This is a genomic window from Aquimarina addita (genome assembly GCF_039539305.1).
GTDB classification, from domain to species: domain Bacteria; phylum Bacteroidota; class Bacteroidia; order Flavobacteriales; family Flavobacteriaceae; genus Aquimarina; species Aquimarina addita.
Map to the genome: position 1 here is coordinate 1 of NZ_BAABCW010000029.1, position 46879 is coordinate 46879.

Annotated in this window: 42 protein-coding genes and 1 pseudogene; 22 read left to right on the forward strand and 21 right to left on the reverse strand. The window is 32.5% G+C overall.

Features of this window, described 5'->3' with window-relative positions:
• The first annotated feature begins 222 nt into the window (after positions 1-222).
• From ABD816_RS20685 to ABD816_RS20715, 7 genes are all read left to right on the forward strand, one after another.
• Complete coding sequence (locus ABD816_RS20685; protein WP_344930677.1) at positions 223-366, forward strand: hypothetical protein; 144 nt, start codon at positions 223-225, stop codon at positions 364-366.
• Between the two features lie 238 nt (positions 367-604).
• Positions 605-3385 (forward strand): type I restriction endonuclease subunit R, encoded by a 2781-nt coding sequence (locus ABD816_RS20690; protein ID WP_344930678.1) that lies wholly within the window; start codon positions 605-607, stop codon positions 3383-3385.
• Positions 3386-3408: 23 nt separating this feature from the next.
• Positions 3409-5109: a class I SAM-dependent DNA methyltransferase gene (locus ABD816_RS20695; RefSeq protein WP_344930680.1), complete on the forward strand. Its 1701-nt coding sequence runs from the start codon at positions 3409-3411 to the stop codon at positions 5107-5109.
• Positions 5106-7076 carry a restriction endonuclease subunit S gene (locus ABD816_RS20700; RefSeq protein WP_344930682.1) on the forward strand — a complete coding sequence of 657 codons (1971 nt, stop codon included), beginning with the start codon at positions 5106-5108 and terminating at the stop codon, positions 7074-7076. The genes ABD816_RS20695 and ABD816_RS20700 overlap by 4 nt, the downstream gene beginning before the upstream one ends.
• Positions 7066-8847: a restriction system-associated AAA family ATPase gene (locus ABD816_RS20705; protein ID WP_344930684.1), complete on the forward strand. Its 1782-nt coding sequence runs from the start codon at positions 7066-7068 to the stop codon at positions 8845-8847. Before ABD816_RS20700 ends, ABD816_RS20705 begins: the two co-directional genes overlap by 11 nt.
• Positions 8844-9917, forward strand: a complete 1074-nt coding sequence (locus tag ABD816_RS20710) for a hypothetical protein (RefSeq protein ID WP_344930686.1) — start codon at positions 8844-8846, stop codon at positions 9915-9917. The genes ABD816_RS20705 and ABD816_RS20710 overlap by 4 nt, the downstream gene beginning before the upstream one ends.
• A gap of 263 nt (positions 9918-10180) precedes the next feature.
• Complete coding sequence (locus tag ABD816_RS20715; RefSeq protein WP_344930688.1) at positions 10181-10507, forward strand: hypothetical protein; 327 nt, start codon at positions 10181-10183, stop codon at positions 10505-10507.
• Between the two features lie 65 nt (positions 10508-10572).
• On the opposite strand, the gene ABD816_RS20720 is transcribed toward ABD816_RS20715, so the two are convergent.
• A complete protein-coding gene (locus tag ABD816_RS20720; protein WP_344930689.1) occupies positions 10573-11505 on the reverse strand; it encodes a DUF4268 domain-containing protein in 933 nt (310 codons plus the stop codon).
• Between the two features lie 295 nt (positions 11506-11800).
• On the opposite strand from ABD816_RS20720, the gene ABD816_RS20725 reads away from it, so the two are divergent.
• The 6 genes from ABD816_RS20725 (at position 11801) to ABD816_RS20750 (ending at position 15733) form a co-directional block, all read left to right on the forward strand.
• Positions 11801-12148, forward strand: coding sequence for a helix-turn-helix domain-containing protein (locus ABD816_RS20725; RefSeq protein ID WP_344930691.1), 348 nt, complete (start codon positions 11801-11803; stop codon positions 12146-12148).
• A complete protein-coding gene (locus ABD816_RS20730) occupies positions 12145-12387 on the forward strand; it encodes a helix-turn-helix domain-containing protein (protein ID WP_344930693.1) in 243 nt (80 codons plus the stop codon). The genes ABD816_RS20725 and ABD816_RS20730 overlap by 4 nt, the downstream gene beginning before the upstream one ends.
• Before the next feature lie 149 nt (positions 12388-12536).
• The gene (locus ABD816_RS20735) at positions 12537-14651 is read left to right on the forward strand and encodes a hypothetical protein (RefSeq protein WP_344930695.1); all 2115 of its coding nucleotides are present in this window, start codon (positions 12537-12539) and stop codon (positions 14649-14651) included.
• 275 nt (positions 14652-14926) lie between these two features.
• Complete coding sequence (locus ABD816_RS20740; RefSeq protein WP_344930697.1) at positions 14927-15292, forward strand: hypothetical protein; 366 nt, start codon at positions 14927-14929, stop codon at positions 15290-15292.
• Between the two features lie 11 nt (positions 15293-15303).
• On the forward strand, positions 15304-15525 hold the full coding sequence (locus tag ABD816_RS20745; protein ID WP_344930698.1) for a hypothetical protein: 222 nt from the start codon (positions 15304-15306) through the stop codon (positions 15523-15525).
• A complete protein-coding gene (locus ABD816_RS20750; RefSeq protein ID WP_344930700.1) occupies positions 15485-15733 on the forward strand; it encodes a hypothetical protein in 249 nt (82 codons plus the stop codon). The genes ABD816_RS20745 and ABD816_RS20750 overlap by 41 nt, the downstream gene beginning before the upstream one ends.
• A gap of 330 nt (positions 15734-16063) precedes the next feature.
• Here the strand turns inward: ABD816_RS20750 and ABD816_RS20755 are convergent, their stop codons facing one another.
• Complete coding sequence (locus tag ABD816_RS20755) at positions 16064-17281, reverse strand: cupin domain-containing protein (protein ID WP_344930701.1); 1218 nt, start codon at positions 17279-17281, stop codon at positions 16064-16066.
• A 270-nt stretch (positions 17282-17551) separates the two neighbouring features.
• Between ABD816_RS20755 and ABD816_RS20760 the strand changes: the two are divergent.
• Positions 17552-18110, forward strand: a pseudogene (locus ABD816_RS20760) (DUF4372 domain-containing protein).
• Positions 18111-18536: 426 nt separating this feature from the next.
• On the opposite strand, the gene ABD816_RS20765 reads toward ABD816_RS20760, so the two are convergent.
• The 19 genes from ABD816_RS20765 to ABD816_RS20855 all read right to left on the reverse strand — a co-directional run bounded on the left by ABD816_RS20765 (position 18537) and on the right by ABD816_RS20855 (position 39167).
• Positions 18537-18857: a class IIb bacteriocin, lactobin A/cerein 7B family gene (locus ABD816_RS20765; RefSeq protein ID WP_344930703.1), complete on the reverse strand. Its 321-nt coding sequence runs from the start codon at positions 18855-18857 to the stop codon at positions 18537-18539.
• An 81-nt stretch (positions 18858-18938) separates the two neighbouring features.
• Positions 18939-19295, reverse strand: coding sequence for a hypothetical protein (locus ABD816_RS20770; RefSeq protein WP_344930705.1), 357 nt, complete (start codon positions 19293-19295; stop codon positions 18939-18941).
• A 45-nt stretch (positions 19296-19340) separates the two neighbouring features.
• Positions 19341-19673 carry an NHLP leader peptide family RiPP precursor gene (locus ABD816_RS20775; protein WP_344930707.1) on the reverse strand — a complete coding sequence of 111 codons (333 nt, stop codon included), beginning with the start codon at positions 19671-19673 and terminating at the stop codon, positions 19341-19343.
• Between the two features lie 11 nt (positions 19674-19684).
• Entirely contained in the window at positions 19685-20038 is a 354-nt protein-coding gene (locus ABD816_RS20780; RefSeq protein WP_344930709.1) for an NHLP leader peptide family RiPP precursor, read from the reverse strand.
• A 35-nt stretch (positions 20039-20073) separates the two neighbouring features.
• Positions 20074-20430, reverse strand: a complete 357-nt coding sequence (locus ABD816_RS20785) for an NHLP leader peptide family RiPP precursor (RefSeq protein WP_344930711.1) — start codon at positions 20428-20430, stop codon at positions 20074-20076.
• 271 nt (positions 20431-20701) lie between these two features.
• The gene (locus tag ABD816_RS20790; RefSeq protein ID WP_344930713.1) at positions 20702-22621 is read right to left on the reverse strand and encodes an adenylate/guanylate cyclase domain-containing protein; all 1920 of its coding nucleotides are present in this window, start codon (positions 22619-22621) and stop codon (positions 20702-20704) included.
• A 136-nt stretch (positions 22622-22757) separates the two neighbouring features.
• The gene (locus ABD816_RS20795) at positions 22758-23081 is read right to left on the reverse strand and encodes an NHLP leader peptide family RiPP precursor (RefSeq protein WP_344930715.1); all 324 of its coding nucleotides are present in this window, start codon (positions 23079-23081) and stop codon (positions 22758-22760) included.
• A 450-nt stretch (positions 23082-23531) separates the two neighbouring features.
• On the reverse strand, positions 23532-25685 hold the full coding sequence (locus tag ABD816_RS20800) for a GAF domain-containing protein (RefSeq protein ID WP_344930717.1): 2154 nt from the start codon (positions 25683-25685) through the stop codon (positions 23532-23534).
• Positions 25682-26836: a DUF7005 family protein gene (locus ABD816_RS20805; protein WP_344930719.1), complete on the reverse strand. Its 1155-nt coding sequence runs from the start codon at positions 26834-26836 to the stop codon at positions 25682-25684. The genes ABD816_RS20800 and ABD816_RS20805 overlap by 4 nt, the downstream gene beginning before the upstream one ends.
• An 11-nt stretch (positions 26837-26847) precedes the next feature.
• Positions 26848-29787: an NHLP bacteriocin export ABC transporter permease/ATPase subunit gene (locus ABD816_RS20810; protein ID WP_344930720.1), complete on the reverse strand. Its 2940-nt coding sequence runs from the start codon at positions 29785-29787 to the stop codon at positions 26848-26850.
• On the reverse strand, positions 29777-32014 hold the full coding sequence (locus tag ABD816_RS20815; RefSeq protein ID WP_344930721.1) for an NHLP family bacteriocin export ABC transporter peptidase/permease/ATPase subunit: 2238 nt from the start codon (positions 32012-32014) through the stop codon (positions 29777-29779). Before ABD816_RS20815 ends, ABD816_RS20810 begins: the two co-directional genes overlap by 11 nt.
• 16 nt (positions 32015-32030) lie before the next feature.
• Positions 32031-33293, reverse strand: a complete 1263-nt coding sequence (locus ABD816_RS20820) for an NHLP bacteriocin system secretion protein (RefSeq protein ID WP_344930723.1) — start codon at positions 33291-33293, stop codon at positions 32031-32033.
• 17 nt (positions 33294-33310) lie between these two features.
• Entirely contained in the window at positions 33311-34882 is a 1572-nt protein-coding gene (locus tag ABD816_RS20825; protein WP_344930725.1) for a TolC family protein, read from the reverse strand.
• A 207-nt stretch (positions 34883-35089) separates the two neighbouring features.
• A complete protein-coding gene (locus ABD816_RS20830) occupies positions 35090-35602 on the reverse strand; it encodes a cyclic nucleotide-binding domain-containing protein (protein WP_344930726.1) in 513 nt (170 codons plus the stop codon).
• 261 nt (positions 35603-35863) lie between these two features.
• The gene (locus ABD816_RS20835) at positions 35864-36532 is read right to left on the reverse strand and encodes a helix-turn-helix domain-containing protein (protein ID WP_344930727.1); all 669 of its coding nucleotides are present in this window, start codon (positions 36530-36532) and stop codon (positions 35864-35866) included.
• Between the two features lie 77 nt (positions 36533-36609).
• Entirely contained in the window at positions 36610-37818 is a 1209-nt protein-coding gene (locus ABD816_RS20840) for a cupin domain-containing protein (protein WP_344930729.1), read from the reverse strand.
• Between the two features lie 243 nt (positions 37819-38061).
• Positions 38062-38628 carry an RNA polymerase sigma factor gene (locus ABD816_RS20845; RefSeq protein WP_344930731.1) on the reverse strand — a complete coding sequence of 189 codons (567 nt, stop codon included), beginning with the start codon at positions 38626-38628 and terminating at the stop codon, positions 38062-38064.
• Positions 38629-38690: 62 nt separating this feature from the next.
• Entirely contained in the window at positions 38691-38879 is a 189-nt protein-coding gene (locus ABD816_RS20850) for a hypothetical protein (protein WP_344930733.1), read from the reverse strand.
• A 36-nt stretch (positions 38880-38915) separates the two neighbouring features.
• Positions 38916-39167 carry a hypothetical protein gene (locus ABD816_RS20855; RefSeq protein ID WP_344930735.1) on the reverse strand — a complete coding sequence of 84 codons (252 nt, stop codon included), beginning with the start codon at positions 39165-39167 and terminating at the stop codon, positions 38916-38918.
• 501 nt (positions 39168-39668) lie between these two features.
• On the opposite strand from ABD816_RS20855, the gene ABD816_RS20860 reads away from it, so the two are divergent.
• The 8 genes from ABD816_RS20860 (at position 39669) to ABD816_RS20895 (ending at position 46682) form a co-directional block, all read left to right on the forward strand.
• Positions 39669-41252 carry a helix-turn-helix domain-containing protein gene (locus tag ABD816_RS20860; RefSeq protein WP_344930737.1) on the forward strand — a complete coding sequence of 528 codons (1584 nt, stop codon included), beginning with the start codon at positions 39669-39671 and terminating at the stop codon, positions 41250-41252.
• Positions 41253-41437: 185 nt separating this feature from the next.
• Positions 41438-43081, forward strand: a complete 1644-nt coding sequence (locus tag ABD816_RS20865) for a S8 family serine peptidase (RefSeq protein WP_344930739.1) — start codon at positions 41438-41440, stop codon at positions 43079-43081.
• Positions 43082-43101: 20 nt separating this feature from the next.
• Positions 43102-44238: a mycothiol transferase gene (locus tag ABD816_RS20870; protein WP_344930741.1), complete on the forward strand. Its 1137-nt coding sequence runs from the start codon at positions 43102-43104 to the stop codon at positions 44236-44238.
• A gap of 512 nt (positions 44239-44750) precedes the next feature.
• A complete protein-coding gene (locus tag ABD816_RS20875) occupies positions 44751-44963 on the forward strand; it encodes a hypothetical protein (RefSeq protein WP_344930743.1) in 213 nt (70 codons plus the stop codon).
• Positions 44964-45062: 99 nt separating this feature from the next.
• Positions 45063-45440, forward strand: coding sequence for a S8 family serine peptidase (locus ABD816_RS20880; RefSeq protein ID WP_344930745.1), 378 nt, complete (start codon positions 45063-45065; stop codon positions 45438-45440).
• 139 nt (positions 45441-45579) lie between these two features.
• On the forward strand, positions 45580-45858 hold the full coding sequence (locus tag ABD816_RS20885) for a transposase (protein ID WP_344930747.1): 279 nt from the start codon (positions 45580-45582) through the stop codon (positions 45856-45858).
• A gap of 176 nt (positions 45859-46034) precedes the next feature.
• Positions 46035-46292, forward strand: coding sequence for a hypothetical protein (locus ABD816_RS20890; protein WP_344930749.1), 258 nt, complete (start codon positions 46035-46037; stop codon positions 46290-46292).
• A 165-nt stretch (positions 46293-46457) separates the two neighbouring features.
• Positions 46458-46682 carry an integrase core domain-containing protein gene (locus ABD816_RS20895; protein WP_344930751.1) on the forward strand — a complete coding sequence of 75 codons (225 nt, stop codon included), beginning with the start codon at positions 46458-46460 and terminating at the stop codon, positions 46680-46682.
• The last annotated feature ends 197 nt before the right edge of the window (positions 46683-46879 follow it).

A 46879-nucleotide genomic window follows, 5' to 3' on the forward strand; every position in this document is an offset into this window, starting at 1 on the left:
GATCTTTGATAGCTTCCAAAGCAACCTTTGCTTTGAATGCAGAACTAAATTTTCTTCTCGATTTTTTCATATGTACAGTTTTAAATTTACAATTTAAATAGCTGTCTTAAAAATGGGGAGTATTATAAAATAACCAAATCTCAAAAAATTATCTGGATAGGAGGTAATATTTATCTAAACCTCTTTGTAAAGTTTATTATTAATGCTGAAAAAATAGAACCTTTGGGGAATGAACTCTGGATTGTTACCACCAACTGTTTTTTAGACCAAGATGGTTCAGAACTTAATCGTGATAAAATTCGTTGGGCTAACGGTGGTACAGAAAAGAAGAAAAAAATATTGTATAGTATACTAGATCGTTTATAGATTAATATGTGCCGCATATTAAAACGTATCTTTTTTGATTAAGGAAAAATATAAAATGCAATATTTCATTTTTTATTGTTGTAATTTTCTATCTCATTTTTAAAGAATTTATTTGAAGTATTATTAATATTAATTTCCCCATTTGTTATTAGTTAAATGTAAAAGAATATATTTATACATAAATCTATTAAAACGATATACTAAGCACTTTATTAAATCCCTTTGAAATAAAAATAACGTGAACGAATCAGAAACAAGGAGAATACTAATTGACAGTAAATTGCTTGATGCAGGTTGGAATGTTAATGATGTTACTCAAGTAGTTGAGGAATACGTTGTTGATGTGCAGAATGTAAATGAACCTGAGGGAAAATATGGGAATCAGTTTACTGACTATGTTTTATTAGGGAAAGATGGGCAGCCTATTGCTGTGATCGAAGCAAAGAAAAGTTCTGTTGATGCTAGAAAAGGTGAAGAACAAGCAAAACAATATGCTAATCAAATTCAAATCAAATTTGATTGTGATCTCCCCTTTTGCTTTTACACTAATGGTCACGATATTTATTTTTGGGATATCGGAAACGCTCCACCAAAAAAAGTATACGGTTTTCCTACTCGCGGCGATTTAGAGAGGTTAGCACATATTCGGAAATATAAAAAACCTCTAGCAGAAGAGCTTATAAATACTGATATAGCGGGGAGGGCATATCAAATTGGTGCCATCCGTTCTGTTTTCGAATCTTTAGAAAAGAAAAAAAGAACTTCATTACTGGTAATGGCTACTGGAACAGGTAAGACCAGAACTTGTATTGCAATGGTAGACGCTTTAATGAGAGCCGGATGGGTCTCTAGAGTTCTGTTTTTAGTAGATAGAATTGCTTTGAGAAATCAGGCAATCGAAGCTTTTAAAGAACATACCCCACAATTATCAGTATGGCCTAAAGAAGAGGAAAAGGATATAGCATTAGATCGTAGAGTGTATGTTTCTACATATCCAACTATGCTAAATATTATTGATGAAGGACATGATAAACTATCACCTCATTTCTTTGATATGGTTATTATTGATGAGAGTCATAGATCCATATATAATGTTTATCAAAATGTACTTAATTATTTTAATACCATAACACTGGGCTTAACAGCTACTCCTACGGATGTTATTGATCATAATACCTTTCAACTATTCGATTGTGAAGATGGATTGCCAACTTTTGCATATACTTATGAAGAAGCTGTTAAAAATATGCCTCCGTATCTCAATAATTTTGAGGTTTTAAAAATTGGAACCAAATTTCAAAAGGAAGGCATCCATCTGAATACTATTTCTGTTGATGATCAGAAGAAAATGATTGCTGAAGGTAAAGACCTTAAAGAAATTAATTTTGAAGGTTCTCAACTAGAAAAAACGGTTTCAAACAAAGGGACAAACGCGCTAATTGTGCGTGAGTTTATGGAAGAATGTATTAAAGATTCTAGCGGAGTACTTCCAGGAAAAACAATATTTTTCTGCACTGGGAAAAGACATGCAAGAGCACTGAAAGATATTTTTAATCAGTATTATCCACAGTATGTTGGTGAACTGGCAAAAGTTATTGTTTCTGATGACCCAAGAGTGTATGGGAAAGGCGGTTTGCTAGATCAATTTAAGAATAATGACTTTCCAAGAATCGCTCTAAGTGTTGATATGTTAGATACAGGAATCGATGTAAGAGAATTAGTAAACCTGGTATTTGCTAAACCTGTTTTTTCATATACTAAATTCTGGCAAATGATAGGTCGAGGAACTCGATTATTGGACAACAACAATCTAAAGCCTTGGTGTCACGAAAAAGATAAATTTCTAATTATCGATTGTTGGGATAATTTTGAATACTTCAAGCTAAATCCAGAAGGAAGGAAAAATAAGTCACAATTAGCCCTACCAATACAATTGTTTTCTCTAAGATTAGAAAAGCTAACATTACTATTAGAAAATAAGGTTGAGTATGTACACAAAGAAATTAAAACCATTAGAAATTTTATTGCAAAATTACCTCCTAAAAATGTAATAGTAGTCGAACATAAAAGTTTTTTAGTTAAAGTTGAAAATGATGAATTTTGGGAACATCTCGATACTAATAGATTAGAGTATTTAGCAATTGTTATTGCACCAATAATGAGAGCGATTAGCGGATTAGATTTTAAGGCATTGCATTTTGAAAAAGATTTGGTGGAGGCTTCAGTTTTAAAACTAAAAGATGAGGGAATTGATTTTGAAAACCTTGTAGAATTAATCACTTCTCAATTAGCTGAACTACCATTAACTATTCGTGAGGTTGAGAAAGAGAAACAATTAATTCAAAATGCATCTAAGACTTCTTTTTGGGTTTCATATTCAGAAGATAAAGAAAATGAACTAATTCAGAAAATAGCACCTCTAATTCGCTACAGACAAGCTTTTAGTGATGGTAATGATTTTACATTTCTAAATCTTAGAGATGTTACTTACACCAAGAAACTTATAGAGTTTGGACCAGAAAATGAACAAGTAAGTATAAGTCGTTATCGCGAAATGGTAGAAGAAACTGTTTTAGGTATGGCAAGACAAGATTTAACATTACAAAAACTAAAGTCAGGAGAAGAATTGACTGCAGAGGAAATCAAAAAGTTGGCTCAGATATTGAATAAAAAAGATCCTTTTGTTACCGAGCAGCTACTTAGGCGAGTATATGACAACAAACAAGCTAAGTTTATCCAGTTTATCAAACATATTTTAGGAATAGAGCAAATTCAATCCTATGAGAAAACTGTATCTGATCTATTTGAAGCTTTTATTATTGAACATAATAATTTGACAAGCAAACAAATTCGTTTTTTAGAAATTCTTAAAAATTATGTTTTAGACAAAGGAACAGTATCTAAGAAAGATTTAATAAAACCTCCTTTTACCCAGTTGCATAATAATGGAATATTAGGAGTATTTTCGCCAGACTTGATCAATAAAATTGTAGCATTAACTGAACAAGTTAGTGCTTAAAACTAAATAGAGTATTTAATACTATGTTATCATCCGATTTAAAAAGTAAAATCAACAAACTCTGGGATAAGTTTTGGAGTAGAGGAATTACCAATCCCATTTCTGCTATTGAACAAATCTCTTACCTTTTGTTTATGCGCAGAATAGACGAATTAGATACTCTAAAAATACAACAAGCTGGATTTACAGAAGAAGATTATAGAACTGTTTTTTTAGTACCTAAACTTGATAAAGATGGTAAACCAGTCCTTAATAAAAAAGGAGAATTAGAACTTGAAGATAAAAGTAATTGCAGATGGTCTCATTTTAAGCAATTAGACCCTGAATCAATGCTTATTTTGGTGAGTCGGGAAGCTTTTCCATTCATCAAAGTGATTAACAAAAAGGTTGATCTTAAAAAAATTGAAGATAAAGATTTTCGTGAAATAGTTAAAAAGCAATTATACGGTGATTTAACCAATAAAGAAATAGAACAAGAATTTGCCTATATCCGTTATATGGAAAACGCTGTTTTCTTAATTAACAATTCTAATCTTTTGGATGAAGCTGTAAAAGCGATTGATGAGATTTACGATGAGATAAAAAAACAACAAGACGAAGGGCAGAATTTCCAAGACACTCAAGGTGATGTATATGAATATCTGTTGAATGAAATAGGGCAATCCGGTAAAAATGGACAGTTTAGAACCCCGAGACATATCATCCAATTGATGTGTGAAATCTTAGATCCGGATTGGACAGACACGATTTGTGATCCCGCTTGTGGTACAGGTGGTTTTCTATTAGGAGCTTATCAACACATTCTCACTAAATATTCCAGTAAAAAGTACTTGCAAAAGGATGAAAATGGTTTTGTAAGAGGTACGATGGGTGATAAAATCACTAAAGATACTGTTTGGAAAAATCTAAAAGAAAAAACTTTCTATGGTTTTGATATAGATCAAACCATGGTACGTATTGGATTAATGAATCTAATGTTACACGATATTTCTGTGCCAAGAATAGAACATATTGATACCTTATCTAATAAGTATGAGGGTTATGAAAAGGATGAGCAATATTCTATCGTATTAGCCAATCCACCATTTACAGGACGTATTGATAAAGGTGGGATGAGTGATAAATTTAGAATCCCCGGTACGCAAAGTGAATTGTTATTTATCGACCGTATGGTACGCATGCTTAAACCAGGAGGAAAGGCAGCAGTAATTATACCAGAAGGAGTATTGTTTGGTAGCGGTAAAGCACAGAAAAAGGCACGTGAAATTTTGTTACGTGATACGCAACTAGAAGCTGTAATCTCCTTGCCAAGTGGCGCATTTCAACCATATACTGGAGTAAAAACAGCTATTTTAGTTTTTACCAAAGCAGAACTAGAAAGTAAAAAATGGCATACAGATCGAGTATGGTTTTGTAATTTACAGAGTGATGGTTATTCTTTAGACAATAGTCGTAAACGATTAAAAGATGAACCATTGCCATTGGCCATAAAAAAATACCAAAGTAGAGCCGGCGATAATGAAACCGATCAAAAAGAAGAGCATTTTTATGTAGATTTAGACAAGATAAAAGAAAATGATCTAGATCTAAGTTTTAACCGTTATAAGACTTTTGATTATACACCACAAAAATATGATCCACCAAAAGAAATTCTAAAAGCCTTACTAAACTTAGAAGATGATATCCAAAAAGAGCTAAATGAATTAAATGAGATGATTGAATGAAATTAGAAGATTATATTGATGTTTTATCTGGATATGCAATAAAAGCTAATTCATTTAATAAAAATAAGGATGGCATACCGGTAATTAGAAATCGGGATGTAATTAGAGGATATTCTGAGACATATACTACTCAAAAAATTGATTCTAAATTTGAGATAAAAAAAGAGGATATCTTAGTTGCAATGGATGGTAATTTCCATGTTGCAAAATGGCAATCGGATATTGCGTATCTGAATCAACGAGTTTGTAAAGTATCTTCCAAAAACGAAAAAATTTTAAGTAATGCTTTTTTATGTTATTTACTTCCCAAAGAGCTAAAAATAATAGAAGACAATACTCCATATGTTACCGTTAAACATCTTTCTGCAAAGGCTATTAACAACATTGATTTTGATTTACCAGATCCCATAACTCAAAAACAAATAGTTACAGTTTTAGATAAGGCGCAATCGCTCATTAAAAAACGAGAGCAAAGTTTAGAATTATTAGATGAATTACTTCGTGCAACTTTCTTGGATATGTTTGGAGATCCTGTTTTAAACGAAAAGAATTTAAAATTCACTAAGCTTAGTGAATTAGGAGTATGGAAAAGCGGTGGTACTCCTTCAAGAAGTATTGATGCTTATTTTAAAGGAAATATTCCTTGGTTTTCTTCTGGAGAACTTAATGATATGTATATCTCTAAAAGTAAAGAGAAAATTACAGAAGTTGCTGTAAAAAAAACATCCGCTAAATTAATTGAATCGGGCAGTCTTCTTGTTGGAATGTATGATACTGCTGCATTAAAATCAAGTATCACAAAAATAGTTGCCAGCTGTAATCAAGCTATTGCTTTTGCCAAGCTAAATGAGAAAAAATGTACATCTACATTTGTATATTTTGCAATTCAAATAGGAAGAAAATATCATCTATCTAAGAGAAGAGGTGTGAGACAAAGAAACTTAAATCTTGCAATGATCAAAGCTTTAGAAATACCTTTACCAAAACTAAAACAACAAGAAATATTTTCTTCAATTGTTTCTAAAATTGAACTTCAGAAAGAATTAATTCAAAAAAGTTTAGACGATTTAAACAATCTCTTTCAATCGCTATTACAAAATGCTTTTAGCGGTAATCTAAAACTACAAGACAATAAAGTAGAACTCCAAACTGCTTTAAAAGATGTGAATTGGTTTACAGAGCAAGTAGGAGAAATCACTAATAATACTGCAACGCAAAAACTATTTGCTACGTTAAACACTATATCTAAAACCCCTTCGGCTTTTGATACTATTTTTAAGCTTCAAGAAACACTTAGCACGAATAATGCTCCTGGATTAGAGGTTATAAGAAAATTTTACAACTCACTGGGAGGTAATAGTATACCAAATTTTAAGAATGCAGATGTTCTTTCTGCATATAAAATATTTCAGGCTAATCCATTCATTAAACAAATAACAGACAATAAGCCTTTCAAAATTAAAAGCTTGGAGCAATCCATTGAGGAGCAAAAAAATAAAGAACTAGAAGGAGAACTATACCAAGAACAGGATCCAATTCTACAATTCATTAACCAAGAGCAATTTGGCAAGTATTCAATAGAAAATTATAAAGTAAATATCCCAAAAACTATTCACAAGTACTTCGGCAAAAGAGAATTTGATGTTGATGATATAATTCAGATACTAGAGGAAAACAAGGCACTCTCTGGTTTAAAAAAAAATACTATAAAGAAAGAACTGTTCTCAATTTTTTCTCAATTCATTAAAGTGAAATACGATGGTTTGTTTGCTTTTAAGCAAATGCGAGAAGAAATGCAAAGAAGCCTATTTAATCCTGCTTTTACCTTGCTCCAAGAGTTTATAGATCAAGGATTAAAAAATAAATCCATTGATCAGGTTTATTTACTCTCTTCAGTAGGAGATGATATTCGTGGGAATGATAAAAGATTGTATCTTTTATTAAAGCAATCCAAGCATGAAAATTAATAGGATTGTAATCAATAATACCAAAGGATTTCGAGGATTACCGAATGGATTTGAAATTATTTTCAAAAATGCTTTTCATCGCAATGAGATTGATCCTATTTGTTTGGCAGGGTTAAATGGTTCTGGGAAATCCAATGTTTTAGAATTAATTTCAGAGATCTTTTTTTATCTGGAAGCAGTACATCATTCTCAAGCCAAAAAGTATGTTACAAAAAAGAGTCCTTTTGGTTTTACTATAGAGTATGAAACTAAAGTAACCGCTAATAATTTATTGCAATCAGATACTACATTTAAAGCGGATACTCCTCTGGGAAGTATTCGAAAAGTAGCAATTGAAAAACTCCCAAGACAGGAAATACAGATCAAGTTTACAAATGATGAAGAATGGATTGTACTAGATTCAGAACATCTTAGTTACGATTATAATGTATCTCAATTATTACCAAAAAAAATAATAGCCTACTCATCTGGTCAAAATGAATTGGTAAGCAATCCTTTTCTTCGAATGGATTTCTTTTATTTTGATGAGTATCTTAAAGAATTAGAAGAAGGTGGGGATTCTGCGGAAATTTCGCAAAACAGACTATTCTATATGGATTATGACTCTAATCCATTCGTGTTATTGAGTAATTTTTTGATGCGTGATATAGATGATACAGGAGAACAAAAAGAGCTGGGTATTCTTAAAGCTATGACAGATGTAGACGGCGTAGACTCATTTAATATCGTACTTAATCTAAAAGTAAAAAAGGATCATGCTACTGAAAATCTGATAGAAATCATTGAAGAATTAAGGGACTCGGATTCAGAATCGTTGCTCTCAGCAATAGAAAATGAATTATTCTGGGAAGTTCAGTTACCCTATCAACTCAGTAATTTTATAGAAAAACTAGAACGATGCTGTACGTATTCAGATTTTGTATATAAAGAAGAAGGTTCAGGAAAATGGTTAAAAGTTACCTTGTATTTCCGACAGATAGGTTCCAATATAAAGATGGCATTTCAGAACGAGTTTAGTAATGGGCTGAATCTATTTCGACAATTTTATTTAATGAATTTGCTGAATATATATAATTACTCTGATGCCATTAGAGATAGGGTAAAGAAAGCTTCGTCGGGATCAGAAGATAATATTTCAGACTTGATTCCTAAGCTACCTAAGAAGGATAAGGTTTTTTATATCGATGCCTTAAAACTTAAGAAGAAAACAGGGAGTAAAAAAGAATTGCATTATAAAAATCTTTCTGATGGAGAGCATCAGTTTCTGCATATAATAGGATCTTTAATGCTTATGGAAGAAGAGGGAACTATTTTTCTATTAGATGAACCATCTACCCATTTTAATCCGGATTGGCGATCCAAGTTTATCTATACCATAAATGAAATATATAAATTAAGGCGAGATCGTTTTCAAGATCCTGAGAAAGCACAACAGCTAGTTACTTTGTCTACACACTCTCCTTTTGTATTATCTGATAGCAAATCAAAGAATGTACTTTGGTTTCAGAAAGAAAAAGGAAAACCAACTATAAAAGAATTAGATTTTGAAACCTATGGTGCTTCAGTTGATTATATCATGAAAATGTTATCGGGGCAAAATCATTTAATTCCTGACAGAGCCTATAATGACTTAAGAAAAGTTATTGAAGAAGGAGATCTCAGGGAAGTAAGGTCAGCTATTGAAAAGTATGGAGAGTCTAGTGAAAAACAATTTTTATTTAAAAGGCTTTATGAATTATCTGAAGAACGCAAAAAAAATAAAAAGAAATGATAAAACCATTACTGAAAATAGATTCTCCCATTATTGGTATGCAGGAAATCCCAGTTGCTTTTTTTAGTAACCTAGAGGATTCTGTAAATTTTGGAGATCATCTATTTCCTGTTTGGTTTAATACAGTATTTGGGAAGGTTGCTAAAGATAAGTTCGAGTTGGTCTATAATGAGTATAAAAAAATCATATCATCATTTGAAAGACAAAAAGTAATAGAAGCATTTAAACATGGAAATAGAATTCAAGAACTATGTGAAAATAGCATAGAAGTCTCTTGTATTGATATTAATAATCTACCGGAAGATATTCGTTTACCATTGAAAAATGCGTTTACTCATCTATATGATTCTTTAGATAATTTAAAATATCAAACTCATGTAAATGAAAATTTATTGGATGTACTTGATGAGTTTGCAGATATAAATAATATCGAGATTTGTCCCTTTTGTGGTATCGAAGGTTACATTAATGTAGAAGGGGAACCTAGGCAAACATTAGATCATTGGTTGTACAAAGAGAATTACCCATTTGCAGCGGCTAATTTTGATAACCTAATGCCAATTGGCGATAAATGTAATCGTAGACCAGCAAAAGGGACAAAAAATGTTTTATTTGATGAAACCAGAACCAATCGGGTTGTTTCTTTCTATCCTTATAAAACACATCAAAGCATAGATATATCATTCAGGTTTATTAACGAACCAGTATCTACTAATATAACAGATAATGATTGGGAATTGGTTATACAGCCTCAAAACCCTATTGAACAAGATATTTTTGATAGCTGGAATACCACATTCAATATTGAAACTAGGTATAATGATTTCGTTCGAAAGAGAATAATCCCAAAATGGGAGAAAGATTACATTGGTTTCATAGAAGAAGACCATAAGACAAATCAAGCTCAAGATCTTAAGGAATTTAAGGAGCATTTAAAGCTTTGGAAAGCCACCTTTAAGAAGAAAAGTGACCCAAGAGCAATTTTATTTAGAGCATTTGCAAACTATTTAATAAATGATGCAACTGATGCTTATTTATCTGGATTATGTGAAAATTTTAAACGATTATAAAGGTATGTAAAACTTAAGACATAGTAAGAAAAATTACATACACTACAACAATGCCTGTTCAAGATAATTAACTCTGAAAAAATGTAGAAATGCGCAAGAAGATTCAAAATGCATTATTTGAAATATGCATTCTTATCATAGTATTTATAATAGCATCTAAGATGTTTCTAATAAAAGTTGATATGTCAATAATTAAGTTGTGCATAGGGATTATTTCTATATATATTCTTCGTATAATAGTTACTTATATAATGTTATTGCTTTTGAATAAAACATTAGTATCTGTATGGGATATTAAAAAATTTAGATCAGAGGACATGCCAAAGCCATTTCTTAATGTAACAAAAATATTTATAACCCTGAGTGTTATCACTATTCTAAGTTTAGCAGATTGGTTTGGTATGGATAAAATAGAGGTGGAATATATCGATAAGATACTATTACAAAATAAAATTAAAGTTCTGTTTTTTTTCATAGCTGCAGCAACAATGACATATAATTTTGGATATTTTGCATATCGGCTTAGTAATAACAGACAAAGAATTATCTTAGGCTTTAAAAATGTGTTCTCCGAGGTAGTTAGGAAGTAATCTATAAGTTAAAAACTACATTAACCTGTATAGAAATGATTGAACAATCAACGATGATCTTAATATCAGACATACTTTGAAAACTCAATAGCCATTTTTTCGGCAGCTTTAAGCATCCATTCAAAATAACTATTCCAATTGTCTTCTTCAAATAAGTCTGCAGTGTTTTCTGCTTTTATTCTTGATGCTTGTTTTCCATTTAATGGCATCCATAGTAATTGCATATCAATATTTGACTCAATTGTTTGCTTATTTTTCTCAAATCGCAAGTATAGCTCCTGATCCCTTTTTATATAGAACTCACAAGTAATTAAATTTTCTTTAGAATTGATCGTTAACGTAAGGTTTGCTTCAGATGTTCCAATACTTATATCAAACCAATGTTGTGCACTAGGCTTACGCCCAATATTCAAAGATGATCCTTGTTCTTTCGCATAATCTTTGAACCGTTTCCAAAACTCAAGCTGAGCGAGCTTCGTTTCTGTATATTCTTTTGGTTGTGATTGAGAGTTTTGTAATTGCTTTGCCCAGTCGTTGGGTTCTACAACCACATTAAATTTAGGAGCCAATGCAGAATCATCAATTTGCCATAATTCCATTTTGATGAGAAAAAAACCTAATTGCGATCCAGTATTATTATTTAGCCATTCCATGGCTTTTTGATGTTCTTCCCTGATATCCTTAACTATCCAAATAATAATACTTGCATCATATCCAGACGCATACGTAATAATTTGTCCAAGATGCTTGTGATCAGTATATTCCAGTTGATTTTCAATAATAATTTTCTTTTGGGTATTTTCATCAATCGCAACCAGATCTACATTGTACCTGCCTATTGATTCCTCAATTCTTGTATTCGTTAGTACAATTCCAATTTCATCACTCAAAAGTTGAATATTTTCATCTTTTCCTAACCACCTGGTAAAATCTAAAGCTTCGTGAGACCAAAAATCTCTTAATTCTACCTTTTTTAATTTTGAAAGTATTCTATCCATTTTATTTAAAATGTTTAAGCATCTAATATAATGACGGAATATTAAATAGTCTATTAATCACTCGATATTTTAAATAATAGACCTTTCAACTCCACACTCGACAATTTTTTTCACTATAGAGCATAAAATTATACCTAAAGTTTTATAGTAGTTCCCATCAAAACAACTCTATACACACTCTACGCTCTACAATTTATTTCATAAATGCCTTGATATCCTTTGTTATTTAGCTCCAGATATCTAGTAAAACAAAGCATTTCGAGATGCTCATTAATAACCATAAAATACACAAATAATGAGCGATGTATTAAAACCATTGTATTCCCTCACCGTTGGAGAGTACACAGAATTAAACAGACGGATTATCAGACAGCAGTTACAAGAACTGTTAGTACATCAGGAAATTCCATTAGTAAATAAACCGGAACGGGATATCATCTTTATTGATGATGCTTGTGAGCTTACTGGGTACAGTAAACCCACTATGTATTCTAAGATTAGCAGATATGAAATTCCAGTGTTGTCACGTGGAAAACCACTTACTTTTTCTAAAAAAGTACTGATCGATTGGATTCATAAAGGAAAACCTAGCGTGATGGAAGAAATAGAAGCAGAAACCTTTCTAAAACCCCCTAAAAGATGAAGAATCCAAATGAATTAATAAGCCCTAATGCTCTGTATTTAGACATCAAGGAGGTAGGTAAATTGTTTAGTCCGCCAATCTCCAGACAGAAACTAGGCAGGCTTAAAAGATCTGGAGAACTGCCCTTAATTCCATGTAAAATAGGAAAAAGAACGTACTACCATAAAAAGCAAACCGTAAAGCTTATAGAAAAACTATGCAATAGCAATATGAACTATGATATGGATGCTTCTCTATAATCCCAGCCAACAAGCCTATCATATCGAGGAATCTAAAAATGATGTGATTCTATCTAGCAATGGATACAAGGTCCTTAGAAGTTTTTCTAGGTATGATAGCGCTTTAACGTATTACAAACAAATTATATATAACACAAAAAAAGTAACAGATGGAACCAAATAATAATATAACCAAAGAAAATATCATCAAAAGAATCGATTCACAAACACTATTAAATTATTACCTGCAACCTTATCATGCTAAGGGACGATTGCAACAGGGAAAGCATATCTCTAACCCCTTTCTTTCAGAAAAACAGAAAACACCTTCTTTTAATATCTACAAATCCACATCAGGAATATGGAGGTATAAAGATTTTGCAGATAGTGATTGTGAAGGGGATGTATTTGATCTGATTATGAAATTAAAGCACTGTAGTTTTCCAGAGGCATTACAACATATCAATACCGATTTCAATCTGGGATTACAGGAATACATGATTAAGAAAAAACCAGAAATACAATTACATACTGCGTGGACAGAAGAACTTGCAAGGTATTGGAAAGCATACGGAATCCTGCCTGTACATCTCAAGTATTTTTATGTATTTCCAGTAGCTAAGATAACCCGGTATAATGAAAATAACGAACCTTACCACATTCATTCCAATAATCATAATCCGATTTTTGCATATCGGGTTTCCAATACTTGCTATAAAATTTATCGTCCATTAGCTAAGAGTTTTAAGTTTTCGTGGATAGGTGATAAACCAGAAAACTATGTGTTTGGATATTCAAAACTTCCTGAATCCGGAAAACAATTATTTATTACAGGAGGGGAAAAAGATGTACTATCCTTATCTGTAAAGGGATATCATGCTGTTTGCTTTAATAGCGAGACATCGCTTCCACATGTAGAACTGATGCAGGAACTCAAAGAGCGTTTTAAGCGGGTGACTATTCTTTATGATATGGATCAAACAGGCATTGCGCAGTCCGAAAAGATAGCAACTACGTTTGGTGTGTATAGAGCAAGCTTACCGCAACTCAATGCAAAAGGTGGAAAGGATATTTCCGACTTTTTCCAACTAGGATGTTTATTTTCTAAAGAGACGATTAAGATGATACCTCCTTCACAGAAAAAAGAAGTTGTCAACGACAGCAAATATCTTGCAGCATTAAAGCAAACGCAACAAGTATTGAAAGAAACCATGGCAAAGGATATTGTAGAAATTCCAACATTACTTTCCCATAAAGATGAAGGAGTCATATTTTCGCAAAGTATCAACATTATACAAGGAAAATCAGGAACGCATAAGAGCAGGTTAGCGCAAACGATATGCAGTGCTTTTCTAAAGAAAGAGAACTGCAACAATGAACTACTTGCTTTTACACGAAACCCTGACAAACCATGTTTTGTTTGTTATGTGGATACCGAGCGTAACCTCGCAAATCAATTCCCTAAGGCATTACAGGAAATACAAGTAGATGCAGGGTATGACATTACAGAAGACCCAAGGAATTTTGCCTACACTTCTCTGGTGAATACTAAAAGGTCTGACCGCTATAAAGCGCTATGTGATTTTATTATCTACGTGCAAAAAGACGTTCAAAAAGAAGAGCATTTAATTATTGTGCTGGATGTGGTATCAGACTGCATTATGGATTTTAACAATACACAAAATAGCTTGGATCTGATTGATATGCTCAATACAACGATCAATAAGCAGGATGTTACTTTTATTGCAGTCATTCACGAAAACCCGCATCCTAATGATAAAAAAGCACGGGGACATTTGGGCTCAGAGATGTTAAATAAATCTACGGTAACTTTCAGAATGGCATTCGAAAACGAAAAGCAAGAAACGCCAGACGATCTAATCGTTATACATTTTCCTAAGAACCGAAACGGGAAAAAACCTAAGCCTTCCCATATTGAGTTTTGTGAAGCAACTAAAAGATTGGTCTTAGCAAGTAATGATCGCATTAAACAAGTTCAAAGCGTTAAAAATAATAAAGGAAATCTTGGAGAAATCATAGAATTTCTATCTTCCTATGTTACCGGAGTCGTTTCTGGTAAAACGATGGTAGCGGATCTATGTCAAACGTTTTCTTGTGGTAACCGGACGATGAGAGAACGCTTAAAGGAATTATGTAGTAATTACTATGAAATTCCCGATGCCAATAACGTTCCCTGTTCCTTGGTAAAAACCCAAAAAGGAAGAGAAGTTTTCTATCAGCTGGAGAAGATTGAAAATCCTGTATCTGGAATGAAGGCTTCATAGCATTTTAAACAGTTGCATTAAACACCAGAAAGCAGGTAGTAGTATATATATACTACTACCTGCTTTCTGGTGTTTAAAAAAATGCTAAATCGATTCAAATTAATGCAGATTAATTTGGACTTTATTAGATCAATCTAGCAGTAATTTAATGAAATATAGCTCCGTATACGGCAATTTATATCATTGGATGTTATATTAGGTTATATGACGTAAACTCAAATCAATCAATGTATTTCGATGATTTTTATCACATATATTTGACAAAAATCAAGCCTATGAAAATGAAAGCAATTGATCCGTTAACCAATAAGAAGTTTAGTAAAAAGCGTAACAATCAAAAGTTTGCCACACGAAAAAACCAGATCAAATTTAACAATTTGAAGGCTAGAAAAAAACGACAAGCCATAGCAGGTTTAAATCGGATATTGGAAAAGAACCGATCTATTATGAAATCGTTGTTGGCAAATGAGAAAGAAGTGATCAAGAGTTATGATTTTTTACTGGGAGCTGGGTTTCATTTTGGATGCAATACGCATACTATCAATAGTGAACATAGCATCTGGAGTTGCGTGTACGAATATGGGTATTGTCAATTACCTGATAAGCGGTTTAAAATTATCAAGACTTCTAACAAACAATAAAAAACTGTGCAATGACCTCAGAATTTATTAACTGTTTTGAATTGGATATTGCAAAGGATATCCCAGCAGAATTAACTTTCTACAAAAACCAGTACCAGACTTTGACCCATCACAATCACATATATAAACAAGTATTGATTGGAGCAACGACAGTACTTTGTCTGTATGTATTATATAAAACATTAGAACGATATGAAAATAAGAAAAAGAACAAAGAAACATCCTATCATTAGAAGGGTAGAAGAGCATATAGATGTGATAGAAAAGTTCACTCATAAAAGTGATGCTTTTTTTAATAAACCTATTGTGAAAAAGGTGGGCAAAACCATTCTGATAACCGGAGCTGTTTTTGGAGGATTATTTCTCTCTAAATATTTTCTGTCTGCTACCGCTAAGATGATCAAATCTTGTAAAGAAATCAAAGACGCATGGAAACGGTAAATTTTACAACCCGTTAATCAAATATGAACCCAAATACCTTGAGTAAACCAATGTTGGATTCGCCTAAAACGGATACTATCTTTCCCCTGTGTTTAAGAAAACTTACTATTAAAACTACATTTTTTTTCATTCCATTTTTTTAAATAATATCACACCTTAGTAGAAATAATTAATTACGAGAATGGCCTTAAATTATTCTGTAATCAAATAACTAAAAATTGACCTATAAGGAAGTAACCTATCAAATCCTTTTCAATACAAAAAGATACTCAACTTTTTAATTATTAAACCATCACCACCCAAAGTAATGGTTTAATAAAGCAATGAATCTTAAATATTAATTATTTTTAATAATCCTCCACGAACTAAACGTTTTACAAGCTTCAGCTTACCTTCTTCATCTAGTAATGGTATTTCTGAAACCGTAAAACCTTTTGTTGCTTTAGCTATAAAGTCAAAACATGAACCCAGATATTCGGGACCTTTAATTACATTTCCTTGAAATAATATTCTACTAAGTTCGCCTATTTGTAATACTCCTACTGTCATAAAATCTCTATGAGCAAGACTTGTTTTGAGATTAATATCTTCTATTTTATCTAAATGAGCAAAATGCCCATCACCTATAGATTTCTGATTTGACCTGAAATTCTCTGACAAAAGATCTATACCATAACTTGGGTTCAAATTATTGGATGTTTTTTGTAATAATCTCTCAATCTTGGTATTAATTAATTCTTTTAAGCTATCGTCTGTTTTATATTGATTTAAATACCCCAAAGGTAATGGCTGACGAAACTCAACATCATTTTGTGCAACTTGACTTAGTGATATCATTAACAAATCAACCCATTGGAATGGGTGTACTCCAATGGATAAGTGTAACGAAGATTCATCCATTGTCATTGCCTCATGAGGCACGCCTCTTGGAATAAATAAAACATCTCCAGCCTTAAGCATTATTTCTCTTTTATTTTTTAATTGGTTTCTATCAAATACTGGTTGAAAACTATCTACAAGTGGAGTTTGATACTCCTCATCATATAATGTCCAATGTTTAGTTCCTTGAAGTTGTACAACAAAAACATCATGTGCATCGTAATGTGGTGATAACGCTTTTTGGTTTTTAGGTGTTAAGAAGAGTTCACCAAGCGTTCTAAAATTAAATTCCTTTTGAAGGCTTTGACATAGCCTTTGGATAGGTTTCCAATAACGTTGCACTTCATGAATTACAATAGTATGCCCATCCGCATAAGCAGCATATATTTGATTAAGATTTAAACTACCATCCTCATTTTCGTATTTACTTGGGTTTATTGGAACCTGATTTTTTACAACCCTTAGGCTCCATCCTTTTGGACGGCTATGATCTAAAATTTCGTCCAAATTTTCTATAGTCAGAAGTGAGTTATAATATTCTGGACTCTCACGCTGTATGTGTAACGTCTGTTTCCCCCAAAAATCTTTTGCAAAGACATTTTTTTCAAAAGGATAAATAAGATCTGCGAAGTTCTCGATTTCTTGTTTTTTTGTTAATAGTGTATCCATAATAACTTTTTATTAATATTGATAGTGATTATCTATAAAAACAAAACTATAACAAGACATATGTATATAACTGACAAAAAAACGGTTAAAATTGACAATCCGATATTTGTACACATTGTTTTAACACTACTGTATTATGTAGCTTTACTAATGATGCGTTAACTTTTCATTTTTTTGTTTTAAGCCTTTATATGTTAGGTTTTCTATACGTTCTTTAATTTTTTGATTTGATTTAGTGGATACATTTGTAGTCTTTTAAAAAAGACTGCAATGAATTCAGGAAAATACATCTTAGCGCAATTACTACAGTATGTGAACAAGTATGAGTTTGAGAAATGTGTTAAAAGGTATAACGGCGATTATAGAATTCGTAATTTTAACTATTGGAATCAGTTTATCCAATTATTTTTGGCAACTTACCTCTAGGAACTCCTTAAGAGATATTTCAATTTGTCTGAAGGCACATAAAAATAAGCTCTATCAATCTGGGTTGGCTGGACATGTGAATCAGTCTTCATCATCATGCGCTAATGAACGTAGAGATTGGAGAATATTCGCTGACCTCGGGCAGTATCCCATAGATCTAGTTCGACCGATGTATATTAATTATCAAATTCCTAATATCAACTTAAATAATCAAGTCTTTGCGTTGGATTTCACAACAATCTCACTAAGCCTTACACTATTTATCTGTTTTTCAATGAAATACCCCAAAGGTGCAGTAAAAGTTCATACGCTTTTGGATTTAAGGGGTAACATTCATGTATTTATATACGTAAGTGATGGGAAGTACCATGACAGTAATGCACTTGATTTATTTAATCTATAAACGGATTTCAAACTCTTAATAAAATAAAGTTAACTATTAATGATTTTTTTCTTGTTAGAACTTATTAAAAGAGCAATTGAATTTAAAAAATAAATCCTTATTTTCTTCAAAAAACAAGGATTTGCTAAGTGTTTTTACCTGAGCATATTCATGTCTGCAAAAAAAGAAGTAACTAACTTTTATTTTTCATATTTCTTACAAATAAAAATATACTGGAGAACAATATTAGTATAGCAATTATTAGCAGAGTTAGCTTATAGCCTTTATCTTGAATAGATATACCTATTGGAATAAGTATAATTCCAAAAATAAGTATAATAAATGGTATCTGTTTATTTTTCATATGTTCAAATTTAATAAACCATTTATTGAAACACAATAAATGGTTTGATTTTAACGAAACTATCCTAAAAATAGAATATCTTATTACATATAGTAACCTGCAGCTATTCCTCCACCTAATGCCAGTAAACCTATCGCTGTAAAAGTAAGTGCAGTTCCAACTACTATTCCTCCAGAGACGATCTCTAACTGTTCATCCGTAAGTTCCAAATTTTCAAAATCTGGTTTAGCTGGTATATTCAAATAAATATTAGAAGAATTAGATTGATCCTCAACAATTACTTTCATATGTTTAGGTAGGCGACTTTCTTTCCCAGTAATAGATTCTATAGTTGTGATAGGGGAAGTTATTAACTGATTTTTAAAGTCATTACTTTCCCAAGATCTTTTATTAAGTGTTGACATTAAACCCTCAATTTTTTTTTGATTTTCGTGTATTTCCATTTTTGTCTACTATTAAAAATTTATTTTCGATATATTATTTCTTTATCTTATTGCAATACCAATTCCTACACCAGCTGCGAACAGACCTACAATCGCTAAAGCGATTCCTGCCGTTCCAGCTACTATGCCTCCAGCAACAATTTCTAATTGTTCATCTGTAAGCTGTAAATTTTCAAAATCTGGTTTTCTTGGAATATTTAAAAACACAATATTAGAATCCGTTTGGTCTTCTATTATAACTTTAGTGCCTTCAGTATTACACTTTTTACCTGTGATTTTTTCGATAGAAACTACTGGATCTGCAATCAACTCTTCTTTGAATGTATCATTTTCCCAAGCATTTGTGAAAATTTGTTGTAAGATATCTTGTGCTTTTTCTTGATTTTCTGTTAAAGTCATTTTATTTCAAATTAATGATTGATGAATAATTTTATTTAAATAATGTTAAGCTTGCCTGTCTCCTCCGTCCGTTGGAAAAGGAAATATTGGACCTGACCAAGGAAAAAGGAATGTGCCCCCAGCAAAAGCTTCTAATTGTTCCTCGTTCAGTTCTAAATCATCCAGATTTGGTTCTGCAGGGATATTAATATACACCACAGCTTTATCTGTCTGATCTCTTACCATAATACTTTTTCCTTCTGGTAGGTTTAATTTCTCCCCAGTAAGTTTCTCTATAGCTGCTACTGGTGAGTCGATGAGCTCTTGTTTAAAAACTTGATCCTCCCAAGCCTTCTGTACAATTTGTTGCAATAGCTTTTGCTCTTTAGTAAACTCCATAATTTAAGTTATTAAAATGTCGAATTATCTAATGGATAATCAGGAAAACACTCTATAATGATCGGTGGACCTGTCAACACTGAAAGTGGATTAAAGCCAGCACCACCCGCTACAGTCTCTAACTGCTTTTCATTCAATTCTACATCATCAGTGGTTGGAGCTGTAGGGATATTGATATACACCGTAGATTCATCTGTCTGATCTCTTATCACAAGAGTCTTTCCCTCAGGAATGTTCATTTTTGCACCGATCAATTTTTCAATTGCTTCTACAGGAGAATTAAGTAGTTCTTGCTTAAATGTTGCATCTTCCCATGCTTTGTGAACCACTTGTTGTATTAGTTTTTCTTGATTTGTAAATTCCATAGTTTTGAATGATTTTTAATTGATGAATATTTAGATTATAATAAAAAGTTATCTGGCGCTTTTACATCAATAACGGGTGTTGGGAAACAATCTATAACATCATGAATCCCACCAATAATCACAGAAGCCCCTCCGGCTACGGCCTCTAATTGTGTTTCATTCAATTCTACATCATCAGTAGTTGGAGCTGCAGGGATATTGATATAGACCGTAGATTCATCTGTCTGATCTCTTATCACAAGAGTCTTTCCCTCAGGAATGTTCATTTTTGCTCCAATTAATTTTTCAATTGCTTCTAAAGGAGCATTGATTAATTCTTGTTTAAAAGTGGCATCTTCCCAGGCTTTATGCACAACTTGTTGCATTAGTTTTTCTTGATTTGTAAATTCCATAATTTTAAATTTTAGATTATTATGTTATTAATTTCTTGATGTAAAACTACCCCTACTTTATATGAGAGAAATGCCAAAAGAACTGACAAAATGATTATATACATTTTTATTTTATCTATTCTCATCCCACCCTCAGGCTTTTCTTGAAGGAAGGAAGCTAAAGACCTACCAATAGCTATACGGGATGATTTTTCTTACATCATATACTGGTGGAAAAAGATTTAAAAGCACTGCTTTATAACGTCAATTCCCTAACCGGATATAATTTTATTCAGGATTTACTGGTAACAAAATACATCTGCATATCTCCTTTCCCTTTGGCATTTATTTTTCCTCTATACTCAAAAGCCAGCTCTTTTTCATCTTTGACTAATTGATAGGTGTTTTGACTAATATTCACTTTACCCACAGCTCCGTTACTTTCCATTCTACTGGCGGTATTGACGGTATCTCCCCAGATATCATACTGAAACTTTTTAACCCCAACGATGCCTGCTACGATAGGACCTGTATGAATCCCTACACGCATTTCAAAAGCCGGCTTGGTCAACCGATCATTTTCCAATTTTCTTTTAGACACAAATTCTTGCATTTCGATTCCTGCAAAAATTGTTTTTTTAATTGTATTAGCAGTTGGTTTGGATAATCCGCCCACTGCCATATAAGCATCACCAATTGTTTTTATTTTTTCGATACCATATCTATCCATAATAGCATCAAATGCTTTAAAGCATACATTGATTTCTTCTACTAATTCTTTAGGAGTTAGTTTCGCAGCGGTTTCAGTAAAAGACTTAAAATCGGTAAAGAGAATGGAAGCAGTGTCAAAATCCTGTGCGTCTACATATCCTTTCTGTTTGAGTTCAATTGCAATTTCTTCAGGAAGGATATTTAGCAAAAGACTTTCAGACAAGTCTTTTTCAATTTGTAATACAGCTTTTGACTTTCGGACAAAACTCAATCGATTCCAAATTCCTCCTGCAAGTATTAGAATAAAAAAACTTATTGCTAAAACAATATTTCGTTGTTTTTCTTTTTTCTGAACTATCCGGCTATGCTTCATTTGTATAATACGCCTTTTTTCTACCTGAGTAATACTATCCATCAGCACTTGTTTTTCAAACTCCATGTTTAGTATTTTATCGCCTGTTTGTTTCATTTGTAAGCTGTCATTAAGACTTATGGATCGCTCATAGTATGCTAATGCAATTCCGTTTTTGTTTACTGACTTATACACCTTGTAGAGACATTGACAAGCTTCTTTCTGAGCAGCAACTGTTTTTAAATCTTCTACTATTCTTAGTCCTTTTATACAATTAGTAGTAGCTTCTTGTTTTTTACCTAACTTATTCTTTATTGATCCAATAGCGATGAATGAAAGACCTTTGTATAATGCATTTTCTATTTCTTTGGCTAGCCGTAGTGAACGATTATAAAATATAAGTGATTTTTCATACTCAAGGAGGGTACCATATATTTCACCAAGGTTGTACAATGTTTCGAGTACTCTTTGCTTGTCATCAATCTCTATTGCCAGTTGTAAAGCCTGCTCAAAATGTGTTAGTGCATTAGTATATTTTTCTTGTCTCAAATGGATTTCTCCTATTCCGTTTAAAACTTGAGACAATGCTTTTTTATCAGAAATGCGTTCGTAGGTTTTTTTAGCTATTTGAAAATGCTTCATAGCATTTCTATAATCATTTAATTCTAAATAGATACCACCTATATTTTGGAGTGTAGCTGCAGTTTGTTTTTCATCATCTAGTATTTCACTTAATTTGACAGCTTGTTTATAATGAATTAGTGCTTTGGGATAATTACCCAAATAATAATAAATAGCCCCTTTATTATTAATAGAAGACGCTATTCCTTTTTTAAAATCAGCGGTTTCATAATGTGTGATACTTTGGTCATAATATGAAAGTGCTTTAAGGTAGTTACTTTGATAATAAAATATAGAAGCTATTTTATTATAACAATTACCTATTAATTTATGATCATTTAGCGATTTATATAGCATCAATCCTCGCTGAACGGCATTTAATGCCTCAGAAAAATTTCCTTCTTTGATCTGTGAGTTACCTATGATTATCAGGCTATCCGCTACTTTTTTTTTAGCTACTTTTTTCTGTTGTGGAGTTACAAGTAATTCTTGTTGCTTTTTTGAATCACCAGATTGGATTGTTTCCATAACGCTTACATTATTTTGACCAATAGAAAACACTGAGCACAAAATAAAAAAGAGAACTATCTTTATTTTTTGATACTTCTCTTTACTTATGTTATCCCAGAGATCTATATGGATGAACCTTTTTTGCATAATTTGTTTAAAAAAGACCTATCAAATTAGCTGAGGGATCTGTAATAACGGGATCCGTAGGTTTTCCTCCACCTGCTATAATTTCCAGTTGTTCTTCATTTAATTCCATGTCATCCATATTGGGTTCTGCAGGAATGTTTATATACACCATAGATTCATCAGTCTGATCACGTACTATAATGGTTTTACCCTTTGGTAACGTTATACATTCTCCTGTTACCTCTTCAATAACTTTTATTGGATGTGCAATCAATTCTTGCTTAAAAGCTTCACTCTCCCAAGCTTTATGGACAATGGTTTGTAATAATTTTTGTTCTCTTGTGAGTTCCATAATTAAAATTTTAGATGCGTTATATGTATACCTTTTCTTATATATAAAAACTGGTATTATTTTAAAGCAAAGCTATTTTTTAGCATACTGATAAAAATGCCATAAATGCTGACAAAAGAAGTTTTTAGAGGTGTTCTCTTAAAAAGGTCACAATTACTGTAGTGTATCCCTTCTTAAATACTTACTTCGCCGATCAGGAAAGCTTCCCAAAGGGCTATCGCAGATGTACAAGTATAAATTAAAAAAATACGTGTAAAACATCCCTCTAAATCTACCTACCAAGGAATTTTTTGAGCCACCTTCCTTCGAAGACGACACTACGCAGTTGTGGACGAGCTGAAGCCAAGGAAAAGGTATGTCTGTTTTTAGCTCAAAATAACACTTTAGAAAGATGTGTACAGACAGTAACTCAAAAGGGATGGGAAAAGTTTTAACATATCAACGAAATCATCAACTAGCGTCTTTAGCTTTTTCTGCAAGACTGCTCTGACATCTAGTGATAAATAGATGTGTAGGGCCATCATTAGACATCAAGATATTGGCATCTAGAAAAGATTGTTTTGCTTGTTTGTATTGTTTATTCCTATAATAGTATAATCCTTCAGTAAATTTGGTATTGAATTGTAGTTGCTCCTCAGTAAGCGGAACATTTTTATGCCCGGACACGGTGTACACTTTTACAGGAATTTGTTTTCCTTTTACTTTGAGCGTGTCAATCTCTCGACAATGAAAATAAGGGTTGACTTCTTTATAGGTTTCTTCGCAAATTAATAGATCCACATTATAGATTTTTGTTGCGCTTTCTAATCGTGCAGCAAGATTAACAGAATCCCCAATAACGGTATACTCAAAACGTTTTTCTGATCCAATATTACCAGAAACTACGTTTCCAGTACTAATGCCAACTCCTATATTTATGATAGGCAACTGACTATTTTGGGTATTTAAAATAGCGAGCATAGTAAACATATCTAACGCACAACCAACCGCATTTTTGGCATCTGATATATTAGCGTATGGCACTCCAAAAACCGACATAATAGCATCCCCAATATATTTATCTAATATACCATCATATTTGTAAACAGAATTGATCATAGCCTCAAAATATTTGTTGAGCAATTCTACAATTTGGATAGCTCCAAATTCTTCTGTTAATGTTGTAAAATTTCGAATATCCGAAAACAAAATACTACATCGAGAATAGCTTCCTTTTAATACGGACAGGCTATCGGTACTCATGACTTCTTTGACTATATGTTGTGGAATATATCTACTTAAATTTGATTGGATACGTTTTTCTTTGGAGATATCATTAAAAACAGTTATCACACCTATAATAGTTCCTTTAGCATCTTGCATAGGGAGTACGCTTATGGTAACGGTAACAGATTTTTGTTTACTGATGATTTCTACATCATCTTGATATACCTTTTTACCAGAATGCATTGCCTCTTTGCAATGTGCAAACAGCGATCTAATTGCAGTATTTACCTCATCAATATGGGTGTTTGTTACATCCTCCATTGGATGTAAACCAAACATGGTATAGAAAGTGTCGTTAACGGTTTTAATTTTAAAAGATGTATCAATAGTGACAATTCCATTATCAAGATTTTGAACCAATATGTTAAGATGGTTTTTCATCGTATGGATTTGATCAAATAGCTTTGCATTTTCGATCGCAATACGTACTTGGCTTGCAAATCCTGATAACATATTCAGGTCATCTGAGTCAAAATCATTACCACGCTTATTTATTGCTTGAATAACGCCTAGAATTTTATTGTTGGAATTAAAAACAGGAACACTTACTATTGATTTGGTTCTATACTTTGTTTTTTTATCTATAGCTGCATCAAAATGAGGGTGATTGTATGGATCATTAACGATACAAGCTTTTTTGTTTTTTGCTACATGTGCAACGATTCCCTTTTTTGTCCTTACTATTTTATTTTTAAGCCCTTTAGCGAATACAGTCCATAACGCTCCGGTTTCTTCATCTAACAAAAAAAGAGAGCTTCGTTCTGCATTCGTAATTTCTGCTGCCTTATTCATAATGAGTTGAATAAGCGTATTCAGATCTAATTCTGATGATATGGCTGTAAACACCTCTAATAAAGTAGAAAAATTATTTTTAATGTGTTCACTTGCTAAATACAATTCATTATTCTTTACAATCAGCGTAATTGCTGAAGCAAAACTATGTAGTATGTTGACATCCTTATCTGTAAAAATAGTGTTTCTCTTATTCAAACATTGTAATGCTCCAATAGGATGACCAGCTTCATTAAAAATAGGAATACATAAAGTTGATTTTGTAATAAAATCCAATTGTTTATCATAAGAGGGGTCAAATAATACACTTTTTTGAGCATTATTTTCAATAATAGGACGCTTTTGCTCAAACATAGTTCCTACAATTCCTTTTCCAACAGGCACCGAAATGATGGTGTTCTCTACACCTTGTGCAACTAGACTTTCCAGCGCAGATATTTCTGTATTTAATAAAAAAAAAGTACTTCTTTCTACATCCATTATTTTAGATATTTGATCTAAAATAACATTCACTTCTCTTAGTATTTTTTCGTTCTTTATGATCATATCACTGCTTGTAAACGTATATTATTGTATTTTTCTATCAATTTTAGACTACCATTTGGTGAAGCCATAGTGATGATATCTAATTCGCAAATGCTTTTAATTCGGTTTAACCGATCATTGGATGTTTTTATACTCCCTAAAAAGGCATCAAATTTAGAAAGGGTATCTGCTACATTGTTAATTAGCATTTTCAAAATATCAAAGGCTTCTGTAGACATTTCTTTATCTCCTAAGTAATTTTCTAAACGCCCTCCTTTTCTATAGAAAGGATAGTCTTCTAATCCCATAAAACATAGAAACCATTTTTTATTAAACCTGCCTAAAACTTTTGTAATACCAGCATAATCTGCAATGAGCTCATCGTGCATATTAGTAGTCATATGCCCATACTGTTTTAAAGTAAAAAGATGTGCACACTCATGTGCTAATCGTATCTGTAAAGAATAATCTATCCAGTCATTATGAGCAATCCCCAAACTATTGGCAGAAACATTACTATATGGTTTTGTACTCAATACAATGATTTTATCTTTATATAATGCCGGATACGGCATGATCTGTTTCTTGAATTCCTCCGACCAATTTCCAAATGGATTAACTGCCTGCCACTGCATTTTTAATGAATGGATTCTATCCCAGTTATTGATGCCATTGATTAAGGCTGCTCCCATCGATTCTGGGGTATCTATCGGTTCATTTTTATGAAAAAATGCCTGAATAATAGCACAAAAATCTGTATCATCGGGAATAATCAGTACAGGAATTTTACCTGCGATACTCTGATAAATTTTGAGTTGCATAGCCGGTGGTTTCTCTAACTGTAATCCAGTAGCCGATTCCATTTTCTGTGTTGAAACCCCTCTAAGCATCGCATCTCTATACGCATCAGTTGCGCTAATATCTTTTTGAATTGGAAATTGAAATGGAACTAGATACTTTTTTAGCGTTTCATATACTCCGATAGTTTTTGATTCATCAACATATTGATTCCAAGCTTCTATATATGGTTCATCCGTATCCGTAATTGCATCTAATTTTCCTATGTTTACAGAAGAAAATTTGTTTTTAGTATATGTTAAAACTTCTGAGATTACTGCTTCATTATCTGTATATTCTTTAAGGAATGCGTACTTGGTTATTTCTTCTATCATAGTCATCGCATTTATGCAATTTGTCTTTTCGCAAGATTAAAAAAGATCCCTTGTTCTGCCATAAGTTCTGTATAGGTTCCTGATTCTACGATGGAGCCTTTATCCATTACATAAATTCTATCCGCATTGATGACCGTACTTAATCGATGTGCAATTACAATTCTGGTAGCTTGTAGTTTGTCCAGGCTTTCTGAAACAATATTTTGAGTTCTATTATCCAGCGCACTGGTCGCTTCATCCATATATAATAATCTTGGCTTATGTGCTATGGCTCTGGCAATCATCAATCGTTGTCTTTGTCCCCCAGAAAAGGTACCTGCTCCTTCACTAATTACGGTATGCATTTCCATAGGCATCTGTTTAATATCTTCTTCCATCCCAGCCATACGGGCAGATTCCCAGGCATCTTCTAGCGTCAATTCAGAATTACCCACTATGTTTTTATAAATACTTCCTGACATCAATGCTCCATTTTGGAGTACAACTCCAATCTGTCGACGCACCAGATCCTTATTCATAGCCTCATATCCCTGACCATCATAATAGATAGACCCTGTTTCTGGTTCTTCAAACCCAAGTAATAATCGCATCACAGTAGATTTTCCAGATCCCGAAGTTCCTACAAAAGCGACCATTTCTCCCGGCTTTATAGTAAAGGATATGTCTTTAAGTACTAAAGGCTGATCTGGGTGATATCTAAAGGACACTCCGTTCATCTCTATTTCGCCTGCTAGCTCTCCTGGATCTGTACTGCCCTTAGAAGATTCCGGAATTTCTTCTAAAATAGGCTTCACTCTCTCATAAAGTGTAACTATATTAAGAGATGAGATTAAAGCCATACTCATTTTTAAACAATCATTCAAAAACTGGTTAAAAGCACTAATAAAAGCCATAAACGCTCCAACAGAAATAATACCTACTGCTGTACTTGCTGTAGTAACGGTATAATAAATAAAGGAAAAAAAGAAAATATTAGTCAGTAAAGGATAAGAGCTATTAAAGGTCTCTACATAGTTTTGATAACTTCCAGACTTAAAACCCAATGCTTTTAATTTAGAAAACCGATCCGCCCATAACGTAAAGATTCTTCGTTCTGCCCCCGTAATTCTTATTTTAGTTATTCCGGATAAGAATTCAAAAAGAAATCCTTGCAGCTCTCCTTGCGTATCTGAAATTTGCCTGTCATATTTTAATTTTAACCAACCAATACCCGTAATAAATAAAATTGCAACTACTGCCAATCCCACACCTATCCAGGCAAGACTCGATTGATAGTAGAAAAGCAATCCCAGATTCACAAAAGAGAATGCTCCACTTAATACGGCTGTCATCACTGTATTTGATAAAATTTGCTTAATACTATTAATACTTAATGCACGGTTTGTTAAATCTCCTGCAGTAAATTTTTTATAAAATGACACAGGCAATCGCAGTAGGTGATCCATAACACCAGCTTGCAGATTGATGCTGGATTTTGTCTCCACCCTGAGCTGCAGTACTCCTTGAACCAACTGCAACCCCGCAGTGACCACCCCAATCATCAATAAAATTATAAATACCTCAAAAAGTAAGGATCTATCTGCTGTCGGAATTACATCATCAAACATCACTCCTGATAATATAGGAACCAATAACCCTATGATACTTCCTGCTAATGCTGCTATAATTAAATATTTTGAGTCCTTTTTAACACCTTGAGCGGCAAAATTCCAAATCTTTTTTACTGAAGTCATAGCATCACTAAAACCATAAAAAAACATATAACATATGGGATCTATTGTCTCTGCTACCTCATTTGTAACAACCTTTTCTTCTCCTGTTTTTGGGTTTTTCAAAAGATAGGTAGTGGCATCTTTTTGGATTAACGCTATTGGAGTTTTTTCATCCTTCATGAATGCCAGCAGGTGTCCACTTTCTTCCTTCCACCAGATTCCTCTCAAGATTATTTTTCTTGTTCTTACATTAGAAGCTTGTGCAATGGCATGCAATCTATTTGTTGTATTGCTCTCATACGTTTCTTCAAATTTTGGTAGTTCGAAATGAAAACCTACCGCATCTCCAATACATTTACAAGCAGTATATAAATAAGTTTCCTCACTAGTATTGTTGATTAGAGCAGCAATATTGATAAAATCAGTGTTACGGTTTGTTACAATCGATTTTAGTTTACCAAGTGCAGTGGTGAGCCTTGTTTCTTCAGCTTGTATTTTATCCTTAATCCTTTGTCTAGTCTCTATAGTATGCTCCTGTGCGTTCTGAACAAGTTTTTTATACAAACAGTTTTGAAGATCATTGATAGAAAGCATAAAATATATTTCATCTTTCAACACTTCCTGAGTCTTCAATATTTCAATCTGTGTATCTTTTCTCACCGATTGAATCCAAAGTTCATTGCATACCGCTATAGGATACGTGTGATTAGATTCCCTATTTTGTAAAGTAGTACCGTTGTATTTTGTAACTTCACCTTGTAAGACACGGCACCATACTAATCCTTTTGATGGATATCCTACCTCTTCATTTTTTAAAGATATTTTTTGATCAACCTCCAGAGATTGATATACTCTTGGAGGGTTAATTTGATATACTGTTTGTACAGTTTTTAATATCCATTTGTCTACTAATTGTTTTAAAAAAGTAGGACTTATATCGAGTAGCTTATTTTTATTGATAGCTAAGAGGGTCGCACTGGAGCTTACTGCTACAAGTCTAATTCCGAGAGCAGTAGCTTGTGTAAGCAAACTAAAAAGAAGTTCCCCTTTTTTTGCACTATAAAGATGCGTTAACGGGCTTTTATATTCTTGATCCTCTCCAATATGTGTATAAAACACGTCTACTTCTCCCGAAGTAATCATCCAAAATCTATCAAAATCGTTAAGAATTAATGGTGTATCAACACCCATCTGTATTTTCTCGTTTTCAAACATATTGCTTGGCATTTTATTTTGCATCGATTAATTGGGTGTATACCCCTTTCATTTCCAAAAGTTCATGATGAGAACCTCGTTCTACAATTTTTCCATACTGCATCACTATAATTTCATCGCAATCAAGGATCGTACTCAATCTATGCGCTACAATTAAGCAGGTACATCCTCTTTTTTTGATATTATCCATCACTGCTTTTTCTGATGAAGGATCCAGCGCACTAGTAGCTTCATCCATAACCAGAATAGAAGGATTGAGCGCTAAGGCTCTTGCTATCTCTAATCGCTGACGTTGCCCACCACTAAAATTGGCTCCTCTTTCTATGACTTCACTTTCGTAGGCATTAGTTCTGGAGGCGATTACATCATGAATTGCTGCATCCCTAGCAGACTGAATGATATGGTTTTCAGGGATTTTTTGATCCCAAAAAGATATGTTTTCATTTATATTTCCTTTAAACATTAACACTTCCTGATCAATCACAGCGATAGACTCTGTAAGAATATTTCTAGGTATTTCTTTTCTTGCACGATCATCAAACAAAATGTCTCCTCCCCATGGTTGATAAAGACCAGCAGCTAATCTAGCAACTGTAGATTTTCCACTTCCAGAACCCCCTACCAGTGCTACTCTGCTTCCTGGTTTTAGTTTGATATTAAAATTCTCAATCAATGCCGGCATGGTAGTATTATATCCAAATGTGATATTTTTCATCTCAAAATGCCCGCTCAATTTATCGACTAATGGTTCTTTATTAACCATGGCATGTAGTGCTTCACTATCGGGCACTTTTGTAGTTTCTAATAAATCATCAGCTGCTGCTGTTGCATTGAACTCATCAGACGTCTCGTAGTGTAACACATCGTCTATCCGTCCCATATCTCCTTCTGTTTCCTGAAGTAAGCTTCCTACAGATACTAATTGATTCACTGGACGCATAAAATTATTCATTAAGTATAGGAATGCGACCAACATTCCTAAGGTCATCTGTCCATCCATTACACGCATAGCTCCAAAAGCTATAATCAAGGTCGTAGTTAAAGACATTAATAATGGTGGAATAACGTTTAATCGTGTGGTAAGCCATCCTAGTTCTTGTTGCGCATTCATCACTTTTGCAAGATATCCTATCCATGTAGTAAAAAAATCACTTTCTCTACCTGAAGCTTTGAGTGTTTCTATCATGCTAATTCCAGAGGTGGTAGTTCCTAGTAGTTTGCCACTTTCATTGATCATCCTTCTATTCCCGTCCTTACGTGCTCTAGAAACAAATTGTAGCGCCAGGATATTCAGCGTAGCCATCCCAATGCCTATTAGCGTTAACATAATATCATAAGAAAACATCAATACTGCGTAAAAAATAACTACAATAACATTGAGGGCGGCATTGGCTAGATCACCACTGAGCAATCGCGCAACTTTATTATTAAGAGTAACCCTGTTTCCTATTTCACCACTATATCTTTGTGTAAAAAAAGCAATGGGTAAATGAAAAATATGCCATAAAAAAGTACTGGAAGTGGTCAATGCTAATTTGGTTTCTAATCGCAATAAATAATACTGTTGAAGATATACGAGTGCTGCATTGATCAACAGCATTCCACCCATAACAAGCAGTAGCGGCATGACAAAACCCGAAATCCCATTGATCAAATATTTATCTATAAATATTTTGGTAAAAGACGGTATCACCAGTCCGGGTATCACTAGAAATAAACTAGCCAAAATAATATACGTAACACTTATTTTTGATCCAGAAATACGTGCTGCAAGGGCAGAAGTCAGTCCCTTTTTCTCATTTCCTTTTTCAAAATTTTCATCTGGCTCAAAAGTCAATACGACTCCAGTAAAGGCATCGTCAAATTCCTGATGACTTACGTGGTACCTTCCTTGTGCGGGATCACTTAAGTATACCTTATTTTTAGTAAAACCTTCTAAGACTAAAAAGTGATTAAAATTCCAAAAAATGATAGCAGGTACTTGAATTTGTTTTAACTTTTCTATAGATTTTGCATATCCTTTTGCTTGTAATCCAAATGCTCTGGCTGCCTTAAGAATATTCGTTGCTTTGAGACCATCTCTTGAAACTCCACAGGCAATTCTCAATTTTTCTAAGGGAACAAACTTACCGTGATATCCCAGAATAATACTAAGTGCAGCAGCACCACATTCTACTGCTTCCATTTGTAAAATAGTAGGTGTTTTTACTGGTCGCGCTTGTTTTGATATGGGTTGTATATTCTTATCCATCTTTTGGCTATTATTTTTAGTACAAATCGAAAAATTTCTTCAGAGCTGGTATTACGATCGTAGCTGGAGCCTCTGTCTTAACAGTTATTTTACCCATACAAGAAGTCCCTTCATTAATCACTACATCAGGCCCTTTTGCCGATGTCCATCTGAATCCACTATGCGAAGTTGTATCTTTTTCGAACTCTACATATACTTCAAAAGGTGCGCCCATGGCTAAAAGCCCTTGAACCAATTGATCATTTTTTACAGAAGTCATCATTCCTTGTTGTGTTACAGGAAAATCAGATACGTAGGTCACCCTTCCTTTCATAAAGCCATATTCTTGTGGCTGCACTGTTGATGGTACCACCAGTGCTTCCATCCCTACTTTTATTTTTTTTCCATCTTGAGAAGGGATGTATAGGACACCTCGTAATTTATTTCCGGCTATTTGTGTTTGATGTTTCAATTTAAATAAGGGTGTTCCCTGACCTACTATAATACCAGCATCCGTTAATAACTCCACAACCTGCCCTCGATATTGGCTTCTAATATTCGTTTGTATATCGTAACGCTCCATTAAATGCTCTTGTCTTCTTTCTGCTTCTGCAATTTGCTGTTTTTTGAGATTGATTTTTTGCTCCATATCAAAACCTATAGTCAGTTTCTGACTAGATGTTTGAACTTTTTGAGCTTTTAGATTTTCTATAGAATTTCTCGTGCTCTCTATTTGTTGCTCTGTATTGACTAATTGTGATCTGGTGATAAGTCCTTGTGCTAACAGCCCATTTTCTGTTTCTAATAGGTTTTTTAGAAACGTTAAGTTTTTATGGTTTGATCTGATTTGGAAATCGATACTGGTACGTTGCTGTTGGATTAGCTCTCCTTGTATTCTGGTGTCTTGATTGCCATATGATAAAAGTAATTGCAAATCATATTTTTGATCTTCTAAAGAGGCTTTTCCTTCTTCTATTTGTTGAGAAAGTTCAGGTTGCTCGATAACGGCAATGATATCACCTTCTTGTATTTGATCACCAACTACCACCTTAATATCTATTAATTGTCCTTGTGATGTAGATACTACCTCGTGGATTTCTCCACCCAGAAGGACACCTGTAACGTTAAGTTTAGTTTTTACTTTACCCATAAATGCCCAACCTATGCCAGTTCCAAGGATGAGTGTTATTGTAATAAGTGCGATCCAGGCTCTGGAACCTGTAATTTTTATGAGCTGATCCAATTTTTCTGGAGTCGAAAGTTTTTCTAATGCTGCCTTTCTAAAAAATCCTGCTGCCATGAGTATCTGTTTTTTATTTAATAGTTTGGAGTTGGTATGGTATAGTATATCTCTTCAGTTATTGGAGAAGCCATTTTATTGCCTTCCATAGAAATAAGTGTTCCTGTCTCGTATCTGAGATCGATTATGGATATTGCGAACCGTTGTTGCGCTTGCAAATAGTCTAATTGCGCAAATGTTAGTCTTTCCTGAAATAAGATTAAATTCAACAGGGTTGTTAATCCATTTTGAAACTTTGTTTGTTCATTATTAAAAACATCTTGATAATATCCTAGCGTTTCTTTTGCTTTAGCAAGGATTAATGCATTATTTTTTAGATTATTAATAGCAATATTGACATTAATATCAATGTTTCGCTGAAGGTCGTTATAGGCTATTTGTTGATCCGCAAAAGCTGCTTTATTTTGTAAAAAAGTACCTTTGGCAAAATTATTATTGATTGGAAAAGAAAAATCAAGCCTCAATCCAAAGATATAATTGCGTCCTTCTCTGTTTCCTAATGCAGAAAAAGCCCGATCTAATCCATTACCCATATTAGTTCCACCATATGAGGCAAAACCACTAAGATCCAGTTGGGGTTTTAGATTATTAGATGCTAGTTGAAGCTGAAACTCCAATGCTTCCTGAGTTTTTTCGAAAGCATGCATATCCTTTCTGTTTTTTCTAGCTGTATTGATTAGTGCCTCAGAATCTATGGCTTCTATATGCTCTGATGTAATAGGAAATTCATTTTCAGGTATTCCTAATGCTTCACTTTCTTTTTCACTAAGCCCAATGGCTCTTCCCAGATTAATTTTAGCATTATGCAAGCTTTGTGTTGCTACTTTAGTTTGTCTTTCTTGATTTGCCAGATCCGCTTCTATTTGTACCAAGTCTCCCACTGGTTTTTTATCTGCTTTTACTAATTCTTTAGTAATAAATAATACTTTTTTAACTCGATTTTCATTTTCCTTAAAAATGATATGGTTCTTATAAGCTCCTGCATATTGCCAATAGGCAACTCCCATTTTAAAAAGTTCCAAGGCACTGCTTAATTCAAAACTGTTCTCGGCACTTTCTACCTGTAGTGAAGAAGATTTCTCTGCTGCGGTGGTAACTTTTACCCCTCTCCCTTTTATTAAAGGTTGTGTAAGTAATAAAGTAGAGGAAATCGTATGGTCAGAAATAAATGTTCCTACATTTTGACTAAATCTATTTATCGGAAAATTATCTGATACTTGACTATAATCAACACTTACATTGGCACTAAGTCCGGAACGAAATTTTCGTTGTAATCCTAAAGAAAAATCTGAATTGTTTGTTTCTATAAAATCATCTTCAAAAAGACTATTTACTGGATCCACCTCAAAAAGATTTGATGTGCTATTACTAATGCCTAACCCTGATGATAATTGATAATCAAAAGCACTACGCTGGATCTGTAAACCCGCTTGAGCAATTTGGATTTGTAATTCATTTCTCTTAACCGTAGGATTCTTACCAATGGTAAGATTAGAAAGCTCAATAAGATCACATGTAATCGTTGATTGACCGGATAAGGTAAGAGCATACAGCCATACTGTAGTAAAGAAAAAAATCTTTAATTTCATGTGTTTCTTTTTACTGTTTTTGAAAGGTCACATGCTGTTCGCTATTAATCATCTTCTTGGGTGATAATGCTTTTATCATGCTCGTTTCATAATAATTTATAGTAAATAACTAGTTATATTTAACAGCTATTTTTATTCTGGTTGTTGCCTATACCTAATGGGATTAGTGGCGAAATAATCTTAATTCTCTATCTAAAAAGCTTTTGATTATACCTCAGAAAATTTATGTAAAATCTGGTTAAATCTTGCACCTGCCTGAGCTACACCATCCAACACATTCTCTTCTATTGAATCGGCTTCGTCAGGGGATTCATACCCAAATTGATTCGTCGTTTTTCGCAATCTGTCGGATAAGAATAACGCTAATGAGTAATAAAAATTAGCCCTGAATTCAATATCATTTTCTAATTTTGTGTTCATTAATTCTTTTGAGATACTATAAACGGTAGATAATTCTTTTGCTATTACAGATACAGATGGTGGGCGGGATTCTAGAAATGACATTTCGCCGACAATTTCGCCAGATCCAATAGCGGCAATTTCGGTACCATTATCTGATATTGCTAATTGACCTGAAAGAACAATGTAAATATTCTCAATATGATCACCTTTTTTTATTAATTGTTGTCCATTTTTCAGCTTCTTTTTATGTCCGTTCTGGATCATCCATTCAATATCTAGATCGGTTAAATGACCCAATAAAAAAAGTACTTTTTTCATGTTAATTTTTTTAAAATTAATAAGGTGTGCTCAACTTTTTGATATAGGCTAAAATATAGTAGAATTCCTATGTAAAACTGACAACAACCCTTGTAGAACTGACAATCTTAACTGTATTGGTTCATATGTTAGAGGTGTTTTTAAAAAAAAAGAAATAGCACATCAGCAAAAGAGCCAATATGCTATCTATACCAGAAAATCTATTCTAAAAAATGTTTGTTTAACTGAGAAAAAAGAGAATGCTCATTTCTGGTAGTTACATTATCTTTTTGATATCAATAACTCCTTTGGGGTGATTCCATATTGACTATTGAACAATTTAGAAAAATAATAGGTATCATAATATCCTACCGCATAAGAGACCTCAGCAATTGTATCATATACATATTCATCCAATAACTCTTTGGCTTTATGTAATTTTAGTATCCTGATGTACTTATTGGGAGTGAGGTTCAATAAGTTTTTGATCTTTCTATGCAATTGGCGTTCACTAATCGCCAGATTATATGATAAGTCATATAAGTTTAATTGGCTACTTTTTATTTGTTCAAAGACTTGTTCTTCAAAATTCATCAACCAACTTTGGTTTGATTTAGATATTTTGAATGGTAGCAACTGATCATTACATAATGATTGCACTTTTGAGTTCTCTTTATAGATCAAAAATATTGCTGGCTGCTCTTTGCTTGATATCTGTATTGAATTAGATTTTGCAATCGTTACTACTTCTTTAATAAGGTCAGAGATCTGTTGGCTACTCGAAAAAATAATCTCTGATGGCTTCTCTTTTATTTGGTTGTTCGTTTTTTGATGTACTACATTGGTATCATTAGCTTCCATAATAGAAGTTAACGGATTTTGTAGGGTATTTACAATTTGCATTAAAATATCTGGAGCATTCCAATCGATGATTTGATGATGAGTATTCATGTTGTTCGTTTTTTGATGTGAGTGAATTTTGTGATGGTATTGACATATTTGTATGATGAGTACAAATACTAAAGTGATTAGTACGCAATCTTAAGTAGTCCTCCGCGAATCAATCTTTTACAGAGTTTTAATTTATTCTCGTCACTTAGCATTGGTAGTTCTTGCACCTGAAAAGTCTCATTGCGTGTTACCACAAAATCGAATACTGGAGCAATTGTTATAGGTCCTTTTATTACATTTCCTGAAAATAAGATTCTCGAGGCAGCTCCTATTTCCTGTACTTTACAATTCATTCGATCTCTTTTAACCAAGCGAGTATTAAGGTTTAGCTCATTGATCTTATCAAGATTTTTAAAATGTCCATCCCCCATGGGTTGTTGTTCTGTTCTAAATTCTTCAGTTATGAGTTGTTTGGCGCCTTGCATATTTTTTGTATTTAACGCCTCTTGAAGTATTGTCTGTAACTTCGTTTGAGCCTCCTCATGAACAGCTAAGGGATTTGATTCTAAAAAGCCTATGGGTAACGCTTGACGAAGTGCTACATTGGTATACGCAATATGATGTAAGGATTTTGTTAATAAATCGATCCATTGTGTTGGATATACTCCGATCGTAAGGTGTAATGAGGATTCGTCAGTGGTAATAGCCTCGTGTGGTATACCTCTGGGGATATACATCATATCACCAGCATTGAGGGTGATTTCCTTTACATTCTTTAGCTGTTCTCGCTGAAATATCGGTTGAAAACTATTAACCATAGGAGTTGGATATGCTACATCATATAGTTTCCAATGTTTTGTTCCTGACACCTGTATTACAAATACATCGTGTGTATCATAATGCGGAAGTAATCCTTTTTGGTTTTTGGGTGTCAAATACATATTAGCCACTGTTTTATGATTTAAAAAATCCCTGGTAGTATGACAAAATATTTTGAGGGGTTTCCAAAATCTATCAATTTCATTGACTACGATTGTATATCCATCGACATAGGCTGCATATATTTGATTTAGATTCAGACTTCCATCAGCATTCTCATATTTGGTTTTATCAAGTGGTTCTTGATATTTGACAACTCTGATACTACTCCCTTTTGGACGATTTAAATCCAGTACCTCATCAATGTTGGAGATAGTTAGTAACGATTCAAAATAGCAAGTATCCTCTCGTTTAATTAGGAGGGATTTCTTATCCCAATAATGAGTGCTAAAATCCGCTAAGGAATATGGATGGATCAAATCTTGAAAACCGGATATACCTTCTTTTTTTTCTAAAGTGGTATTCATAATTGTACCGTTTTAATTGCTGATTACTGTTTGTTTTTGTTTGATGAATTATTTATAAAAGATTATTACTACTTACTTAAATTTTAGCAAATTCCGCAAATGTATAGAAGGCAGTTTTTGATTAACAACACTAATTCTGATGCTACATAAAACATAATGATGATTTTTGAACTATTTGTTCTTTTTTTGATACTAATTTTGATTTTATTGTCAAAACTTTTTTGCCGAAAACTATATTTTCTATTAAGTCAGTAATAGATACGCTGGGTCTTTTTCTATCATTCCCAGTAACTTCTTCTTTGCTATAAACTTCTTTTTTCGCACATAATTTTCAGCATATCCTGTTATCCCAGTGATCTCTTTTGTGTTTTTGCCTTTAAAGAAGAGGGTTAATAATTCTCTATCCGAAGTACTAAGCCTTAAAAGATGTTTATAAAAAATGGCTTCTTGTTCTTCACGCTCTTCTTTTTCTGTCATAGAAACATCTATCGCATTCTCTTTATTTACAATTAATGCGTCATTTACTATCAGTTTTTCTTTGGTACGCAATCGACTCCTCCATAAGTTTCTGCAAACACCATAAAAATAGGTTTGTATAGAAGCTTGAATCTCTAGAGTACCTGTTACTAATTTTTGATAAAGTACTACCAACGCCTCCTGAACTATATCTTCTACATCCTGATGATTCCCCATATTCTGAAGAATATAGCGTCTTACATAGATTAGATTATACTCATAAAAAGCTTGTGTAATTACGACATCTCCCGTTCGTATTCCTTCTAAAATTTTATCCTCATTTTTTCTAGACATTGTTTTGTTTTTAGATTGTTATAGTTCCCACTTCAAAAGACATTCGCCACTTAACAATTAATTCACTCTCCATTCAACTGCTCTATCCGTTTCTGCAATCGCATCATGGTATTGCGGTGAATCCTAATATCTTCCCCTTCTGCGCTCAAGGGAGGATTCATATCTTGTAGCACCTGTCGTACCAAAATACTGTTAGCATGAACTGTCATCGTAATTCTTGCTACTATATACTCCTGTTGGGCATCCGTCAATTTTCTGTACGTAAAATCAAGCATAAACAGACGGTATTATCCCGTTACATCTGGGCGGTCTCGGGGGGAACTGTAAGATGGATGTAGATTTCTGAAAAAATAAAAATGCCGTGCCCTATAGATCAGTCGTACTGCAGTGGTATAGAATTGTTTCTTAGTATACAATCGGTTCATCCATCCATACAGCACCAACTCATAGGTTTTATGCTGACTTACTCGATACATAAAATCATCCACATCCATATGCAGGGCTTTGATTAGTTGTGATAGAAAGGTTCCTTTATTCATTTTATATGGTTGAATTGTTTATTAACTACTATTAATTCTCTAATCTCAGAGGGGGTGTAATACCCCTAGAACATGGGGGAGTTATTCTGTAGATTTTTGTTTAGTTTTATTGCTGTTACCGCTTGTGAAATGATCTTTGTAATCAGGGCAAATATATGAGCGAGATTTGCGTTGTTGCAAGAGGAGGTTGTGCGAATTCCTGAAATTGCAGTTTAATTTCCTGAAATTGCAGTTCTAAAAAATTATATTAAAAGTTGAGCGTTCACAACTTTAATTTACAGTTAAATTATTATCATACAGTAATTTATATTAATTTTGATCCTTTTTTAATACTATTGTTTCTAAATACCTATGGTAAAGTTTTATAAAATAGTCTATTTCGTTATTTTTTTTTCAATAACTTCTTTTGTACAGATAAAATCTGAAAATTTCTCAAATCCTGAGGTAGTAAATAAATTTATCATACCAGATTCTTTACAAAACCAATCCTTTGACTTCCTGATGGAACTATTTTATAAGTATACTGAATTTCCCGATAAGGCTGATATTTATGCTAAAAGTTATATAAAGAAAAGTTTGTCGAATAATGATAATTTTGAAACTGCAAAAGGATATTTTTTATTAAGCACTATAGCACAAGATTCTCTAAAGTTAATTTACCTTGACCAAGCAATTGATTTATCCAAAGGATACAACAATAAATACTATCCAGGCGCATTATATTTTAATAAGGGTGACTATTATTTCGCCAAAGCAAATTATAAAGAAGCACTGGATAATTATTACACATCTTATAAAATAGCTGAAGCTAGTAATAATAATATTTTAGCCTATGATTCAAAGTTTAATATCGGATCATTAAAAAATAGAATTGGGAAACATGAAGAAGCTTTAACGATTTTTAAAGAATTTAATGAATATATTTTGTCTGATGAATCTGAATATCCTAAAGATTATTATAGTAAATTAATCGGCTTATTCGCCCTTTCGGATTCTTATACCAAATTAAAAAAGCTTGATACTGCTACCATAATTAATAAGAAAGGAATGAAAATCTCTTTATCAAATAACGATAATGATATGTATCATTATTTTATAATGAATGAAGGTGTAAATCTATTCTTTAAAAAAGAGTATCAAAAATCGATTGATAGCTTAAAAAAGGCTATCCCGAATCTCATTAAATTAGATGATAAATCCAATATAATATTTTCTCGATATTATTTAGGGAAATCATACTTTGAACATAATAATATAAAAGAAGCTATTTCTCAATTCAAAACTGTGGATAGCCTATTTAAGGATTTTAAGGATTTATTTCCTGAAATTCGTCAAGGATACAAGGTTCTGATCAATCATTACAAAAGTAGTAATAATAAGGAAAATCAATTGTTTTATTTGAATAGGCTAATTGCTGTAGACAGCATATTAAACTCTAATTATCGATACATTAATAGTAAAATAATTAAAGACTTTGATACCACAAATTTGATATTAGATAAAGAAAAATTAATTAATGACCTTAACCAATCAAATTTGTCTAAGTCTAAAAGTATTTTTACGTTAATGGTAATATTGATTATAGCATTCATCTTTTTAATTCTCAATTATCGCAAAAGAAAAAGGTATAAAAAAAGATTTGATCTACTAATCAATAAAAACACTAAAGAAGAAAAGATTCATAATTCTATAAATGAAACACAGAATGTTACTTATTTATCTGAAGATATTGTTAAGGTTATTCAAATAGGGCTCAATAAATTTGAATCTAAAGAAGAATATTTAAACGCAAATATTTCTATCAATAAGCTTGCAAAAAAAATGAATTCTAATTCTAAATATTTATCTGTTTTTATAAATCATTATACACACAAAAAATTTACTGATTATATTAATGACTTAAGAATTGAGCATACTATAGAAAGGCTTAAAGTTGATAGTAAGTTTAGAAAATATACAATTAAGGCTATAGCAGACACAGTAGGATTTAGCAATCCTGTTTCTTTTTCACAAGCATTTTACAAAAAAACTGGCATCAAACCCTCTTATTTTATAAAGAAATTAGAAAATAGTTCTAGTGATTGAAAATTGGATTTAATAATTTAATTTTTAATAAAGTAAATTATTAAGAAGCTAGTAAGGATTCCTGAATTTAGACTCTAAATTCAGGAATCCTTACTAGCTTTTATTGTAATCAGCCTATTTATAATTATACATTTGAAAAATTCATTTAAATGTAATTGTATAATATCTGACTGTTTAATTTGTTTATGAAAAAGATTTATTTAATATTGTTTTTTGCATCAATTAGTAATTATTCAAAAAAATCATTAAGTTTTAATATAACTTCCGAAATTATGATTCTTGGCTATCAAGAGAAAACACTATCCAATACTATAATGAATAAATGGCAGCATAAAGATGTTATTGCAGATACCATTCCGGGGGTAAGTTCTGAAAAAGCGTATGAACATCTGTTATCAAAAAAAGGAAAGACTGTTATTGTTGCTATTATAGATAGCGGAGTAGATATCAATCATGAAGATCTCAAAAATCAAATTTGGGTAAATTATGATGAAATTCCAAATAATGATAAAGACGACGATGATAATGGATATATAGACGATATATACGGATGGAATTTTTTAGGAAATTCTAAAGACAACAACATATACTATGCTAGAAATGAATATGTAAGAATCTTAAACAATAAAGGTTTTTTTGATAAGAATGGAGAATTAACAATCCCAAAAGAAGAGAAAGATTCTGTTATTTTGGAAGCTGCTAAGTTCTATAAAACAGAAAAGGCTCTTCTTGAAGAAAATAAAACATATATCATAGAACAAAAAAAGGAATATGAAACTATTAATAATCAATTAAAAGAATATTTTCCTCTTCAAAAATATACATTCGAAAAGCTTAAGACAATTGATACTTTAGCTAATGCTCATTTAAAAGCTCCTGTAAAAAAACTTCACGAATTTTTAGAATACGAACTCACACAAGATTGGTTGAAAGAATTCGAAGAATATAATGATATTATTGAAAATTATAAATTAAATCCTAATTATAATGATCGACAAATAAGTAGTGATAATAAGAATAAAATTGTGGATAAAAATTATGGTAATGACAATATTGTAGGAGATATACATATAGAAAACCATGGAACTATAGTTGCTGGTTTAATAGGGGCTTCCAGAGATAATGGAAAAGGCATAAACGGTATAGCAGACAATGTTAAGTTAATGATATTAAGAGCAGTTCCTCATGGTGATGAATATGATAAAGATATTGCTTTAGCTATACGGTATGCTGTTGATAATGGGGCAGAAATAATCAATATGAGTTTTGGTAAATTTTTCTCTCCACAACAAGGCTTGGTATCTGATGCAATTGCATATGCCGCTAAAAAAGATGTGCTTATAGTTCACGCTGCGGGTAATGATAGTCAAGATACTGATAAGAACAAGTTCTATCCAATAGATTACTCAGAGAGTATTGAGTTTACTGAAAACTTTATTAATGTTGGAGCTATAAATTATAAATTAAACCGAAAATTACCTGCTTATTTTTCAAATTATGGTAAAATAAATGTGGATGTCTTTGCTCCTGGATATAACTTATATACCACATCACCAGATAATAAATACATTAATGAAAGTGGTACATCACTTGCAGCGCCTGTTGTTTCCGGTATTGCCGCTCTAATCAGATCACAATACCCTAAGCTAAAAGCTTCCGAAGTCAAAAAAATACTAATGGATTCTGGAAACTCATATAGCTTAGAAGTTACTATTCCTGGCAAAAGGGATAGTCCAAAAGTGCCTTTCTCAGAACTTTCAAAATCAGGTAAAGTTGTCAACGCTTATAATGCATTATTAATGGCAGAGCAGGTTTCTAAAAAGAACTGAAAATAGAAAATATTATTACCATGCACATTGTATTAAAGTCACTATCATTTTTATTACTCTTATCTAATCTAGGATTCTCACAATCCAAAGAAATTGAACAAGACTGGACTTCATTTGTTCAAACGATTAACTTTACTACTGATATCCCATTAAATTTTAAATTACGCGCTGCGGTCAAAGCAAAAATTAAGGACTCTACAGCTTCAGCCGCGATATGGATACGAGTAGATGACAAAAATGAGAAGTCTCTCTTTTTTGATAATATGTCTGGAAGACCTATACAATCTGATACATGGACTGTTTATGAAATTGAGGGCACTATTCCCGTGAATGCTGCCACAGTCAATTTTGGTGGGTTAGTAACCTACAATGGGACTTTTTATTTTGATCATTTTGAGCTATTTACAGAAAATGAAAACGGAAAATTTGAAAAGATTACACCAGAAAACAATAGTTTTGAAACTGTAGTGACCGATGAAAATTTATTTGTATGGAAGCGGGGTATAGGTAGGAATAAAGAACAACTAGTAAAAGGATATAAATTTGCAAACACTACCGACGCCTATACTGGCAAACAAGCACTTGTAATCCAAGGGGAGGGTATCGAAAAGTCAAAAAGTAATAATATAACTATTGAAGAAGGCTATACTCCCCAGATAGGAGCTATGGTGTCTATGCTCAACAATCTCAGCAATCGTGTAGAGCGAATAGTAAAAGATTTAGATCTAAAACAAACGGATCATTTACTAGACGAAAAAGCAAATTCTATTGGCGCTTTAGTCATGCACTTAGCGGCTGCAGAAGCCTATTATCAAGTAAATACTTTTGAAAACAGAGGGTTTAACAAAGAAGAAGAAAAACTATGGATGGTAGGGCTAGAGCTAGACGAAAAAGGACAGCAAGACCTAACAGGTCATGAAATCAGTTATTACCTCGGTATCTTTAGAAAAGTACGTAAAAAAACACTAGAAGAGCTCAAAAAGCGAAACGATGCTTGGTTAGAAAGCACCAATCCCGGCTCTTGGGGTAATAATCATTTTAAATGGTTTCATGTGATGGAGCATCAATCCAGTCATTTAGGGCAAATCCTACTACTTAAAAAACGACTTCCAGAAAAAGAATTAAAATTACCTCCACCTGAACCAAAGATCGATTAAAGAGTGTTCATTCTTATCTTAATAATATCAGATGATAGCATCAAAAAACTAGTCCCTTCTAAGAACTATCGAAATCTGGTAAAATAGTTAATACCTTTAATGCGCTGTTAATGGCGGAGCAAATATCTAAAAAAACATAAACTCATAAAAAATAGTATTTTTATTTTACTACTAATTTCTGTATCCAGTTTCGCTCAAAAAATTACCAATATTTCTCAAAATATAGTAGTCATAGGGTATCAAGAGAAGATACTTCCTGATAATATAATGAAAGAATGGCAGCACAAAGATATTATTAATGATACGGTGCCCGTGTAAGCTCAGAAAAAGTATATAAATCATTAATACTGAAATCAAAGGACACTATTATAGTTACAATTATAGATAGTGGTGCAGATATTGATCATGAAGATCTAAAGAATCAAATATGGGAAAATATTGATGAAATTCCTGATAATAAGAAAGATGATGATGGAAATGGATACATTGATGACTTTCATGGATGGAATTTTTTGGGCAATTCAAAAGGAAAAAATAGTTATTACTCTAGAAATGAATATGTTATAATTCTTAAGAATAAAGGAGTTTTTAATAAAAATGGAGAATTAAAAATATCAGAAGAACAGAAAGATTCTGTTATTTTGTCTGCAGTTGAGTTTTATAAAAAGGAAAAAGAACTATTAGAAGAAAAAAAGAATATTTTCCCAAACAAAACTATACATTAGAAAAGCTTAAGACAATTGATACTTTAGCTAATGCTCATTTAAAAGCTCCTGTAAAAAAAACTTCACGGATTTTTAGAATACGAACTCACACAAGATTGGTTGAAAGAATTCGAGAAATATAATGATATTATTGAAAATTACAAATTAAATCAGAATTATAATGATCAAAAAATAAGTGGAGATGATAAGAAGGATATTGAAGATAAAATTATGGGAAATAATGACATAAAAGGAGATGTCAATATTGAGAATCACGGAACCATTGTTGCTGGTTTGATAGGTACTTCCAGAGACAATGATAAAGGCATGAATGGTATAGCAGACAATGTTAAGTTAATGATATCAAGAGCAGTTCCTCATGATGATGAATATGATAAAAATATTGCTTTAGTTATACGGTATGCTGTTGATAATGGGGCAGAAATAATCAATATGAGTTTTGGTAAATTTCTCTCCACAACAAGGCTTGGTATCTGATGCAATTGCATATGCTGCTAAAAAGGATGTGCTTATAGTTCACGCTGCGGGTAATGATAGTCAAGATACTAATAAGAACAAGTATAATACTCCCCATTATTAAGACAGCTATTTAAATTGTAAATTTAATGCTGTACATATGAAAAAATCGAGAAGAAAATTTAGTTCATCCTTTAAGGCTAAAGTAGCTTTAGAAGCGATCAAAGATCAACTTACTTTGCAGGAAATAGCTTCAAAGTTTGATATTCATCCTACCCAAATATCAACTTGGAAGCGAGAATTTATAGAAAATTCTTCCAAAGCTTTCGATTCCAAGACCAAAACGGAAGAAGTGGATAAAGAAAAGAGTGCTCTTTATAGCAAAATTAGTCAACTACAAGTTGAGAATGATTTTTTAAAGAAAGTCTTGGAGAAATGAGTACTACCCAGAAATGGCAAAAGGTTGTAAAATCTCATTCAGGACTTAGTCTAAAAAACAATGTAAATTATTAGAGATTCATCGTTCAGGATTATATTATAAACCAAAAGGAGAGAGTCTACTGAATCTAAAGCTGATAAAAGAGATCGATAGATACTTTTTAGAACATCCTTATTATGGAGTATAAACTAGATTTAGGATATCGTGTTAATATCAAGAAAATTCGAAGGCTCTATAAATTAATGGGACTTCAAACCCTGTATGTTAAACCAAAAACTACCATTAAAGATAAAACTAATTATGTGTATTCATATCTATTGAAAAATCTTAAGATTAATTGTGCCGATCAAGTTTGGCAAACCGATATCACCTATATTCCAATGTTTCGTGGATTTATGTATATGGCTGCTATTATTGATATACATAGCCGATAAATATTAAACTGGAGTGTCTCTAACTCAATGAGTGCTGAGTGGTGCACCGAACTCTTAAATGACACAATTGGATAATATGGGATCCCTAAAATCCATAATTCAGATCAAGGTTCACAATATACTAGCGATCTATATATAACTGCTCTAAAAAAGCACCAAATACAAATCTCAATGGATGGAAAAAGTAGAGCTCTTGATAATATATCCATAGAAAGATTTTGGAAATCTCTGAAATATGAAAAGATATATCTTAATCCACCCAATGGAGGACTAGACTTATATCAAAAGGTAAGGGAATATATTGAATTTTATAACACTAAAAGAAGACATACTGAAATCGGAAAAGTACCTCCAAATCAAATATTTTATCAAAAACAAATGGCTTCTTAATAATTAAAATATATCTTTAAGCTGTACTAATCATAGGGAGTATCATAGTTTTGTAAATAATTTCTTATAATGGTAGTATCTCACCAAGTGTGTAAAGTTTAAAATACGGAGGTCGCGACCTCCGTATTTTATTTTTTATTAACTTTAAATTTTATGCACTTATGAAGAAAGAAGATTTCATTACCGAGGATTTTTTG

Bases quoted from the DNA above. Each gene is read 5' to 3' on its own strand.
- ABD816_RS20695 (WP_344930680.1), top strand. From the start codon at position 3,409: ATGTTATCATCCGATTTAAAAAGTAAAATCAACAAACTCTGGGATAAG.
- ABD816_RS20700 (WP_344930682.1), top strand. From the start codon at position 5,106: ATGAAATTAGAAGATTATATTGATGTTTTATCTGGATATGCAATAAAA.
- ABD816_RS20705 (WP_344930684.1), top strand. From the start codon at position 7,066: ATGAAAATTAATAGGATTGTAATCAATAATACCAAAGGATTTCGAGGA.
- ABD816_RS20710 (WP_344930686.1), top strand. From the start codon at position 8,844: ATGATAAAACCATTACTGAAAATAGATTCTCCCATTATTGGTATGCAG.
- ABD816_RS20720 (WP_344930689.1), bottom strand. From the start codon at position 11,505: ATGGATAGAATACTTTCAAAATTAAAAAAGGTAGAATTAAGAGATTTT.
- ABD816_RS20725 (WP_344930691.1), top strand. From the start codon at position 11,801: ATGAGCGATGTATTAAAACCATTGTATTCCCTCACCGTTGGAGAGTAC.
- ABD816_RS20730 (WP_344930693.1), top strand. From the start codon at position 12,145: ATGAAGAATCCAAATGAATTAATAAGCCCTAATGCTCTGTATTTAGAC.
- ABD816_RS20735 (WP_344930695.1), top strand. From the start codon at position 12,537: ATGGAACCAAATAATAATATAACCAAAGAAAATATCATCAAAAGAATC.
- ABD816_RS20740 (WP_344930697.1), top strand. From the start codon at position 14,927: ATGAAAATGAAAGCAATTGATCCGTTAACCAATAAGAAGTTTAGTAAA.
- ABD816_RS20745 (WP_344930698.1), top strand. From the start codon at position 15,304: ATGACCTCAGAATTTATTAACTGTTTTGAATTGGATATTGCAAAGGAT.
- ABD816_RS20750 (WP_344930700.1), top strand. From the start codon at position 15,485: ATGAAAATAAGAAAAAGAACAAAGAAACATCCTATCATTAGAAGGGTA.
- ABD816_RS20755 (WP_344930701.1), bottom strand. From the start codon at position 17,281: ATGGATACACTATTAACAAAAAAACAAGAAATCGAGAACTTCGCAGAT.
- ABD816_RS20765 (WP_344930703.1), bottom strand. From the start codon at position 18,857: ATGTCAACACTTAATAAAAGATCTTGGGAAAGTAATGACTTTAAAAAT.
- ABD816_RS20770 (WP_344930705.1), bottom strand. From the start codon at position 19,295: ATGACTTTAACAGAAAATCAAGAAAAAGCACAAGATATCTTACAACAA.
- ABD816_RS20775 (WP_344930707.1), bottom strand. From the start codon at position 19,673: ATGGAGTTTACTAAAGAGCAAAAGCTATTGCAACAAATTGTACAGAAG.
- ABD816_RS20780 (WP_344930709.1), bottom strand. From the start codon at position 20,038: ATGGAATTTACAAATCAAGAAAAACTAATACAACAAGTGGTTCACAAA.
- ABD816_RS20785 (WP_344930711.1), bottom strand. From the start codon at position 20,430: ATGGAATTTACAAATCAAGAAAAACTAATGCAACAAGTTGTGCATAAA.
- ABD816_RS20790 (WP_344930713.1), bottom strand. From the start codon at position 22,621: ATGGAAACAATCCAATCTGGTGATTCAAAAAAGCAACAAGAATTACTT.
- ABD816_RS20795 (WP_344930715.1), bottom strand. From the start codon at position 23,081: ATGGAACTCACAAGAGAACAAAAATTATTACAAACCATTGTCCATAAA.
- ABD816_RS20800 (WP_344930717.1), bottom strand. From the start codon at position 25,685: ATGATCATAAAGAACGAAAAAATACTAAGAGAAGTGAATGTTATTTTA.
- ABD816_RS20805 (WP_344930719.1), bottom strand. From the start codon at position 26,836: ATGATAGAAGAAATAACCAAGTACGCATTCCTTAAAGAATATACAGAT.
- ABD816_RS20810 (WP_344930720.1), bottom strand. From the start codon at position 29,787: ATGCAAAATAAAATGCCAAGCAATATGTTTGAAAACGAGAAAATACAG.
- ABD816_RS20815 (WP_344930721.1), bottom strand. From the start codon at position 32,014: ATGGATAAGAATATACAACCCATATCAAAACAAGCGCGACCAGTAAAA.
- ABD816_RS20820 (WP_344930723.1), bottom strand. From the start codon at position 33,293: ATGGCAGCAGGATTTTTTAGAAAGGCAGCATTAGAAAAACTTTCGACT.
- ABD816_RS20825 (WP_344930725.1), bottom strand. From the start codon at position 34,882: ATGAAATTAAAGATTTTTTTCTTTACTACAGTATGGCTGTATGCTCTT.
- ABD816_RS20830 (WP_344930726.1), bottom strand. From the start codon at position 35,602: ATGAAAAAAGTACTTTTTTTATTGGGTCATTTAACCGATCTAGATATT.
- ABD816_RS20835 (WP_344930727.1), bottom strand. From the start codon at position 36,532: ATGAATACTCATCATCAAATCATCGATTGGAATGCTCCAGATATTTTA.
- ABD816_RS20840 (WP_344930729.1), bottom strand. From the start codon at position 37,818: ATGAATACCACTTTAGAAAAAAAAGAAGGTATATCCGGTTTTCAAGAT.
- ABD816_RS20845 (WP_344930731.1), bottom strand. From the start codon at position 38,628: ATGTCTAGAAAAAATGAGGATAAAATTTTAGAAGGAATACGAACGGGA.
- ABD816_RS20855 (WP_344930735.1), bottom strand. From the start codon at position 39,167: ATGAATAAAGGAACCTTTCTATCACAACTAATCAAAGCCCTGCATATG.
- ABD816_RS20860 (WP_344930737.1), top strand. From the start codon at position 39,669: ATGGAACTATTTTATAAGTATACTGAATTTCCCGATAAGGCTGATATT.
- ABD816_RS20865 (WP_344930739.1), top strand. From the start codon at position 41,438: ATGAAAAAGATTTATTTAATATTGTTTTTTGCATCAATTAGTAATTAT.
- ABD816_RS20870 (WP_344930741.1), top strand. From the start codon at position 43,102: ATGCACATTGTATTAAAGTCACTATCATTTTTATTACTCTTATCTAAT.
- ABD816_RS20885 (WP_344930747.1), top strand. From the start codon at position 45,580: ATGAAAAAATCGAGAAGAAAATTTAGTTCATCCTTTAAGGCTAAAGTA.
- ABD816_RS20890 (WP_344930749.1), top strand. From the start codon at position 46,035: ATGGAGTATAAACTAGATTTAGGATATCGTGTTAATATCAAGAAAATT.